This is a genomic window from Thermoanaerobaculia bacterium (genome assembly GCA_018057705.1).
In the GTDB taxonomy this organism is placed as follows: domain Bacteria; phylum Acidobacteriota; class Thermoanaerobaculia; order Multivoradales; family JAGPDF01; genus JAGPDF01.
Genome location: JAGPDF010000006.1, coordinates 57,672 through 114,357 on the forward strand (window position 1 = coordinate 57,672; position 56,686 = coordinate 114,357).

The following is a 56,686-nucleotide window of genomic DNA, read 5'->3' on the forward strand; positions in this document are numbered from 1 at the left end:
ATCGAGGGCGCCCTGCGCGAGACCGACCTGCTGTTCCGCTGGGGCGGAGAGGAGTTCGTCGTGCTCATGCCGCACACGCCGCCCGAAGAGGTCGGCGCGATCGCGGAACGGGTTCGCCTCGCCCTCGAGCGGACGGCGCTCGTTGCGCTCCCCGGGGGCCCCGAGATCGCCATCACCGCGAGCCTCGGCGGCGCCGCCGCCGCGACCTTCCCGTTCGACGCCAATGCGCTGCTGCAGCAGGCCGACGCCGCCTGCTACGAGGCCAAGCGCCGCGGCCGCAACCGCGTCGAGCTCGCGCCCACGGCCTGAGCGCCCCGAGGGAGTCGTCGCCGAGCCGTCACGCCGCCGTCTCCGGAGGAACGAGACCGGCGGCCTAGTCTGCCTTCATGCGCATCGACCCTTTCCGGCCGACCGGTCTCCACGTTTCAGCTCTTGCCCTGGCTGCGCTCCTCCCGTTCCCCCTCGCGTGCACCGCCCTGCCGTCCGCGCCGCCGGCACCTCGCGCGGTGGTGATGCTGATCGGCGACGGCTTCGGCTTCTCGCAGCTGACACTCGCCCGCCTGGCGCTCGCGGGCAAGGGTGGACGTATGGCGATGGAGGCGATGCCGGCGACCGGCTTCGTCTCGACCTGGTCGGCCTCGAACGCGGTCACCGACAGCGGCGCCGGTGCGACCGCCTTCGGGTCGGGCGTCAAGACCGACAACCGCTACATCGGGCTCGACCCCGAGCGCCGGCCGACGCGGTCGCTGGGCGAGATCGCCAAGGCGGCCGGTTGGCGGGTCGGCTATGTCACCACGACGCGCATCACGCACGCGACCCCGGCCTGTTTCTATGCCCATCACGACGATCGCTACGACGAGGAGGCGATCGCCGCGCAGTTGATCGCGGCCGACGTCGACCTCGCCCTGGGGGGCGGCAAGGCGAACTTCCTTCCTGCGGCGGAGAGCGGCGCGCGGCGCGACGGCCGGAACCTCCTCGACGAGGCTGAACAGAGCGGCTGGAGACTGCTCGAGCGCGGCTCTCCGCTCGCCTGGGACGGCACGGGCAAGCTCCTCGGACTCTTCGCCAACGGCCACCTCGCCTACGCGCTCGACGACCGCAACTATCCCGCCGAACGCCGGGATCCTCCGCTCGCGGAGCTCACGCGTCTGGCGCTCGACGGCCTCGCCCGGGGCGACAAGCCCTTCTTCCTCATGGTGGAAGGGGGCCGGATCGATCATGCCGGCCACGAGTTCGACGCCGCCGGCGTCGTCGCCGAGTCGAAGGGTTTCGACGAGACCGTGGCGACGACCCTGGCCTGGGCGAAGGAGCATCCCGGAACCCTCGTCGTTCTCACCGCCGACCATGCCACCGGGGGACTCGCCGTCAACGACTTCGCCCGGATCGACGAGCTCGCCCGCCAGCGGGCCTCCGTGGCCTGGATGGCGAACCAGATCCGCAACGCCGGCGCCGGCGTCGAAATGCTCTCCGCCCGCACCGGCTACGGCGACTGGTCGGCGGAGGACGTGGAAGCGATTCGAGTGGCTCCCGACAGCTACGAGGCCTGTCGCCGCCTGGGGACGAAGCTCGCCGTGCGCAACGGCCTGACCTGGGTGCCGCGGGTCAACGACGACGACACCCACGGCCACACCGGTGAAGACGTGCCGATCTTCGCCTTCGGGCCCGGCGCCGAGCGCTTCGCCGGCGTCCTGGACAACACCGAGATCCCGCAGCGGATCGCAGCGCTCGCCGGACTGCCCTTCCCGGACACCACTGCCGGGCGTGGGCCGTCGCCCCCCTGAGCGCCGTGCGCCGGAGAGCGGATCAGCCGCCAGGTTGACGGCGAACCCCGTTCGCAGCGATCCTAGGCTCATGGTCCCCGGGAACTGCAGCCCGCAATGACCGACCCGCTTTTCTGGCACCGATCGGAGTTCGGCTTCCCGCTCCCCTGCCCTACGCTATGGGTGGCCTTCTCGCGTCGCACCGACGATGTCTTTGTCTTCCGGCCGCACTGCGGCAAGGCCAGGGCCGCAGAGGGCGAGGGCAATTGATCGGCGGCCAGAACCGAACCTGGATCTATCTGACCACCGCGGTCGTTCTCTTCCTGATCTGGAGCAATAGTTTCATCGCGGCCTCGTATCTGCTCGGCGGAGAGCGTCCGGCAGCGCAGTTCACCTGGGACGGGCTCTCGGCGGCGCGCTTCGCGCCGCTCGCTCCGATCTGCCTCTTCTACTGTTTCGTCTTTCGCCGGCGCCAGTGCCTCGAGCTGCTGCGCCGCTATCCGTTCCGGCTACCCATCGCCGGTTTGCTCGCGGTACCGGCCTACAACCTGGCGCTCTACTACGGCCAGCAGCACGGCATTCCGCCGCCGGTCGCCGCGCTCACCAGCGCTCTCACGCCGCTCTTCCTGCTGCTCTTCGCGGCGGCGACGCTCGGCGAGCGCTTCACCTTCCGCAAGGGCACGGCGTTCTTCATCGCGCTCGCGGGGCTCTTCACGATCGCCTTGTCGCGCGGCGGCTTCGCCGGCCTGCCGACCTTCGGACTGCTGCTCGCCATCACCGCGATCGCGCCGCTCTCCTGGTCGGTCTACACCATCCTCGGCAAGGCGGTCGTCGGCGCGAGCCTCGCCCACCGCTCCCGGACGACCGACGGCGTGACAGAGGTGCGCGAGAACGCCTCACCGCTCGACTGGACCTACCTCACGATCGGCATCGGCAGCCTGCCTCTCCTCGCCGCTCTCCCCTGGCACGGCGGTCGCGAGATGCTCGCCCTGCGTCCGGGCGGGTGGCTCGCGCTCTTCCACCTGACCGTTCTGTCGGCGCTCGTCGGCTACGCCGTCTGGAGCTGGCTGCTGCGCCATCTGCCGGCCTCGACCGTCGCCTTTTTCATCTTCCTCAACCCACCGCTCACGATGTTCTCGAAGCTGGTTCTGGCAGGCGCCTTTCCGCAACTCTTCGTCTTCCAGTGGGTTCCGCTCGAGCTCGCGGGCAGCGCCCTCGCCCTCGGCGGTCTCGCGATTGCCATCTGGCCGGGGCGCCCGCCGCCCGCGGTTGCCGGGGCGGGCTAGAGTTGCCGGCATGAGTCGCGATCCACGACAGCCGACCCCCGAAGCCGTCGCAGCCACCGGAGCCACCGGACCCGCTGCAGCGGCCGGCTCCGGCCTGGACCTCTCGAAGGAGCAGCTCCGCCAGCTCGGCGCGGCAGCCGTCGACTGGATGGCGCAGTACTACGACGGCTTGCGCGATCGGCCGCTCTATCCCAGTACCTCCTCCGCCGAACTGCGGGCGCGCCTCGCCGAACCGCTGCCGCAGGAGGGGCGACCGTTCGCGGAACTGCTCGCGCTGTGGGACGAGGTCATCGTCCCGGGCAGCCGCCAGAACGGGCATCCTCGCTTCTTCGGTTACATCTCGGCCCCGGGGACCGCGGTGGCTGCGGTCGCCGACCTTCTGGCCGCGACCCTGAACGCCAACTTGACGGCCTGGCGATCGGCGCCGGCGCCGGTCGAGATCGAGCACTTGGCCGTCGCGTGGATCCAGGAGGCACTGGGCTGCGACCCCGGCGCCGGGGGACTCTTCACCAGCGGCGGCTCGCTCGCCAACTTCACCGCCCTTGCCGCCGCGCGCCATCGGCAAAGCCCCGGCGCCAACGACAGCGGCATGCGGGCCCAAGCCCGACAGCTCGTCGTCTACATCTCGTCGGAGGGGCACCATGCAACCGACAAGGCTGCGGCGCTTCTCGGGATCGGCCGCGAGTTCGTCCGGCGCATCGCGGTCGACGCGGCGTTCCGCATGGACACCGGGGAGCTCGAGCGCCGCATCGTCGCCGATCGCGCCGCGGGGATGGAACCGTTCTGCGTCGTCGCGAGCGCGGGAACGGTCGTCACCGGAGCCGTCGACCCGCTCGAGTCGATCGCCGCGATCGCCCGTCGCCACGACCTCTGGATGCACGTCGACGCCTGCTACGGCGGCTTCGCGGCGCTCGCGCCATCGGTCCGCGAGCGCTTCGCCGGCCTCGCGCTCGCCGACTCGATCGCTCTCGATCCGCACAAGTGGCTCTACCTGCCGGCCGACTGCGGCTGCCTGATCTACCGCGAGCCCGCGAAGCTGGGCAGCGCCTTCGCGCTCGGCGCGGACTACACGCGCATCACGGCGACCGACTCCGAGGAGAGCTTCGCCTTCTGGGACTACGGGCCGGAGCTGACGCGCCCGTTCCGCGCCCTCAAGGTCTGGATGATCCTGGCGCACGCCGGCGCCCGTGCGATCGGCGATGCGATCGAGTCCAACCTCGACTGCGCGCGCTACCTGGCGGAGCTCGTCGAAGCGAGCGACGATTTCGAAATGCGGGCGCCCGTCGAGCTCTCGGTTTTCTGCTTCCGCCATCTCGGTCCCGCCGGAGCGCGCGCGCCGGAGCGATCCGAGGCGGCAGAGCTCCTGCTCGACGCCTGGAACGAGCGCCTCCTCGCGGCGCTGCAGCGCGGCGGCAGCTCCTACCTGTCGAACGCCTCGATCGGCAGCCGCTTCGCCCTGCGCGGCTGCGTTCTCAACTACCGCACGACCCGTCGCGACATGGAGATCCTGCTCGAGGACCTCCGCCGGGAGGCGACCCGCCTCGGCGAGGGCGCATAGCCTGAGTCGGCCGCCCTCTCGATAGACTCCGACCATGACGACTCTCCTCGCCGCGGTGTGCCAGATGCGCTCGACCTCGGACCGGGAGGGGAATCTCCGCCAGGCCGAGGAGCTCATCCGTGCGGCGGCGGGGCGCGGGGCGACCTTCGTCGCTACGCCGGAGAACACCAACTATCTCGGGCCGCACGGCGAGAAGGTGCAATTGGCGGAGACGCTCGAGGGGGCGACCTGTTCCCTGTTCTCCGGCTTGGCTCGCGAGCTCTCTCTTCATCTTCTGCTGGGATCGTTCAACGAGAAAAGCTCGGTAAAGGGACTCTGCTTCAACAGCAGTGTCTTGTTCGGACCGACCGGTGTGCGCCTGGCGGTGTATCGCAAGATTCACTTGTTCGATGTCGATGTTCCGGACGGCGTGTCGTTTCGGGAGTCGGAAACGGTTGCGCCGGGAGCTGAGATCGTCGTTGCCGAGACTGGCTTGGGCGGAGTCGGCCTGTCGATCTGCTACGACCTGCGCTTCGGGGAGCTCTACCGGGCGCTCGTCGCCCGCGGCGCTGCCCTGCTCGCGATCCCGTCGGCGTTCACGGCGACGACCGGCAAGGCACACTGGGAGATCCTGGTGCGCGCGCGGGCGGTCGAGTCGCAGGCGTTCGTCGTCGCGCCCGGGCAACAGGGAGCCCACGACGACGGCGGCCTGCGCGAAAGCCACGGCCACTCGCTGATCGTCGACCCGTGGGGTCGGATCCTCGCCGAAGCCCCGGACGGCGTCGGCATCGCGGTGGCCGCGCTCGACCTCGCCGAGGTCCAGCGCGTCCGAGCGGCGATTCCGATCGCCGCCCATCGCCGCCTGCCCGGCTAGGCCGGAGTCCGGCTCCAGGCGGCCGCCCCTTCGGGCAGCGAGCGGGGCGCCAACTACATGGCAGAATCCGCCGGTGAATCGGCGATCGGCCAGCTGGCTCCGATGGCTCCGCTGGCCCCGCTGGCTCGGCACCGTCTGCGCCGCGTGGTTCCTGGTCTCCCCTCTGCGGGCGCTGGACCCGGATCGCGCGATCACGCAGTACGTGCAGAACGTCTGGAGGGCGCCGGGCGCGCTGCCGCACGACAACATCACGGCGATCCTCCAGACCCGCGACGGCTACCTCTGGGTCGGCACGGTCGATGGCCTGGCGCGCTTCGACGGCGTGCGCTCGGTCGTCTTCGACAGGTCGAACACGCCGGCGATCGCCAACAACTGGATCCGGGCGCTACTCGAAGATCGGGCCGGGCGCCTCTGGATCGGCACGCTGGGCGGCGGGCTGGCCTGCCTCGAGGGCGGGAGGTTCACCCACTTCGGCGCCGACGAAGGCATCTCCGGCGAGATCGTCGCTGCCCTGTATTCGGATCGCACCGGACGCCTCTGGGCCGGGAGCAGCGACGGTCTGTTCCTGTTCAGCGCCGGCCGCTTCGTTCGCGCGCCGGGCTCCGAGGCCCTCGTGACGCGCGGCGTCCGCGCCCTGGTCGAAGACAGTGACGGGACGCTCTGGGTGGGCACCGACAGCGGTCTCTTCCGCTTCGTCGAAGGCACGGCCCGCCCGCTGCCGGACGAATTGGGTCTGTCGAGCGACGCGATCCTCGCGCTGGCGAACGACAGCTCCGGGCTCTGGATCGGCACCTCGGGCGGCGGCCTGAAACATCTGGCGGCGGGAACCGTCACCACCTACGCCGCAAGGGAGGGTCTGCCGCACCACCGCGTCTGGTCGCTCGCCTTCGACCGCGCCGGCAATCTCTGGATCGGCACGGACGGCGGCGGCCTCGCGCGCCTGCGCGACGGCGCCCTCGAGACCTTCGACTCGCGCACCGGACTCTCCAACGATTTCGTCTGGGCCATCCACGAAGACCGCGAGGGGAGCCTCTGGGTGGGGACCAACGGCGGCGGACTCAACCGACTCAAGAACGGCGCCGTGCGGACCCTGACCACGCGCGAGGGCCTGCCGGGCGATTTCGTCTGGTCGGTGATGCGCGACCGGGCCGGCAGCCTCTGGGTCGGCACCGAGGATGCCGGCGTGGCGCGTATCCGGACGGACGGGATCACCCGCTTCGGCGCGGCCGAAGGATTCGTGGGCGCCGCGCGCGCCCTGCTCGAGCGCGCCGACGGCTCGCTCTGGATCGCGGGCGACCGCGGCCTGTTCGTTCTCAACGGCGAACGGTTCCGGCCCATGCCCCTCGCCGGACACGAGGACGACATCCTGCAGGCGCTGGCCGAGGACAGCGGCGGGACGCTGTGGATCGGCACCGTCAGCGACGGACTGCTGGCGCTCGCCGACGGGAGCTTGCGCTCCCTCAACGCCGCCGACAGCCTGGCGAACGAATCGGTCACGGCGCTCCTGCCGGCCTCCGACCGGACGCTCTGGGTCGGGACCATCGGCGGCCTCCGTCGGCGGGAGCTCGACGGCCGCTGGACCTCGCTCACCACCCGCGACGGTCTGCCCGCCAACTACGTGACCGCGCTCTTCGAGGGCCGCAAGGGAGAGATCTGGGCGGCGACGCGCGGCGGGCTGGCACGCATCCGGGACGGCCGGGTCGCGAGTCTCACCGCCGCCCAGGGACTTTTCGATGACGCACTCATGTCTGCGGTGCCGGGCGACGACGGGTGGATCTGGATGGGCAGCAACCGCGGACTTTTCGCCTCGCCTCTGGCCGAGATCGAGGAGCTGTTCGCGGGCCGCCGTAGCCGCGTTTCGTCGCGCTCGTACGGGCTCGAAGACGGGCTGCGGACCGTCGAGGTGAACCACTCCGGCGCCTCGCGTCACAAGGACCCGGACGGCCGGCTCTGGTTCGCCACGCGGGTCGGAGTCGCCACGATCGCCCCGGGAGAGGAGCAGCGGAATCCGTTGCCGCCGCCGGTGCTGATCGAAGAGGTCGTGGCCGACGGCCGGACCCTGCCGCAGCCAAGCCCCTGGCGCCTGCCGGCGGGCACCCGGCGGCTCGATTTCCACTACACCGCGCTCAGTTTCGCTTCGGTGCCCGGGACCGTTCTCCAACACCGCCTCGAGGGGTTCGACCCGGATTGGGTGGCTGCGAAGCCGGATCGGACGATCTCGTACACCAGCCTCCCCCACGGCCGCTACCGCTTCCGGGTGATCGCGGCGAACAGCGACGGCGTCTGGAACCGCGAGGGGGCGTCGGTCGAGTTCGAGATCGAGCCCCGCTTCCACGAGACGATCTGGTTTCGCGCCGGCGGCGTTCTCGTCTTCGCCTTCCTCGGGCCGCTCTTCTACTATGCCCGGGTGCGCACCCTGCGGCGCCGGCAGACCGATCTCGAACGCCTCGTCGCCGAACGCACGGCCGAGGTCGGGGCGGCCAATGCGCGGCTCGAACAACTGGTGCGCGAAGACAGCCTCACCGGTGTCGCCAATCGGCGCATGCTCGACGAGACGCTCGACGAGGAATGGCGACGCGCTTCTCGCCAGCGTTCGCCGCTCGCCATGCTGCTCGTCGACGTCGATCTGTTCAAGGACTTCAACGACCGCGCGGGCCACCCCGCCGGCGACGCCTGCCTCCGGGCGGTTGCGACCTCGGTCGCCGAGACCTGCCGGCGCGCCGGCGAGTTCGTGGCACGCTACGGCGGCGAGGAGTTCGCGGTGCTGCTTCCCGGCGCCTCGGTGGCCGACGCCCGCGCCACCGCTGAAAAAGTGCGGCTCGGCGTCGAGGCGTTGGGGATCCTTCATCCCGCTGCGCCCCGGACGGGCGTGGTGACCGTGAGCATCGGCGTCGCCTGGGCGGCTCCCGGCTCGAGAAGAACGGCGGCCGGTCTGCTGCACGCCGCCGATCAGGCGCTCTACCTCGCCAAGCAGAACGGCCGCAACCGGGTCGAAAGCGCCGAGCTCGACTAGGAGCCTGCCCGCGCCGCCCGGGCCGGGATTCCGGTCGCCGTCCGGCTGGGCCGGGCCCGCCGGGGGGCGGTGCGGCGCGACCGGCGAGATGTGGCATCATCCACTCTCCAACATCGCTTGTCCGATTGTCGATCACCTGTCTGCCGGCGGAACTCGCCGCCGGAGGGCATGGCCTCGAATCGCTGCAGGACTCAACAGAGGAGGGTGGAATGAGCGAGTCGTACGAGAAGCCGCGCCGTGGAGTGCTTTGGGCAGCCGCCTGCACGACGGTCCTCACCGTCGCCGCCGGCACGATCACCGCCGCGCTCGACGTGAAACCGCCATCGCCTTTCGCGGCGAGCGGAGCCGGAACGGGCGCCGGTTCCGGAGCGTCGAAAGCGCCGCTCGGCACTCCGGACTTCATCCTCGACGACGGCACTGCCGAGAATGGCATCGGCCTGACCAACGGCGGGCAGTTCCTCTGGTTCAACCGTTTCACCCCAGCTCCGGCCGACCTGCCCTTCGATCTCGACGAGGTCCAGGTGCTCTTCAACTCGGGGACGGGAACCGGCGTCGGTGACGCCGTGGATATCTACATCTACACCGACGCGGACGGCAACCCGGCCAACGGCGCCACCTTCGTCGGCTCCGAGACCGGCCTGACCGTTCAGGCTCTCGACAGCTTTTCGACCTACGCCCTGTCGCCCACGATCCCCATCACCGTCGCCGGCGACCTGCTCGTCATGGTCGTCAACCGCGGCTCGATCGCGATCGGGGACTTCCCCGCGGCGCTCGACGAGACGGTCTCGCAGGGCCGCTCCTGGGTCGGCTTCGACGCCGCCCCCCCTGCCGATCCACCGGTCCTGCCTACGACCACGATGGGGACTATCGACAGCTTCGGACTCCCCGGAAACTGGATGATCCGCGCCAACGGCGCGCCCTCGGGCCCGTCGCTCTTCCTCGGCTCGGTCGGCTCGGCTGACCTGTGCAGCAATCCGCCGACCAACGTCAACGGCGTCTGGGAGCCCGGCGAGATCGTCGATCTCACGGTCACCCTCACCGCCGGCGGCTTCTCCGGCATGACCGGCATCAGCGGCACGCTCACCAGCGCGACGCCCGGCGTCACGGTTCTCGCCGGAGCCTCGACCTGGCCGGATATCGCCGCCAACGGTTCTGCCCCGGGCAACACACCGTTCCAGATCCAGATCTCCTCGACGATCCCGTGCCTCACCGCTGTCGATCTCGATCTGGTCGTGACCGCCAACGAGGGCGGCCCCTTCAACCTGACCTACGCCAACCAGATCGGGCTGGAGACCCAGGCGCCGGACGTGCCGATCGCGATCTCCGACAACGCGACCAACACCTCCGATCTGGTGATCTCCGAGAACGTCGTGATCTCGGATCTCGACATCCGGGTCGCGGCGACGCACAGCTGGGTCGGCGACCTGACCTTCACGCTCACCAGCCCGGCAGCGACAGTGGTCACCCTGCTCGACCGTCCGGGCGTCCCGGTTACCAGCACGGTCGGTTGCGCCGACAACGATCTGAACGTGACGTTCGACGACGAGACGGTCTTCGATCTCGAGAGCCACTGCGCCGCGACGACGCCCTGGTTCAGCGGTTCCGGTTCGCCGACCCAGCCCCTGTCCGCCTTCGACGGCCAGTCGACCGCCGGGACCTGGACCCTTTCCGTTGCAGACGGCGCCGCCGGTGACACCGGTTCGGTCGATGACTGGGAGCTGATCGTCACGCCGGCGATCGGCCTGCAGTGCAACGTCTGCCTGAATGCCGGCCCCGCCGGCGGCGATCTCTCGATCCTGAAGACCGGCATTGCTTCGCCGCCCGGCACCGTCGTCTACACCATCTCGGTCGCCAACGCCGGCCCCGGCGCCGTCACCGGCATCGTGGTCACGGACACGCTCCCCGCCGAGGTCGCCTACGTCTCCGACGACTGCGGCGGCACGAACACGCCGCCATGGAGCTGGAACGTCGGGACGCTCAACTCGGGCGCTTCGGCGACCTGCATCCTCACGACCAGCGTCGTCACGCCGGGCGCGATCCTGAATACCGCCACCGTGACGGCGGACAACGACACGACCCAGGGCAACAACTCGTCCTCCGCGACGGTGATCGGCGAGCCGCCGGTCCCCATCGCGGAAGTTCCGACCCTCGGCACCGTGGGTCTCGCGGCGCTCCTGGTTCTCCTCGCCACGGCCGCGATGGTCCTGCTGCGCCGGCGCTCCCGCGCCTGAAGCCGCCTCGACCCTGGAGCTCCGATCCCTCGCGGGAGAGGAGCTCCGGGGTGCACTCTCTCCGCCCCTCTACCCGGCAGCCCTGCGGGAGAGGGGTTTTCTCTTCCGGGCTCCCGGCGGGCGAAGCCGGCGGGGCCGGCGGGGCCGTCGGGTAGTGGCCTCAGCCCGCTGCGGCCTCGACGAGCTTCTCGACCACCGCCGGATCGGCGAGGGTCGAGATGTCGCCCAGATCGGAGGTGTCGCCGGCGGCGATCTTGCGCAGGATGCGGCGCATGATCTTGCCGGAGCGCGTCTTCGGGAGGCCCGGCGCGACGACGATGCGGTCGGGCGTCGCGATCGCGCCGATCGCCTCCCGCACCTGCTGCTTCAGGGCACCCACGAGCTCCTCGGCATCCCACGACTCGAACTCCGGAGTGATGATGACGTAGGCGAAGATGCCGGTCCCCTTGATGTCGTGCGGGTAGCCCACCACCGCGGCCTCGGCGACCGCCGGGTGCGCGACGAGGGCGCTTTCGACCTCGGCCGTACCGAGCCGGTGGCCCGACACGTTGAGCACGTCGTCCACCCGGCCGGTGATCCAGTAGTAGCCGTCCTCGTCCCGCCGGCAGCCGTCGCCGGTGAAATAGAGGCCGGGATAGGTCATGAAGTAGGTCTCGCGGAAGCGCGCGTGATCGCCCCAGATCGTTCGGGCCTGACCGGGCCAGGAGCGCTTGAGGCAGAGGTTCCCCGCGACGCCGTTGCCCTTGACCTCCTTGCCCTGTTCGTCGACCACCACCGGCTCGATGCCGTAGAAAGGAAGTGTCGCCGAGCCCGGCTTGGTCGGCGTCGCGCCCGGCAGCGGCGTGATCAGGATGCCGCCGGTCTCCGTCTGCCACCAGGTATCGACCACCGCGCAGCGCCCGTCCCCCACCACGTCGTGGTACCAGGTCCAGACCTCCGGGTTGATCGGCTCCCCCACGCTCCCCAGGATGCGGAGCGACGTGCGCTTGTACTTCTTGACCCACGAGTCGCCCTCGCGCGCGATGGCACGCAGTGCCGTAGGTGCGGTGTAGAAGATCGTCACGCCCAGGTCGTCGACGACCTGCCAGTAGCGGCCGGCGTCCGGATAGACCGGGATCGACTCGAACATCACGGTCGTCGCGCCGTTGGCCAGCGGTCCGTAAACGATGTAGCTGTGGCCGGTGACCCAGCCGATGTCGGCGGCGCACATGTAGACGTCGTCCTCGTGCAGGTCGAAGACCAGCTTGTGCGTCATCGCCGCGTAGACGAGATAACCGCCGGTGGTGTGCAGGACGCCCTTGGGCTTTCCGGTCGAGCCCGAAGTGTAGAGCGTGAACAGCGGCGACTCGGCGTGCATCCACTCGACCGGGCAGGTCGAGCGCTGCTTCGAGCACTCCTCCTCCAGCCAGAAGTCCCGCCCGCCCTGCATCGGCACCTCCGTATCGGTGCGTCTCGCGACCAGCACCGAGCCGACGAAGGCCAGCCCCTCGACCGCCCGGTCGACCGTCGTCTTGAGGGGGATCCGCTTGCCGCCGCGCAACCCCTCGTTCGCGGTCACCACCAGCTTCGCGCCGGCATCGAGGATCCGGCCGCGCAGCGACTCGGCCGAGAAACCGGCGAAGACCACCGAGTGCACGGCGCCGATCCGGGCGCAGGCGAGCATGGTCGCCGCGAGCTCCGGAATCATCGGCATGTAGAGCGCGACACGGTCGCCCTTGGTGACGCCGTGGGCGAGCAGGACATTGGCGATCCGGCAGACCATGTGCTTCAACTCGCGATAGGTGATCGATCGGTAGTCCCCGGGCTCGTCCCCGGCCCAGAGGATCGCCGGCTTGTCGCCGCGCGTCGCCAGGTGCCGATCGACGCAGTTGTGACAGGCGTTCAGGCGCCCGCCGCCGTACCAGGAGAAGTCGACCTCGCGCAGGTCGGCGTCGAAGATCTGCTGCGGCGGGTGGAACCAGGTCAGGATCTCCGACTGCTTCAGCCAGAAGCCCTCCGGATCGTCGAGCGACAGCCGGTACTGGCGCTGGTACTCCTCCATCGTGCGGACGTGGGCCTTGGCGGCGATCGCGGCGGGCGGCTGAATCATGATGGGCTTTCCTTTCGGACTGCGGAAGGGTCCATTCCTCGATCAACTCTGGACGCGGGGATGAAGCTCGGGGAATCGTTGCGAGAGCAGCAGATAGAGCTCCGCGGTGCCGAGGGCGTCGTAGAGCGGATCGTGCTCCGGATAGGCCGGGAGACCGAAGAACGAGCGCGCCGCCCCGAGCGAAGCGGGGACCTCCGCGTGACGTGCCGCGCCGGGCGGGAGCCGCTCGGCGACGTGCGGCCGGACACGCTCGATGGCGCGCAGGAAGGCGAGTGTGTCGAGCGTAGGCAGAGCCGGGGTCCGGCGCCCGATGGCACGCGCCGCGGCCTCGAGGAAGCCGCGCTCGATCGCGGCGCCGTGCACCAGGAGGACGGCACCGCCCTCGGTCTGCCCCGCGACGAGGTCGACCAGCGCGGGGAGACCGAGGCCACCGCGCTGCTCCTCCGGCAGCACCTGGTGGGTGCCCAGTGCCCCGAGGTCGGGCGGACGGCCCGAACGCGGATCGTCGACCAGGGCGCGGTAGGCGCGACCCCAGAGGATCGAACGCCCCTCGACGGGCACGCAGCCGACCGCGACGATGGCGTGGCGCCGTGGATCGAGCCCGGTAGTTTCGAGGTCGAGCGCCAGCAGCCGGCCGGGAGGAGTGGGTTCCGCCATGACGTCGCGCTCACAACGCGAAGCGCGCGACGAGGCCGTCGCGCACGTTGCGGAGCAGGGTGAAGATCTCCTTGAGGAAACGGCGCTCGAGCGCGTTCAACGCCGCGAGGTGGATGCGATGGCCGGAGTCGGAGTCGGCGCGCCGAGCGGGATCGAGCGCCAGCTCGAGGCGCAACGCTGCGAGGTAGCGGAAGCCCTCGGCGAGCGTCGCGGCGTCGGCGCCGAGCACCGGTTCCGCCGCTTGGAGACGCTCCATGGTGCCGCGGGCGAGGCTCCCTGCCTCGAGCGCCGAGAGCCGGGCGATCGCGACGATCAGCAGGCTGCCACGCTTCAGATCGAACCCTTCCTCGCCCTCGCGGAGCGTGCCGAAGAGCCCGAACGGCAGCGCCCAGCCGCGCACCTCACGCGCCAGGGCGCGCAGGAAGTGGCGGTCCCGCCCGGCGGCGCGCCGCAGCTCGTCGATCGCCGAAAGGTCGAGCCCGCCAGCGACGAGGCGCAGGTCGAGGAAGGTGTGGATGTCGATGCCGTCCTCTTCCCGCGGTTCGGCGATCCAGCGCTCGAAGCGCCGGATCCAGCCCGCGAGGGGATCGTGCCAGTGCGTCGCCATGTAGCCGCCGGGGCAGGCCGGATAGCCGGCGGCCAGGAGGCCCTCGACCACCTGTCGGGCGGCCGCCTCGACACGTTTCGCCGTCGCGACGCCCGGATCGGCCCCCCCGGCGGGCGCCCAGGCGAGCGCGTTGTCCTGGTCGGTGGGCAGGATCTGCTCCTGCCGGCCCTCCGAGCCGTGCACCATCCAGGCCATGCTGTCGATCGGGAGCTCGTGGGCCGCAGAGGCCTCTTCGAAGAGCCGCCGGGCGAGCCGGTCGGCGATCGTCGATACGATCGGACCGATGCGCAACGCATCGACGCCACCCGCGGCGAGCTCGGCGACGACGCGCCGCAGGCGGTCGGTGAAGCCGGGCAGGATCTCGGCGAGCGGACGGCGCTCGAGCTCGCGCCGCAGGGCCAGCGGATGCAGGCTCTGATGGAGCACCAGGTCGCTCGCCGAGATGAAACCGACGATGCGGTCGTCCGCGACCAGCGGCAGATGGCGCACGCCGTGCCGCGCGAGTTCGAGCATCGCATCGATGTTCGACACGTCGGCGCGGATCGCGAGCAACGGCGAGGAGGCGATCTCGCCGACCGGAGTCGCCACCGAAAGCCCGGCTGCCATCACCCGGTCGCGCAGGTCCCGGTCGGTGACGATGCCGGCCACCGCGGCGAGCGGCAACTCGACGATCGTTTCGGCCGCAGGATGCGCCTCCCGCGTCACCAGCAGCGACCCGACGCCGAGATCCCGCATCCGGCGTGCCGCCGCTTCGACGGTCGCCCCGGGGGCGATGGTGGCGAGCGGGCGCCGGCCCAGCTCCCGCACCATCGCGAGCGCCGGACGCGGTCCGCTCTCCGTCGCTCCCGCCTGCGACCGGAGACGCGCCGCCAGACCTTCGAGGAAGAAACGCGCTGCGCCGGGCTCGTCGAGCAGGAGCTGAAACTCCCGCTTCGGAATCCGGAAGAGCAGCGTGTCCTCGGCGGCGACGGCATCGCGCTCCGGGTGGCGATTGGCGATCAGCGAGGGGAAACCGAAACACTCCCCCGGCTCGACGAGCTCGAGCAGCTCGCCGTCACGCTCGAGGCGCACCCGACCCTTGCGCACGATCCAGAGCGCGTCACCGGGAGCACTCTGACGGGCAAAGATCGTCTCGCCGCGGGCGGCGAAGCGCATCTCGAGCGCGCGTTCGACGCGGTCGAGGGCCTGCGCCGAGAACGAGTCGAACGGTGCATGGCTGGCGAGGAAGGCTCGCGGAGCCACTGGGGCGAGCGCCTTGCCCGCAGATGTCGAACCACGGCCGAGCTCGTTCATGAGCGCAGGAGCCGGGCGGCGGCCAGGCAGCGTGGTGAAGGCGAGGGTGGCGCGGGCGGCTGCATCAGCCCCTGGAGATCAAGACCTCGCTCGCGACGATGAAGGCGATCCAGACGGCCAGAACGGCGATCGCGGTCCGCCGGAGAATGGTGACGTAGGGCGTGCCTTCGGGCGAGAACCGGGCGACCGGGTAGACCAGCGGCCGGCAGAGGAGGCGACCGAACGCCTTGAGCTTGCTGCCCTCCCGCCGGCTCTTCCATTCCACCACCAGCCCGAAGCCGACGTAGACCACCAGCATGAAGGAGACGAGGCGGCCGAGGAGGAGGACCTTGACGATGTCGGGGTTCATGGTTGGCGGAGAGTCTAGAGGAAGCGCCGCCGGGGCTCCACCCGAATGGTGGCAACCCCGGCGGCAGGCAGGATCCGACTCAGTGTCCGGCGTTGATCGCCGCCGAGGCCGAACCGGTCTTGGGATAACGGACGCTCACGACCAGCTCCTGTGTCGCCTTGTCGGGAGCGGGGGTGAGGAGCGAGACGATCCAGATGACGAAGAAGCCGATCGGCAGGCCGAAGACGCCCGAGGCGACCGTGGCGGTACCGAACCAGCTCATGCCGTAGAAGCGGCTGCCGATCATGTAGAAGAGGGTGACCGCGAGGCCGGCGACCATGCCGGAGAGCGCGCCCGCCTTGTTGGTCCGCTTCCACCAGATGCCCATGACGAGCGCCGGGAAGAACGAGGATCCGGCGAGCGAGAACGCCCAGGCCACCAGCTCGACGATGATGGCGAGCCTAAAGGTGGCGACGTAGGCGGCGATGAGCGCGGTCACGATCAGGAAGATCTTGGTGATCGTGAGCCGGCGGATGAGGGTCGCCTGCGGGTTGATGACCTTGTAGTAGAGGTCGTGCGAAATGCCGTTGGCGATGGTCAGCAGCAGACCGTCGGCAGTCGACAGGGCCGCCGCGAGGCCGCCCGCCATGATCAGGCCGGTGACCACGAACGGCAGCCCCGCGATCTCCGGCGTCGCGAGCACCACGAAATCGGAGCTCTTGATCACGAAGTCCGCGAGCTGCACGATGCCATCACCCGCCTTGTCGACGACGTCGAACAGACCGGCCGGCTTCCACAGCGTCACCCACGACGGCAGATCGGCGATCTTCGAGCCGACGAGTTTGGTGAATACCGAGAAGCGGGCGAACGCCGCGTAGGCTGGGGCGGTGAAGTACAGCAGGAAGATGAAGAACAGCGACCAGCCGACCGAGGTGCGCGCTTCGCGCACCGACGGTGTCGTGTAGTAGCGGGCCAGGATGTGCGGCAGCCCGGCCGTTCCCACCATCAGGCAGAAGGTGAGGGCGAGGAAGTTCCACATTCCCTTGCCCTTCGGCACTGTCAGGTAATTGCCGACCGTCGCGTCGTCGGAGGCCGCCGGCGCCTTCGCCTGGGCCGTGGCCGTCTTCTGCGCCGCCGTCAGCTTGGTCTTCTCCTCCGCCGAGGTCGCCGGATCCTTGATCTTGGCGTCGGCGGCCGCCGCCTCTGCCTTCCAGATCTCGCGCGTCGCCTTCTCCTGCGGATCCCGGGTGATCTGCAGAGCCGACTGATTGTTCATCTGCAGGACCTTGCCGTAGGCGAGCTGAGGAATCGGGTTCGAGAACAGCTGCCACGAGAGGACGACCACCGGCACGAGGTAGCTCGTGATCAGGATGATGTACTGCGCCACCTGCGTCCAGGTGACCGAGCGCATGCCGCCGAGCACCGAGCAGAAGAGGACGCCGATCAGCCCGACGAAGACACCGACGTTGAAGTCGAGGCCGATGAAGCGCGAGACGATCAGGCCGACGCCGGTCACCTGAGCGATGAGGTAGGTGAACGAGCACAGGATGGCCGCGAAGACACCGACCAGGCGCGCTGCGTTGCCGCCGTAGCGCGCTCCGAGGAAGTCCGGAATGGTGTAGGCGCCGAACTGCCGCAGGTACGGTCCGAGGAAGACGGCGAGCAACAGGTAGCCGCCCGTCCAGCCCATGACGTAGGCGAGGCCCGAGAAGCCCTGTACCGAGAGCGTGCCGGCCATCGAGATGAACGACGCCGCCGACATCCAGTCCGAGCCGGTCGCCATGCCGTTGTAGATCGCCGGCACCCCGCGCCCGGCGACGTAGTACTGGTCGGCGTCCGAGGTGCGCGTCAGGATGCCGATGACGATGTAGATCCCCAGCGACAGACCCATGAAGATCCAGCCGATCCAGCGGTTCGGCAGATCGAAGAAGTGCTCGGCCAGTCCGAGGATGATGGTCACTCCGAGGAAGCCGACGGTGTAGAGAGTGAAGATCTTGCGCAGGTTCACTTCTTCGCCTCCTCGTAGATGCCGTACTCGAGATCCTTCTTGTTCATGAGCCGCGCGTAGACCGCGATCTCGATCACGAAAACGATGAGCGAGCCCTGCGCCGCCATGTAGTAGCCGAACGGGAAGCCGAGGAAGCTCACCTTGTTGAGCTCGGCCGCCCAGAGGCCGGAGAGCAGGTAGCCGACGACGAACCAGATGGCCATGAGGATGACCATGAGGCGCAGGTTGTAGCGCCAGTAGTCCTTCTTCTGTTGCTCGGTCAGTTCCGACATTCCGCCCTCCCTAGAACTGGAAGATCTGCCACTGCAGGTTGATCTGGTCGCGCGACTCGCCGGCGTCGGGTTCGATCTTCGTGTACGAGATCTTCAGGTTGTTGTTGTGGCCGTTGACGTAGTACGTCAGGCCGGCGGTGAGGCGCTCTTCGTCGACGCGCGTAACATCGTTGAAGTCCTGGGTGGCGTACTGCAGGAACGGCTGGAGCCGGATGGAGGAGAAGTAGAAGCCGGTCTCGAAGAGCATGTTCGTCTGCTCCGCCAGGGCAGTGAGGAACGTTCCGCCGTCCGTGTTGACGTAGTCGGCCTGGAAGACGAAGGCGCTCTCGCCGATGGGCTGATCCCAGAAGAAGTCGAGGCCGATCGAGTCGTAGTCCTCCTGCGTGTCGTAGCTGCCGCCGATCGACAGCGTCTGCGTCTTGCCGAGCGACGTGCCGCGGTAGAACAGGCCGACCTGCGGCGTGAAGAACGAGTACATCACCCGCCCGGTAAAGCGCAGATCGTTGGCCGCGTTGGTGCCGCGCACGCCCTGATACAAACCGCCGCGGTATTCGAGATGGTTGTCGAGGAGATAGCCGCGGGCGCGCAGCCCATAGTCGCGCCCGACCCGCTGTCCCGCCGGGGCGGACTCGACGAAGCTGTACGGACCGTAGTCCGTGGTGAGGAGCGTCGCCGCCGACTGGTTGTGGTTGTAGCTCTGCTCGAGGAGCAGCATGCCGGCGTCGAGCATGAACTTGGGCGAGAACTTGTAAGTCGCGACGAAGTCCTGGATGAACATGTCGCCCGCGTCCTTGACGCCGGCGTTGTTCGCCTTGCCCAGGTTCGGACTGTCGGTCTCCATGAACACCGACAGCTTCTCGCCGAGCGTGAAGCCCATGATCAGGCGCAGCCGGCGCATGAACAGATTGGTCGCGGTGTCGTCCGTCGCGGCGACGTCCACCATCTCACCCTGCATCTGGCCGAGGAGGCCGACCTTGAAGTTCATCTTCTCGTCCTTCGAGGACCACTGCAGTTGGGCGCTCGCCGGCGCCGTGGCGACCCCCAGGCCGGTGACGAGGAGGAGCCCCCACGCAGCGCTTCGCATCCGTGCTCTCATCGATGCTCCTTTCGGGCCGACAGATTTCACGCGGCGGTCCGTCGTCGGCCTCTTGCCGTCCGCGGGGGGCACCCAGCGGGTGCCCCGAATCTCCAGAGTTCTGCCGGAGGGAGAGCAGGGTTCGTGCCACGCGCCGAGCCCTGCAACAACGGGCGATCGGCGTTCCCGGCCTTGCTTGCTTTTGTATCGAATCGCTACAGATGACTCGAAAACAGACAGTGAGCTACAATTGCCGGCATGCCTCCCCGCCCCTTCGAGCCGGCGCAGGCGCTGGCCCTCGTCGGGCGTGCGCTCGCGCCGTGCGCCTCCCCGGCATTGGTCATCACGCGTGACGGCCGGGTGGCCGCCGCCTCCGCCGGCGCCGAACGCCTGCTCGGCGGACCGCAGACCGGCCGCGCGGTGCAGGAGATCGTCGGCCTTGGCTGGCGGGAGCTCGCGCTGGTGGCGAGCGAGGCCGAGTCCGACCTGGTCGTCGCGCTGTCCGCCCGGGCGCCCGGGCGGGCCCAGGCCGGCTGGCGGCTGCACCCGGAGCTGCTGCGCTCGCCCTCGGGCGAAGAGCTCGCAGTCGTCGCCTGGCTCGATGAACCGCTGGCGACCGCAACGGGTGGCGGAGCGATTGTCGCGAGTGGAGCGAGCGGCCGCAGAATCGGCGCCGCCACCCGGCAGCCCAGGTCCGTGGTCGACTTCTCCGATCTCTATGGCGACGACTCGCAGGTCGTGGCGACGAAGACCGCCGCTGAGCGCTTCGCACGCACCCGCCTGCCGATCCTGCTCCTCGCCGAGACCGGCACTGGCAAAGATCTCCTGGCGCGCGCCATCCACGGCGCGAGTCCGCGCCGCGAGCGGCCGTTCGTGGCGATCAACTGCGGCGCGCTGTCGCCCCACCTGCTCGAAAGCGAGCTCTTCGGCTACGCGCCCGGAGCGTTCACCGATGCGCGCCGCGAGGGCCACGACGGCAAGGTCGGCGCGGCGCGCGGCGGAACCCTCTTTCTCGACGAAGTCGCCGAGATGCCCGGCCCCCTGCAGGCACTGCTGCTGCGCGTGCTCGAGGACGGCACCTACTTCCGGGTCGGCGAGAGCGTGCCGCGGCAGGCGGACGTACGCCTGATCTGCGCTACCTGCCGCGACCTGCCCGGCATGGTCGAGGGCGGATCGTTCCGAAGAGACCTCTACTTCCGAATTGCCGGCGCCGTGCTGTCGCTGCCGCCGGTGCGCGAACGCTCCGACGTCGCGAACCTGGTGCGCCACGTCTTCACCCGCCTCGCCGCCAGCGAGATGCCGGGTTCGCCGCCGCCCCGCCTGTCGCCTTCGGCCCTCCGGCAGATCACCGCCGGGCGCTGGCCGGGCAACGTGCGGCAGATCCGCACCGCCCTGCAGTACGCGCTGGCGCTGGCCGAGGGCGACGAGATCCGCCCCGAGCACCTGCCGAAGCTCGACCACGCCCGGGCACCGCAGCCGGGGCCGGGCGCCCCCGACCGCAGATCGGCCGACGCGGCGCCGAGCGCCGCGCCCGGCGGCCCCCAGCGCCTCTCCGAGATCGAGCACGAGCTGGTGGCCCGAGCGATGGACGATGCCGGCGGCAATCTCTCGCTCGCCGCCCGGCGGCTCGGCATCGCGCGGTCGACGCTCTACCGGCACCTGGGCCATGACCGCCGTCTCCCGGAGCCGCGGGAACTGCGGAAGAGGCGCGAGCCGGACACCACGGCTCCCACGCGTCGGCGTTAAGATCCCGACCCAGCGAGCCTCGAACTTGGGTGAACCGGTCCCAGATCTCTCGGCCAGACCGCCCTCCACGGACGGCGAGCGGCGGCGCGAGTCCGCGCGGAGCACACGACTCATCGCCGTCTTCCTCTTGGGCTGCGCCGGCTTCGTCGGGCCGCTCCTGCGCGCCACCTCGCACGAGGCGCCCGTGGGCTTCTGGCCGCTGCCGTTCGTCTTTCTCTTCGCTTTCTGGCTCCTGCTGATCGTGCTCATCGCACTGGCGCTGCGTTCGCGCCCTGGAGAGTAGAGACCTTTGCCCGCCGCCAGCACGCTGATCGCGATCGCGCTCGCCTACCTGGGCCTCCTCTTCCTCATCGCCGCGGTCGGCGACGCCCGCGCCGCGGCGGGACGCAGCCCGCTCGCCAACCCCTGGGTCTATTCCCTCTCGCTCGCGGTCTATTGCACCGCCTGGACTTTTTACGGCAGCGTCGGGCGGGCGGCGAGCGACGGCTACGGCTTCCTGCCGGTCTATCTCGGTCCGACCCTCGGCGCCGCGCTCGGTTGGGTCGTCTACAGAAAGATCGTGCGCATCGCGAAGAACGAGCGCCTGATCTCGATCGCCGACTTCGTCGCTTCGCGCTACGGCAAGAGCACCGGGCTCGGAGCCCTGACCGCCATCGTGCTCGTCGTCGGAACAGTCCCTTATATCGCCCTGCAATTGAAGGCGGTCTCCTCCTCCTTCCTCACCCTCTGGCACAGCACGCACCTCGAACAGCTCGCCGCCGACCGCGTCTCGCTCGCCTGCGCGGGCGTCCTGGCTCTCTTCGCCATCCTCTTCGGCACGCGGTCGGTCGATCTCACCGAGCAGCATGCCGGACTCGTCCTCGCGATCGCCTTCGAATCGCTCGTCAAGCTGGTCGCCTTCCTGGCGGTCGGCATCTTCGTGGTCTGGGGACTCTTCGACGGCCTGGGCGACATCTTCACCCGCGCCGCCGCCCAACCCGAGCTCGCGGCGATGCTGACGCGCAGCGAGGCCAGCGACGGCGACTGGGTCTGGATGACCCTGCTGTCGCTCCTCGCCTTCTGGTTTCTGCCCCGCCAGTTCCAGGTCGCCGTGGTCGAGAACGTCGACGAGCGCCATCTGCGGACATCCTCCTGGCTGCTGCCGCTCTATCTGCTGGTGATCAACGTTTTCGTGCTGCCGATCGCCCTCGCCGGCCGGCTGACGCTGGGCGCTTCCGGGGCCTCCGCGGACGGCTACGTTCTCGCGCTGCCGATCTTTGCCGGACAGGAGGGGCTCGCGGTGCTGGTCTTCATCGGCGGCCTGTCGGCGGCCACCGGCATGATCATCGTCGAGAGCCTGGCGCTCTCGAACATGGTCGCGAACGATCTCGTCCTGCCGCTTCTCCTGCGCCGTAAGGGCCCGTCGGAGGACTTTCGCTTTCCGCTCCTCGTCAGCCGGCGCCTGGCGATCGCCGGAGTCGTGCTGCTCGGCCATCTCTATGCGGTCTCGGCGACGACCGGCGCCTCGCTGGTGACCATCGGCCTGATCTCCTTCGCGGCGGTGGCGCAGCTCGCTCCGGCGACCCTCGGCGGGCTCTACTGGACCGGCGCAACCCGGCACGGCGCGCTGGCGGGAATCGTCGGCGGAGCCGTCCTCTGGGGCTATACGCTGCCTCTGCCGACGCTCGCCGGCGGCCAACTGTTCGGGACGAACTTCCTCGCCGAGGGCCCGTTGGGAATCGCCTTCCTGCGCCCCCAGGCGCTCTTCGGACTGACCGGGATGGACCCGCTCTCGCACTCGCTGCTGTGGAGCCTGCTGGTCAATCTCCTGCTCTACGTCGGGGTCTCCTCCCTGGGCAAGCCCAGCGCAGTCGAGCGCCGCCAGGCCCAGCGCTTCGTCGGGGCGTTCCGGCGCGAAGCCGGAACCGACTCGTCGCCCTGGGCGGCGGAGACTCCGGTCGCGGCGGTGCGCGGCCTGCTCGGCAGATTCATCGGCGAAGAGCGCGCCGACCGGGCGCTCGCGGCGCGCGCGGAGGAGCTCGGAGCGGACATCACCCGCGACGACACGGTGGCCGACCCGGAGCTGCTCGCCTACGCCGAAAAGCTCCTCGCCGGCACGACCGGCGCCGCGTCGGCGCGCGTCGCCCTGGCGTCGGTGGCCAGCGAGCACACGCTCGGGGTCGGTGAGGTCGTGGAGCTCCTCGACGAGACTTCACGCGTCCTCGCAGCCAGTCGCGAGCTCGAGGAGAAGTCCCGTCAGCTCGAGGCGGCGTCGGCGGAGCTCCGCCAGGTGAACGACCGCCTGCAGGAGCTCGATCGCCGCAAGGACGAGTTCCTGTCGACGATGGCCCACGAGCTGCGCACTCCGCTCACGGCGATTCGCGCCTTCGCCGAGATCCTGCACGACAATCCCGACCTCGGTCTGGACCAGCGCAACGAGTTCCTCGGCATCATCGCGCGCGAGAACGAGCGCCTCACCCGCCTCATCCAGGGCCTGCTCGATCTCGCGAAGCTCGAGGCGGAGGGCGTCTACGAGGGCACCGGAACCGTGCAGCTCGCCGACGTCGTGCGCGACGCGGCGGAGTCGATGGGTCAGCTCGCGCATTCGCGCGGCGCCCTTCTCGAGCTCGAGCTCGCCTCGCCCCTGCCGCGCGTCGCCGGCGACGGCGATCGGCTGGTCCAGGTCGTGATCAACCTGGTGTCGAACGCGCTGCGTCACGCCGCGACCGAGGCCGGCAGGGTCGTCGTGAGTCTCGATCGCCGCGATGGCGCGGTGCGCCTCGCGGTGGCCGACAACGGCCCGGGCATACCAGCGAACTTTCGCGAGGCGGTCTTCGAGCGCTTTCGCCAGGTGCCGCGCGGCAACGCCGACCGTCGGCAGGGCGCCGGTCTCGGGCTCGCCATCTCGCGCAAGATCGTCGAGCAGCACGGCGGCCGGGTCTGGGCCGAGAGCTCGACCTTGGGCGGCGCCCGATTCGTCGTCGAGCTGCCTGCAGCACTCGATCCCCCGGACCACTCCGGGCGTCCGGAGACATCGCTGCCCCGCCATTTCGAACCAGGAGGTGCCCCATGACTCGACGGCCGCGGGTCCTGATCGTGGACGACGAACCCAACATCGTTCTTTCGCTGCAGTTTCTGCTCTCCCGTGAAGGCTACGAGATCGACATCGCGCGCGACGGCGAAGCCGCCCTCGAGATCGCAGCGCGTACTCCCCCCGATCTCGTCGTGCTCGACCTCATGCTCCCGGGCCTCGACGGCTACGAGGTCTGCCGTCGCCTGCGCGCCTCTCCGGCCACCGCCGCCACCAGGATCGTGGTGGTCACCGCCAGAGCCCGGGAGGCGGAGCGGGTGCGGGGCCTCGAAGAGGGCGCCGACGCCTACGTCACCAAGCCGTTCTCGACGCGCGACCTGATTGCCACGGTCGGACGCTTTCTGGGCCGGGCGCCCTCGTGAGCCGGCAGGCGGGAAAGGGACCGGGCCCGCAGCCGCTCGCTCGCCGCAAGCCGTCTGCGCCAGCGGAGCCAGCCGAGCGGGCCGCGCCGGGTACGCCGGCGGGCGCGGGGGCAGCAGCCGCGCCGCTGTCGCGAACCGGCGCCGCGGAGCTCGAACCGGGCCTGCGCGAGCTGCGCTCGTCGATCGCCAACCTGCGCGCGGCCGCCGAGGCGCTGGGCGCCAGCGCCGGCTCGGGTGGCACGCGCACCGGCGGCACCGGGCGCGCCGGGGCCGACCAAGCGCTCCTCTCCGCGGTCATCGAGGAGGCCGAACGCGCCAGCCGGGCGGTCGACCGGCTCACCGCGATCCTCAGCGGACCCGGCGCGATGCCGACGGAGACGGGCGGGGCCGCGACCGTTTCCGTCGCGCGCCTGACCGCCGAGATCGCCCGGCGCGCCGGAGCGGAGCTCGACCTCGACGTGCATCTCGACGGGCCGATCGACGGGGATCTGAGCGTCGCGCCCGCTTTCGCCGTTTCGATCCTGGGAGCGCTCGGCCGTCTGCGCCGTGACTTCAGCGTCTCCGAGGTCGAGCTTCAGGCGCGCCGGCACTCCGACCTGCTGAGCATCGAGATCGCCTTTGCAGCACGTGAACCGGAAGGCTCCCGGCTGCGCGAACAGCACGGTCTGGTGCTTGCCGGTGGACTGCGCGGCGAGCCGGCGCTCGGCGCCGCGGCGCGGGCCGCCGGCGGCGAGGCCTGGCTCTCGATCCGGCGCGGCGAAGCGACCTTCACGCTGCGCCTCCTGCTGCCGCTCGGCCCGGCGGCCTGAGCCGGTCCGCGAGCGCCGGCCGGAAACCGTTTGCCGCCGTTCCCGTAGAGTGACACCATGCCCCTTCTTCCCAAGACTCTAGCCGCCCTCGGCCCGGCCTTTCTCGTCACCGCCACGCTGTGGAGCACCCAGGCAGCGCCTCCGCCCGCTCCGTCGACTTCCGCCGCTGCGGCGTCTGCGAAAGCCGCTGCTGCGCCCTCGACACCGGCGCCGATGACAGCGACGTCGCCGCAGGGCGCCGCTTCCGTCGCTGCGCCCGAGGCCGACCTCGCCGGCGCCATGCAGGCGTTCGCGGCCGGCATCGATGCCAAGGACCGCAAGGACTTCGCGGCCTTCCGCGCCGGCATGGAGCGCGCGGTCGAGCTGCTGCCCGACCCGGCGCGACTGCTCTACCGGCTCGCCGTGTCCCGGCTCCTGGCCGGGGACGCGCCCGGGGCGGTGGCGGCCTACGCCCGTCAGGTCGACGCCGGGGTCTTCCGCGATCCGCGCCAGGACCCCGACCTCGCCGCGCTCCTTCCCGACCCCGGCTTCCAGCAGGCGCTGGCGCGACTCGACGCGCTGAAGAGCCCGATCGCGGCCTCGTCGCCGGCCTTCGAGTTGCCGGAGCGCGATCTCATCGAGGGCATCGCGCACGATCCGCAGAGCGGCGCGTTCTTCCTGTCGAGCGTCGTGCAGAGGAAGGTCGTCCGGCGGACGAAGGACGGCAAGGTCTCCGACTTCGTGCCGAGCGGCGCTCACGGCCTGCTCTCGGCACTGGGGCTGGCGGTCGACGCCAGGCATCGCCGGCTCTGGGTGCTCTCGGCGGGGATCCCGCAGACCCGCGACCTCAAGGTCACCGACCGCAAGAAGAGCGCTCTGCTCGCCTTCGATCTCGATAGCGGCGCCTGGCAGCGCACGGTGGACGCGCCGCCCGGTGACCGTTCCTGGAACGATCTCGAGCTCGCCGACGACGGCAGCGTCTTCGTCTCCGACCCGGCGGCCAAGGCGCTGCTGCGCATCAAGCCGGACGGCGGCATCCTGACGCTCCTCGAAAGCGAAGAGCACCTGGGCTCGCCGGGGGGCCTCGCGCTCTCGGCCGACGGCCGCCTGCTCTACGTCGCCGACTGGACGAACGGTCTCGGCGTGCTCGACCTCCAGGCGACGGAAACGGGGAGCACGGGCGCAGCGCGCTGGCGCTGGATGCGGCCGCCGCCGAATTCGACGGTGCTCGGAATCGACGGCCTGCGCCGCCACGGCAACCGCCTGATCGCCATCCAGAACGGCATCAACCCGCCGCGCATCCTGAGCCTCGAGCTCGCGAGCGACGGCCGCTCCCTCGTCGCCGCGAAGACTCTCGAGCGCAACCTCCCGGAGTGGGACGAACCGACCCTCGGCGTCCTCGCCGACGGCGCCTTCTGGTACATCGCGAACAGCCACTGGCCCAGCTTCCCCGGCGACGACAGCGCCCCCACCGACGTCACGAAACTCTCGCCGACGTCGGTACGGCGGCTACCTCTCGACTAGTCGACTGGGGCGGCGGAGCGGCCGGGGCGGGTGAACCGCCCCGGCGCCGGCGCGCGCCTACTGCCCACCGAGGATGAGCGGCAGGCCGTCTTTGCCGGCGCCGATGACGACGACCTTGGCGTTCTGGCTGCGGGCGATCTCCATCGTCGCTTCGATCCCCTTCCACTTGAGGAGCTGGTCGGAGATGCCGGCCGAGACGATGGTCTGGAAGTCGGCGACGCCCTGGGCCTCGATGCGCTTGCGGTCGGCCTCCTGGCGCTCCTTCATGAGGACGAACTCCATGCGCTGGCTCTCCTGCTCCGCGGAGAGCTTCTGCTCGATCGAGGCCGAGAGACCGGAGGGCAGGCCGACTTTGCGCAGCGGCGTGTTTTCGACCGTGATGCCGCGCGGCTCGACGAGCTTGCGGAGCTCCTCCGCGAGGAGGCCCGCGAGATGCTCGCGCTCCGAGGTGTAGAGGGCCTTCGCCTCGTACGAGGCGGTGACGCCGCGGGCCACCGAGCGGAACTGCGGCTCGAGGAGGATCTCGACGTAGCTCGTGCCGACCGTGCGGTAGACCTCGGGCGCCTTCTCCGGGTCGAGGTGGAAGAGGGCCGAGACCTCGAGCTGCATCGCCAGCCCCTCCTTCGACGGCACCTCCATCTGCTCCTTGATCTCCTGCGTCTTGATCGACATCGGGATGACGCGGGCCAGCGGGTTTACGATGTGGATTCCCGACTTCAGGCTCTCGGAGCGGACGACGCCGAACAGATCGATGACCCCGACATGGCCGGCCGGGATCACTCGTATCAGCTGGGTGATCGATGCGAGGAGCGCAATGGCGCCGACGACCGTGAGGAATTTGCGCGATGCCGCCATGGCGGCGGCGCGCATCGGATCGTCGGTGCCGCCCGACATCTGGCGGGCGGCGAAGAAGGCGACGACAGCGATACCGAGGGCGAGCAGAAAGAGCATGGACGACTCCTTTCGGGAGGGGGCGCCTGCGCTGTACGGCCGCGGACGATCCGAGAGACTAACACCCGCGGTCGCCGGCGGGTGGGTCGCGGGCTACCGGCCGAGGATCTCCGCCAGGATCGCGACGCCGGCGAGCGCCCGCTCGGGTGGGACGGCGGTGTAGCAGAGCCGCACGTGGGTCGGATAGGGCCCGAAGCTCGGGCCCGGCGCGATCAGCAGGCCGCGCTCGACGCAGGCCTCGAGGAGCGGCGCGAGGCCGCGCTCGTCCAGGTGGGCGGCGACGTCGAAGAAGAGAAACGTGCTGCCCTCGGGCGTCGGCACACGGAGCAGCGCCGCCGCGGCGCGGGCGGTCGCCTCGTAACCCGCGCAGGCCGAAGCCGCCCAGGCGTCCCCGCGGCCGTCGAGCGCCCGCACCGCGGCGAGCTGCGCCGCCGTCGGCGTCGAGTAGAAGGTGTGCGTCGCCACTTTGCGGAGCTCCGCCATGACCGCCGCCGGGCCGACCATGTAGCCGCAGCGGTTGCCCGCCATGCCGTAGCACTTGGAAAAGGTCTGCGCGAGGAAGGTCCGCTCCGGCGCGAGCGGCAGCGCGCGGGTGTGCTCGCCCTGGAAGAGGAACGGCTCATAGACCTCGTCCGAGAGGATCCAGAGGTCGCGGGCGCGTGCCCACTCGACCATCGCCTCGACCCAGGCGCGCGGCAGGATCCGGCCGCTCGGGTTGTTCGGCGTCGAGAAGTAGAGCGCGGCGGTGCGGCCGGTCCGCCGGGCTTCGAGCTTCGCCACGAGACTCGCGGCGGTGTCGGAGCCGGGAGATTCAGGGGCGGCGCCGCCGAAGTCGACCGGCACCGCCACCGGCGCGCCGTGGAACGAGCGCACGATGCCCTCGATCAGCGGCCAGTAGGGGGCGAGGATCAGCACCTCGTCGCCGGGCTCGAGGATCGCCCCGGCCACCGCCCCGAGACCGCCGGTCGCCCCGGCCGCAACGAGGATGTTCTCGCGTTCCAGGGGCAGCCCGGTCTTCCGGCGCTCGCGCTCGACCAGCGCGTCGAGCAGCGCCGGCAGACCGTGAACCGGCGCGTAGCGGTGCATGCCCGGAAACTCGGCGACCCGGAGATCCTCCATCCGGCAGCCCTCGGGCGGCTCCAGAAAGGTGTCGCCAACGTGCAGCGGATAGGTCTCGCCGGCGAACCGGTCGAGACGGTGCGCGAGGCCCGAGTAGACCGAGGGCGGGATGGCAGCCAGGTGTTTCGCGGCGTGGGGAAAGCGCGGCATCTCGGATCTCCTGCGGGCGGGCTCCGCTCCTCCGGGGAGAGGGACCGCCGCCCGCGAACTCTACGCCAAGCCACGAGTTGGCCTAGAATGAGACTCATGCCCGAGCGCCTGCGGCGTGGTTTCGCGCGAGCCCTCTCCGCCCTCCGGATTTCCGTCCGGACGGCGGCCCCGCTCTTCGCGCTGGGCGCGATGGGCGCCCTGGGCACCCTCTGGATGCTGGCCGGGCTCGGTGCGGTCCGCCCGGCGGCGGCCTGGGCCGGCGAGCCGGTCGTCGCGGACGAGCGCCCCGCGACGGCCCCCGCCCTCGAGGAAGAGGAGGCGGACGAGATCGCTCCCGAGGTGCTGGAGCTCTCCAGCCGCTACCGCGGCGTCTTCTGGACGCTCGCCTCGGGCGACCGCTCTGCAGCGCTCCAACGCGCTGCCGCGCTCGAGATGCAGGCGCTCGCCGCCCATCCCCGTGAAGCGATGGAGTGGCTCACGCAGGCCGACGGCCGGGAGCTCGGCACCCTCCTCACCGAGCAGCCCGACTGCGCACTGCCGCTGGCGCTCTTCTACCAGCAGCTGGTCGTCGACCACGCCACCCACCAACGGTACGGCCTCACCCAGCGCGCGCTGCGCGTCACCGACGGAATCCTCGAGCGGATGGCCGTCGGTGCGGGCACGGAAGGCGAGCGCCGCCTCGCCGCGGACGCCTACTCCGGCTTCGCCGCCGACCTTCTCACCGTGCCCGCACCGGCACGCGCCGCGGAAGTGCTCGGCCGCGGCCTGCCGTACGCGCCGGATGACGCCGACATCAATATTGCGCTCGCCATTCTCCTGCTTCGCGACCGCCGTCCGCAGGACGCCGAAGAGCGCCTCGACCATGTCCTGCGCACCCAACCCGAGCATCGCGAAGCGCGTCTGCGCCGCGCCTTGATGCGCAACAGCGCTTCCGCCGACGGCCGGGCGGGTCGCGAGCTCGAGAAGCTCGCGACTGCGGGCGAGAACGACTGGATCGCGCTCGTCGCCGCGCAGGAGCGCGTCCGCCGCCTGCTCGCCACTGGCGACTACGGCAAGTCGATCGAGTTCCTGAACCGCGTCCTCGAGCGCTTCCCCACCGACTCCTCGCTGCGCACGGCGCTCGCCTTCGCCGCGGCGCGCTCGGGCCGGCGCGCGGAGGCCTTCCTCGCCTCGCAGGCGGCGCTGGCGGCAAAGGCGCCGGCAGGCGAGGGCGCGCGCCGCCGCTTCTCCGAGCTTCCCACGCGACTGCTGCTGCCGCAGGCGGCGCGCGCCGAAGCGGCGGCCGAAGCCCGCATCCCCAGTCTCGCCGCGGCGCTTTCCGGCACCGCTCCGAAGCTGCCCGCCACTCCGGCGGCGCCCGCAGCGGCCAGCCCGGCAGCCGCAGGACTCTCCCGTTGAGCCCGAGACGTTCGAGCCGCCGGCTGCGCCGCGTTCGCCAGGCGGTGCCCGGCCTCGTGCGGCTGGCGAGAATCCCGCTCCTCACCCTGCTGCTCCTCGGCATGCTCGCACCCGCAGCCGCGGTCGGCCAGGCGCCGCCGGCGCTCGCCATCGTCTCGCCCGTGGCAGGGGTGCCGGCCTTCGGCGCGATCGAGGTCGTGGTCGAGCCGAGCGGAATCTCGCCCCGGCGCATGGAGTTCTGGTTCAACGGCATCAAGGCCGGAGAGCTCACCCGGCCGCCCTGGAAGCTGACCATCGACACCGGCGAAGAGAACATCGAGCGCCGGTTCCGGGTGGTGGCGACCGCAGCAGGCGGCCAGCGCGTGGAGATGGAGGCGATGCTGCCGGAGATCCACGTCGACGACGAGCTCGATCTTCCCTTGCAGCAGCTCTACATCACGGCGACGAGCGCCGGCGCCACGGTGGACGATCTGCCGCGCGACGGCTTCAAGGTCTTCGACTCCGGTCGGCGCCAGCAGCTCGTCACCTTCGAGCACGGCGACGTGCCGCTCACCGCGGTGCTGCTCATCGACTCCTCGCTCAGCATGGCCGGTGCGCCGCTGCGGGCGGCGCTCGCCGGTGCCCATTCCTTCGCCTCCGGCATGGCCGAGCTCGACGAAGCGATGCTGTTGCTGTTCGCGGATCGGGTCGCCGCCCACACGGCGTGGAGCGACGATCCCGACGAGCTCCTTTCGGGTCTCGAGGGCGTCGAGGCGCGTGGCGGCTCGGCCGTCAACGACCATCTGTTCCTCGCCCTCCAGCTGCTCGAGAAGCGCCAGGGACGCCGGGTGGTCATCCTGCTCTCGGACGGCGTCGACGTCGAAAGCCTCCTGCATGCGGCCGAGGTGCACGAGATCGCCGTCCGCAGCCAGGCGCTCGTCTACTGGATCCGCGCCTCGGCCGAGCCGTTCGACCTCCTCGTCCGCTCCGCCTGGCGCAACGTCGTCGAGCACTCGACCGAGATCCGCCAGCTCGACGCGACGGTCGCCGCCAGCGGCGGCCGCCGCATCGACATCCAGCGATTCGAGGACGCCGCCGACGCCTTCCAGCAGATCCTCACCGAGCTGCGCGAGCAGTATGTCCTCGGGTTCTATCCCGATCGCGTGCGGCACAACGGTACCTGGCACCCCCTGCGCATCGAGGTCGACGCCAAGGGCGTCGAGCTGCGCACGCGCGACGGGTATTTCGACGACTGATGACCGAGCCCGCGCCGACGACCCGAGCGACCGGCACCACTGGATCCACTGAAGCTGGCACGATCGACCCGCGGCGGATGAACATTCTCGGGGTCGTCCTCTTTCTCTTCATCCCGGTCGTGCTCTTCCTCTTCGTCGCCCACCCGGCACCGGTCGCCGGCAGCGTCGGCGCGGGACTCCTGCTCATGGCGGGCCATCGCTTTCTGGCGCGGCCCTACATGCTGGCGGCGCGGCCGCACAAGTGCATCTGGTGCAATGGAGTGTTCGCCGTGCGATCCGGCGCCGAGAACGCACCGCGGCGGGCGGTCGAGCTCGCCCAGGGCGGTCCGGTGCCGCCGCTCGAGCTCCTCGCCTGCGCGGCGCATGTCGAACCGACGCGGCGGTTCTTTGCGTTCGTCGATCGCCTTCGCCAGCCGCTGCGGGTGGGCATCGGCCTGCCGTTGGGCCTGCTCCTCGGCGCGCTCGTCGCGTTCTCCGCCGGAGTGGGCGACTGGACCGAGCCGGCGACGGCGCTCTTCCGCCTGTCGGTCGGCCTGACCGTGAACCTGGCCGCCCTCGGCCCCTGGCTCGGTGCGCCGCGCGAGCAGAGCCGCCCGGCCTTTCCGGTCCACAACTTCTACCTGCTCGGGATCCGCGCCATTCTCTGGATCTTCCGCCTGGTCGGGATCTGGTGGATCGCGGCCGGCGGACTCTACTGGCTGAAGGCTGCCGGCCTGCTGCAGTAGCGCCTCGCGGTCGAGGCCCGTCCTCGAGGCGCTGCGATCGGACCGGGAGTCCGCGCACGAGGACTCGATCCCCGTCTACTCCACGACGACCGTCACCGCCCGCGACCGCGCGGCGGTGAACGGGATGCGCGCCTGGAAAGTGTGCTCGCCGGCGACCAGCGGCCAGCGCAGATCGAACGGTGGCTCGACCGTGTGAAACGGCCGGCCATCGACGTACCAGACGAGCTGATCCACTCGGGGTTCGACGACGGCGGCGAGCGCGAGCGTGTTTTGCGAAGGCGGCGTCTCGGGGTCGAGCAGCAGGCGGAGTCCGTTCTCGGGAGAGGTGATCTCGATCGTCGGGAGGGCTGCGGTGGCTTTCCAGGGGACACCCTGAAGGGTGTCCCCGACCGAACTGAAGATGTCCCCTTCCGAAGTCGGATAGACGGCGGCCGCCGAGGCAGCGAGCCAACGCGCGTAGCGCGGCGCCAGGTCGACGTACGTTCGGACGTCGACGAACTGAGCCGGAGTCGCGGCCGTCGCGATGCGGTCGCTCCGCCGGTCGACGGCGACCCGGCGGTGCACGGTGCACTCCCCGAGCCCGGCGAGCTCGCCGGCTTCGGGCGGCAGCCACTCGAGCACGACGCGATCGCAGGCGACGGTCGCCCGCTGGCCCGAGAGGGCGCAGAGCTTCAGGCTGCGATAGCCCCGCGGTTCGGGAAACTCGAGTCCCTCGAGCCCGTCCCTGCTCTCGCCGTGCAGGCGAAGGACGACCGACTGCGCGAGCCGGGCGGCGATCCGGTAGCCGGAGAGCGCGGTCATCGGGCGCTCGTCCGGGTGGCCGACCCAGACCCCGACGAGATAGCGCTTCGACCAGGCCACCGTCCAGGCGTCGCGATAGCGCGAGGAGGTTCCCGTCTTTACCGCCACCGCGAACGGATACTCGGAGAAGCCCATGCGCGGAAAGGTCGGCAGGCGCGCCTGCGGATCGGCGAGAAAGAGCGTGACGAGGCGGGCGGTCGACTCGGAGAGGAGACGTCTGCCGGAAGAGGCGCTGCTGGAGGGGACACCCTGAAGGGTGTCCCCTGGTTGACGAAGGGTGTCCCCTCGAGCCTCCGGGCCCGAATTCTCGTACCACCGCAGCTCGTGCAGCGTACCGTCGCCGGCGATCGTCGTGTAGGCGGTGACGAGCCGTTCCAGCGTTACCGGCAGCGAGCCGATGGCCAGGCCGAGGCCATAGCGCTTCGCAGGTCTCGCATGGTCGTGCAGTCCGAGGTCGGCGAGGAAGGCGTAGCCCTCGTCGAGCCCGAGGCGGGCGAGGAGCGCCACCGCCGGAACGTTGCGCGAGTTCGCGAGGGCGACGCGCGGCAGCATCGGCCCGAGGAAACGCGCGTCCGAGTTCAGGATTCCGGAGGGCCCGGGCTCGAGATCGTCGAGGACAGAGGCCGGCGTGATCGTGCCGCGCTCGAGTGCCTGCGCGAACAGGAACGGCTTGAGCGTGCTGCCGGAACTGCGCGGGAGGCGCAGGTAGTCGATCGCTCCAGCCCGTTCGGCGTCGAAGTAGCCGGTGGAAGAGACCGCCGCCACGACCTCCCAGCTTCGCCGGTCGACGACCAGCACGGCGGCGTTGCCGGCACCGCGGTCGGAGGCGTCGCGCACCGCGCGCCAGGCGAGCCCCTCGACTTCGCGCTGCAGGTCGAGATCGAGCGTCGAAGTGACGAGCGGCCGCACCCGGCGAAGCTCCGCCGGCACGAGCGTGTCGTAGCGCAGCAGCGCGTGCAGGGCGGCTTCGGCGCGCTCGCCCTTCCAGGGCAAGGCGAGATGGTCGATCTCGGCGGAAGCCGCCGCGAGGTCGACCGGCGGGATCGTGCCGCGGGCGCCCAGCCGCGCGAGAATCTCGCGTCCGCGGCGGATCGCGCGGAGCCGTCCGGCGGGAGCGTACGGATCCATCCGCGACGGCGACTGCGGAATGGCCGCGAGAAAGGCGATCTCGGCCCAGGACAGATCTTCGACCGGCTTGTCGAGGTAGCGCCGCGCCGCGTAGGCGATGCCATGAATGCGATGGCCGTACGGCACGATGCGCAGGTAGTGGCGCAGGACGCCCTCCCGGCCGTAGCGCGCGGTGGCGATCCAGGCGGTCGCCGCCTCGAGCGCCTTCCTCCAGTAGCCGCGCTCGCCCGGACTCTGCAGCCGGGCGACCTGCATGGCGAGCGTCGAAGCGCCGGAGACCCGCTCGTCGCTCGTCAGGTTCTGCTTCAGGGCGCGCGCCACCGCGATCGGATCGACGCCGGGATGCAGCCAGAACCGCCGGTCCTCGATCGCCAGCGTCGCCGCAACGACGCGCTCCGGGAGCTCCCCCACCTCCCAGAAGCCGAGCCGCTCGTCGAGCGGACCCCGGCGATCACCGCGATCCGGCAGTTCGCCGACGAACCGCCCCGCCCGATCGCGCACCAGGAGCGTCGGCTCCGGCGCGGTGAGCGTCGAACGCCAGAAGGCGATCGCCACGAACGCGGTCCAGCCGAGAACCAGCGGCGACAGCAGCAGCCACCAGCGTCTGTGGGATCGGAGAAACGCGCGCACCACAATCATCCTAGCGTTTCAGAGCAGGCCGCTCCCGGAAAGAAGCTCCAGCAACGCAGGCGACGGGCCGGGGGCCGGGAAAGGTCTCGGCGCGCAGTGGCGGGGGGCCCCGCCCTCCAGAAGAAAGATGAGAACATCCGGGGTCCCGACCGAGCACCGAGACCTTTCCCGGACCCCGGACCGGCGCCGGCCGGCCGTCAGAGGAGGCCTGTGGGAGACTTCCGGAAACGGGAGAGACCACTGTGAGCCTCGCATCGCCCCAAGCAGGACTCTGGTTCTGGCTGCCGATCGCCCTCGTCGTCGCCGGCAACATCGCCTACCACGTCGGCCTCAAGGGGATGCCGTCCGGAATCCACCCGCTCTCGCCGCTGGTCGTGCTCTTTGCGACCTCGGCCGTCGCGACGCTCGTCTTCCGGCTGGCGACCGATCGCGGCGCCTCACTGCGCGAGGAGATTGCGCTCGCCGGCTGGCGGCCTTACGTGGTCGGGATCGCGATCGTCGCCATCGAGCTCGGCTTCCTGCTCGCCTATCGCGCCGGCTGGAAGATCTCGACCGCCGTCGTCACCGCCAACATCCTGGTCGCGATCGCTCTCCTCGCGGTCGGCGCCCTCGCCTTCCGCGAGCCGGTGACCCTCTCCCGCCTCGCCGGCATCGTCACCTGCCTCGCCGGCCTCTGGCTCGTCGCGAGAGGCTAGGGGACGGCCGACGACCAGCGGCAGGTCGAGCCGCCATCGAAGTCGTCGGCAAAGCGGCGGGTCCGGTAGCCCAGGTAGGCGCGGTCAATCTTGGCAGTGAACGGATTGCTCGGACTCGGATCGATGGAGACCGCGATGAAGCGCACCGACTGGAAGTCCGTCGGCGTCGACATGAAGAGTCCACCCTCGCCCGTAGACCAGCCGGCGCTCGCCGGAAAGGTAATGGCGCCGCTACTGTCCGTCCAATCGCCGCTGCAATTGGCGGTCGTGTACTGAAGGAGGTAGAGCGTCAGGGGGTTCGGGGACTTGTAGGTCACCTCGAGAACCACCTCGTCCCCCTCGCTGACCGTCAGGCACTCGGGAGCGAAGGCCCCGACCACCGAGGCCTCCCCCGGCGTCGACGTCATGGAAAGGCTGCCGGACTGTGGGCAGGCGTTGGCGTCGTCCGGATCCCAGTCGTTGGTCTGCCCCACACCGGTACCCCAATCCTCGACGTTGACGTCGAACTCCGGATTGAAGACGAGAGCGTTCTGCGCCGCGGCGCTCCAGGCGAGGCCGGCGAGGAGCGTGCAGGCGAGTCCGAGTGGCGAGCGCGCCGTCCTGCGAAAAGCGAAACGGGGAGTGTCCATGCCTACTACGCGCAAAGCGCAGTGCGCGGGGCTCATCGCGGGTCGCCCGCCCGACTGCACTGCGACCTCAGGCGGCGCGCTTCACCATGGCCCAGTGAATCGTCGCCAGAGCGGCGACGGCGGCGAGGAGCAGAACGTCACCCGACCCCATGCGCGACATGAGCAGCAGGCAGAAGGCGATGCCCAGCAGAGGAAAGATCGGTCCACCCGGGAGCGTGAAACGGGATTCGTTCGGGCGAAGGCGGCGCAGCACAAGCAGCGCGATGCACGTGCTGCCGTAGACGAAGAGACGTGACACCGCCGAGAGCGTGGCGCTCCATTCGAAGCTGCCGTAGACCGCGAGCACGAGCACCAGGAATCCGAAGCTCAGGATCGCGACATAGGGCGTCCGGAAGGCAGGGTGGATGCGCCCGAAGACCTCCGGCAGGTCGCGGTGCTCGGCGAGCGCGAAACCGAGCCGCGGCGCATTGAGGAAGTTGGCGCCGAGGAGGCCCGCAATCGAGATCACCGCCCCCGCCGCGAGCAGGGCTCCACCCCAGGGGCCGAGGATCACCCGGGCGGCGTCCACGAGCGCCCTCGGGCTCGCCGCCGGATCGGCGAGTGTCGCATCGACCACCAGCTGCACGGCGGTGTAGAGCAGCGCGAGGAAGCCCATCGCAGAGAGCAGCGCGAACGGCGCATCGCGACGGGGATTCCGCGCTTCGCCCATCGCCATCATCGCGCCATCGTAGCCCCCGTAGGCGAAGCAGATCAGGAGGCTCGCCTGCAACCAGTCGCCGGCGGTCGCCGGTGGGCGCGAGGCAGCTGCAGCGAGGCCCGGCGCCGCATGGGTCAGGGCGAAGAGTCCGCCGGCGCCGACGAAGAGGCCGATGGGCACGAGCTTCGCGACGGTGAAGAAGTTGTTCCAGCGCGCGCCGCTTTCCACACCGCGGTAGTTGACCAGCGCCAGCCCGCCGATGAGGAGCACGAGGAGGGCAATCCGCGCGCTCTCGCGCTCCGCCGCCGGCAGGAACTCGGCGAGATTCACCGTAAAGAGGTTTGCCCCCGCAGAGGCAGCGGTCACCCGGGTGAGGAGAGCGAGCCAGCCGACCAGGATCGCGAACAGTCGCGGCAGGCTCTCGCGCGCATAGAGGTAGGCGCCGCCGGCGGTGTCGAAGCGCGAGGCGACCTCGGCGAAACAGAGCATGACGAGGCCGTTGCCCGCCGCGCCGAGGATCCAGGCCCACGGAGCGGCCGGCCCGACCAGCCGCGACACCGTCGCCGGCAATCCGAAGATGCCGCTGCCGATGACGGCGTTGACCACCAGCGCCGCGAGCGTCCACCGCCCCATGGTGCGGACGAGCGTGACGCCCGCCGCAGCGGACGCAGGGGCGGAACCTTCGGTGCTGGGCACGGCGGCGAGACTAGCAGTCCGGAATCGCGCTCCGGATGCCGGTTCGGATTCCAATCCGCCTGCCGGGCCGGCTGCCGATCCGGCTCCCGATCAAGGCACCGCCGAGCTCCATCGCCCGGCCGAACCGTTCTCGAAGCCGTCCCAGAAGACGGTTACGACGTTCGCGAAGCAGTAGATCCGGCGCGTGTTGTTGCAGGTGTTGAGCAAGCCCTCGATCCAGCGATGCGAACGCGCGTAGCTTTGACTTCCGAAGGTCCCCTTGAAAGGCGCCACGTTCGTCGTCCAGCCGTCGCAGTGGTCGAGGGTCGCGGTGCCGTCGGCGAAGGTGCCGGTCTGCACTCCCATCGGGATGACGGCATGGCTGCCGTGCTCGTCGACATGGAGGCTGTTCGTCGCGAAGCCGTCGAGCAGATCGGCGCGGGAGTTCGCGATGGGATAGTGGTCGAGGCGCCGGAAAGAGGCCTCGACGGTCACCCGGTCGCGCGCATCTTCGGTCGAGTCCGAAAGCCAGGCGACGAAGGATTCCGGCGCCGGCAGGTGGGCCGCCGCGGCCAGGTTCCGGCAGATCGCGTCGCCGGCTGCGAGGCCGGTGGCATCCCCTGCCTGCGGCCAGGCCCCGAGATCGCCCTGCCCGGTCTGGGAGGTGACGAACACCAGCGCCCCCGGCGACCAGCCGAGGTGGAAGGGAGCGCTCGCGCCGGGCTCGAAGCAGAGCAGGCGCAGGGGACTGTCGCAGTTGAACGAGGCGCCGCTCGTCCAGCCGTAGGCGCTACTCTGCGCATGCCCGCGCGCCCCCCATTCGGCGACGTTCGAGCTCGTCCAGTCGAGGCAGCTCTCGCCGTCGTACTCGCCGTCGGCGGTCGTGCCGGTCCAGTAGTCGCCGACCTCGTAGGCAGGCTCGTCGCCGAACTCGTCCATGAGCACCGCGCGGTAGATCACCTTGTCCGGGCCGGTGAGCTCGGCGAGCGACGGCGAGAAGGGCGTGATGCCGTTCTGGATGTACCAGGGACCCGCACCCGGCTGCGCTCCCCCACCGCATCCCGTCGCCTTCTTGCCGGTGAGCCCCTGCACGTGGCAGTAGGCATCGGTCGACGAGGTCGAGAGCCAGGCGCGGTAGGTCGTGGCGTTGGGCAGACCGCCCGCCGTAGCGCGCGCCCGGCAGATCGAGTCCGCCCGGTCGAGCGACGTCGCGCCGCTCGCCCCCGGCCAGCTGCCCGAGAAAAGGTTGCCGTTGCCGGCCACCGAAGTGACGAAAGCGCGCCGATTCACCGCGCTCGCCGGTGCGGCAGCAAGCGAAGCGAGGACGGGAATGACGCACAGAACGAGCGCTCGAGAGCGGGCACGAAGGATCAGCGACTGGGGCAAGGGGACTTCCTCCTGAAGAGAGATCCGCAGAAATCCGGCAGTCGGGGCCAGGCAGTTCCGGGTCGCGCCGGACGCAAGCCGGTCAAGACCTCGTGCCGGCCTCCCCATTCAGGGCACTGACGAGGACCAGCGGGAGATGGCGCCGTTCTCAAAACCGTCCCAGAAGAGGGTGACGGCGTTCGAGAGGCAGTAGAGGCGCGCAAAAGGACTGTCGCACGACCTGGAAACGTAGTCCGTCCACGACTCCGTGCGGGCACTGGTGCTGTCGCCGACCCGGACCGCCGGGAGGCCCGCGAGATTCGACGTCCAGTCGTCGCAGGCGGTTCCCAGACTCGTCCCGTCGGCCGCCGTCTCCGTCCAGACGGTGAACGGGGGGGCGACCTCGTAGCTGCCGTTCTCGAAGACATGGATGCCGTTGCCGACCGTACCGTCCAGGAGATCGGCCTTGGTGCTCGCGATCGCGTAGCCGTCGACCCGGCGAAACGGCCCATCGGACGTGAGGCGGTCCGCCGCATCCTGCTGACTGTCGGAGAGCCAGGCGAAGAACGACTGCGGCGCCGGGAGGTGCGCCGCGGCAGCGAGACTGCGACAGACGTTGTCGGCGGCGTCGAGACCGACGGCGCCGCCCGCGCCGGGCCAGCTGGAAAGGTCGGCGTCGCCGCTCGCCGAGGAGACGAAGACCAGCGAACCCGGACTCCATCCGAGAATCGTGACCTCGCTGGGACCGGGCTCGAGGCAGAGGAGGCGACGGCTGCCGTCGCAGCTCTCGAAGCTCGAATAGGTCCAGATGCGCGCCGTCCGCAGAGCCTGGCCGAAGGTCCCCAGCGTGCCGGCCGAGGCGGAACTCCAGTCGGAACAGGAGTGGCCCGTCCCTACCCCGTCGGCGAACGTCCCGGTCCAGATCTGCTGGGCGCCCGCCGCCACTTCGGCGAGGTTCTCGTCGAGCATGACCGGCCGGTAGAGGATCCGCTCGGGCCCGGTGAGCTCGTCGAGCGTACCGGCGAACGTATTGACGCCGTTCGCCAGATACCAGGGTCCGCCGCCGGGAAGCGCGGCTCCGGAGCAGGCGTCGGCCTTCTGGCCTGAGGCCCCCTGGACATGGCAGTAGGCATCGGTCGTCGCCGTCGACAGCCAGGCGCGATAGGTCGCGGCGTTGGGCAGCCCCCCCGCCCCCGCCCGCGCCCGGCAGAGGGCGTCCGCCTTGTCGAGCGCCGTCGCGCCGATCGCGCCCAGCCACAGATCGAGGTTGCCCGGGCCGGCCACCGAAGTGACGAAGGCGCGCCGCTTCACCCCCCACCCCGGCGCGGCGGAGAGCACCAGAAGCGTACCGAGGACGACCGTGCGGATGACGATGCGACCGACGAGCGGCTGGTTCATTGGGATTCCCTCCCAAGAGGAGATCCGCAGGAAGCCGACAAGCGGGGCCATCGCCGGCGGCCCGACGATGGATTCCGCCAGTTCAGAGCTCGGGAAAACGTCCTTTTCCAACCAGAAGGAGACTACTTGACGATATGCACGATCGTACATACACTCTTCGAAGCTATGAATGGGACCCGGAAAAAGCCGCAGCGAACGAGCGCAAGCACGGCGTCGACTTCGCGACGGCCGTGGGGGTTTTCGACGACGATCGTGCGATGACGATTCGGGATCTCGACTCGGAGCGCGAAGACCGATTCGTCGGCATCGGGATGGATCCTCTCGCAAGGGTCCTGGTCGTGGTGTTCGCTTTGCGCGGCGAGCAGGTGCGCCTGATCTCCGCGCGAAGGGCCAACAGCTGGGAACGCCGCCAATACGAGGAGGGATGATGCGGGATCGATACGATTTCTCGAAGGGTGTGCGCGGCCCGATCCTACCGCCGGAGCCCGGCAAGACACGCATCACCATCCGGCTCGACAACGAGATCCTGGAATGGTTCCGCGCCGTCGTCGACCGCGCCGGCGGCGGCAACTACCAGACCCTGATCAACAACGCCCTCTGCGAGCACATCCGTCGCACCGACGAGCCGTTGGAGGCTACCCTGCGGCGCGTCGTCCGCGAAGAGCTCGCGGGACGCAAGTAGAACTCCCGACCCCGGTCGTCGGGGCAGCTAGAATACGGGCGATGCCTGAGCCCCGTCCCTCCGAAGCTGCACCGACGACCGGGCCCTCGACACCGGAATCGATCGACCTGTCGACGAGGACGCGACGTTTCGTCGCGCGAGCGAGCGTCGCTCTCGGGCTCGCCGCCCTCGGCCTGGGAATCGCGCGCATCGTCAAGAACGGCGAGCTGCGCAACCTGCTCACGGGAAGCCTGGACAGCGCACCCGCGAGCTTTGCCCGGACCTTTCTGCAGGAGACGCTGTTCAATCCCTGGTTCTACGGCGTGCTCGCACTGGTCTTCCTGCTGGAGAGGTTGATCCCGGCGCGTCCGGAGCAGCCGGCGCTTTCACGGGGCACGCTGCAGGACCTGGTCTGGATGCCGTTCTCGATCTTCTCGCACGCCTTCCTTCTGCCGCTGCACATTCTCTTTCTGCGCTCCCTGTACGACCGCTATCTCGACTTTCTGACGGTCCAGTCGGTCGCGGCCTGGCCGGCGTGGGCGCGCATCCTGCTCGCCCTCCTGCTCGCCGACTTTCTCTTCTGGTTCAGCCACTTCGTGCGCCACAAGGTGACCGTTTTCTGGTACTTCCATGCGGTCCACCACTCGCAGAAGGAGCTGAACTTCTTCACCGAGTACCGTGTCCATCCGATCGACGAGGTCTTTCTCTACACCATTGGGTTCATACCGTTCTTCATGTTCGAGCATTCGTTCCTGACGATCGTGGCGGTGGTCTGGATCCGGCACTGGCACACGCGCCTCTACCACGCCAACATCCGGTCGGACTTCGGCTGGTTGCGCTACCTCCTCGTGACGCCGCAGTCGCACCGCGTGCATCACTCGATCGAAGAGAAACACCACGACCGCAACTTCGGCCTGACCTTCAGCCTCTGGGACCACATCTTCGGCACCCAGTACCGGAAATACGACGAGTACCCGGCGACCGGCATCAACGACCTCGACTTCCCCTTCGACCAGGAAAAGGCCCGCGGCAGCGTCTTCGGCCGCCTCGTCGCCCAGCTGATCTACCCGTTCGGCGCCATCGCCGCCGAGGCGGGAGCGCTCGCTCGCAAGCCAGCGCGGGAGCAGGAATAGGTGAACAGCCAGGGACACACTGGCGGGACACGATGGACAAGGTGTGCCTCGATCGTTTCCCTGGGAAGAGCCCTCGGCGCCTTCCGTCGTGGTCGCCCGCGGAAGGGACCCTGGTGCCGTTTGCCGGGCTCTTGGCTTCAGGGGACAGCGACGCTCCAGTAGGAGGGCCCGCCGCTTTCGAAGCCGTCGCTGAAGATCAGCGCGGTGGTGAGCCGCACGGCGGCGAACCGGAGGTCGCCGCCGCCCTCGCGGGCGAAGCCGGCGCCGAGCGCCCGGCCACCGTCGAGGGTGAGGCCGAGCCCGCCGTCGAGCTCATCGGCCGCGAGATCGATCTCGACCCGGATCCGCCCGTTGCTGTCGAACGTCGGGTCGAAGCTGCCGTCCGGCAGCAGGCGAACGAACAGCAGGCCACCGAGCTGTGCGCCGGGACCGTTGATGCGCCCTACGCCGACGATCTTGCGGTCGCCCTGGACGACGACCTCTTCGATGGTCGAGCCCTCGTCGTAGGTCGTCTCCACCCAGCCGAAGCCGGCGTCGAAAACGCCGGTGGCGTCGAACCTGGCGATCGCTCCCGTCGCCGGGGTCGACTGCTCGAGGGCATTGCGCAAGCCGACCACCAGGGAGCCATCGACCGGATCCAGCGCCAGGGAGCTCGGCGAGAAGTTCTCCGCCGGGGTGGCGCTCGCGATGCCGTCGCCACCGCCGTAGGTGAGGTCCAGGTCCCCTCCCACGGTAAAGCGGTAGATGCGGATCTCGTCCGGCGTCGGCGTGCTGTTGACGGACGCGACGAGGATCCGCCCGGCCGGATCCACCGCCAGCGCGCCGACGAGATGTCCGGCGCCGACTTCGACCCGTCGCCAGCCGTTGTCTCCGAAGGCGGTATCGACGGCGCCGTCGGCATCGAGTCGCACAAGAAACGGCCCGCGGGCACTCGTCGGGCTGGGCGAGGCCATGCCCCCGAAGAGGAAGCCGCCCTGGTGCCCGATCGCCACCCACGTCGTGCACTGGCCGACCCAGGGCCAGGTGGTGATCCGCACCACGCCCTGGTCGCCGAAGGTTGTATCGAGATCGCCCTCCGCAGTCAGCCGCGCCATCGCCGGGATCATCGCTCCACCGCTCGCGGCCGCAGTGCCCAGGAGGTGAATCCGGCCGGAGGCATCGAGCGCCAGCGCCTGCAGGTCGTCCTGCCCCGACACGAGCTCATTGATCGGCACGATGAGTCCGCCGCTGTTGCCGAAATCACTGTCGAGCGTCCCGTCCGGCAGCAGGCGAGCGATGCCGAAGTCGGTGAGATTCGACGCGGTGCCGACCGAGCCTGCGAGCAGCACCTTGCCGTCGGGCTGCACCGCCACGGCGCGCGCCATGGTCTGCCCCTGCTGCCAGTCGACCGTCGTCCGACCGTCGCCCGAGAACACCTCGTCCGGAATGCCCTCCGCGGACGACGAAGCCGGCAGGCCGACAACGGCCGACAGGAGCAGCCGGAACAGGATCTGTGAAGGGTTGAGGCGCATGAGAGACCTCCGTCCGGTAGAACGGAGAATCAGGCCGCAGGGCGACAAGAGAGAGCGAGAAAGAAGGCCCCCGCTCGCGCGGGGGCCCCGAACTGCCGACGGGACTGCTGTCGACGGCTTACTTGACGTTGACGGCGGTCCAGGCCGCGGCGACCGCGGCGTACTCGGAGGCAGTCTTGGGACGGGCCCCTACTGCTCCCCTCCCGCAGGCCGTTGGACACTCACCGTCGCGCCGGCGCTGGTGCCGAGCTGGCTGGCGTCGTACATCATTTCGGCCTTCGCCGGGGGCTGGATGAAGTCGCCCTGGACCTGGGCGCGGGTGCGGAAATAGAAGTCGTAGGTCCCCTTGGGCAGCTCGTTGAAGTAGAAGGCGACCTGGTCGTCCAAGTAGGCGGCGTAGGTCGGGGTGAGCGTCAGGGTGCCGGCGGCCTTGGCTTCCGGCGGGGCGGTCTCGAGGCGCGGGTTGAGCGGCTCCATGCCGGCGGCGAGGGGTACCACGACCGCGACGAAGTTGCGGTCGGAGGGATTCACCACCTGCACGTGCTCCTCCACCACCTCGCCGACGGTGAGCGCCACCGCGGTTCCCGGCGCGTCGAGAGCGATGCGCTCCGGGGGTGCCCCGGAAACCGCGCCAGCCCGATAGACCAGCTGCTCGCGCGTCACGACGAAACCGTCGCGTCGCGGAGCGGCCTGCGATCCCGGAGCCGCCGGCAGGTAACTGAGCTCGGCGCGCGCGCCGATTCCGCTACCTTGCGCCTCCGGCGCGGGACCCGTGCTCACCAGCGTGAGCGACGCCGGACCGCCGTCGGTGCTCTGCCAGAAAGCGGTCGGCGAGCCGGCCCCCAGAGAGAGGCTCGTCGAAGCCCCTGCCGCCGCAACCGTCAACGACGACGAAGACGTCTCCAACCTCCCTTTACCGAGCATTTCTGCAAGCGCCAGGATCGCCGACGCATTCGCGTTCGTAGAGCCCCAACCGTCGCCCCCGCCACGCGCGATGAGCGCACCCGAGAGCAGAGAGAACTTCCCGGCCTTGCTCGAGTCGCCCGCGCGGCCCGAGAGCGCCCGCGTCATCTCGGCCATCGTGCGCGCTTCCGATGTCAGCAGCAGACCGTTGGCGAACTCGCGGCGGTCCTTCAGCCCGCCGTAAGACTCCTTGCCCTGATAGAGCTGCACGACGAAGCCGTTCCAGAGCTCGTCGGCGAGCGGGGCGACGGCCGGAGCCGTCGCGAGCCCGGCGCGGTCGAAGGCGGTGACGACGTTGGCGACGTTCTCGAGATCGAGGAACTGCGCCCGCCGCGCGAGCTCGTTGCCGTAGGCGGCGTCGAAGCGGCCGAGCCGAGCGAGCGCCCGCAGGGCCCACGTCCGCTCCGCCCACGACTCGCCGTCGGCGAAGCCCGAGTAGTCCGAACGCAGCGCCTGTTCGAGCGCCCGCGTGAGGCGCGAGAGGAGCTCGGCGTCCACCGTGTAACCGCCCTCGCGGGCTTCGGCGAGGAATTCGGCCGTCCACGAGGTCAGCGCTACCGAGCCGGCAGAGCCCGGCCAGTAGGCCACCAGGCCGTTCGGCTGCTCGACCAGTGGAATCCAGTCGAGCGTGTCCTTCACCGCCCGGTCGAGCGCCGACTCGCCTCCCTCGAGGTGCAGCAGGTCGCGGAAGCGGCGCAGCGCGAGCTGGGCGCGCGACGTCGCGAGCCGCTGCTCGGTGCAGCCATACGGATAGCGCAGCAGGAAGTCGAGCCCCGAGGCGAGCTCGAGAATCCCCGGCTCGGAGGACGCCAGGAGCTTGCGTCGGAGCGACCCGGGCCGCGCCGCCTCAGTGGCCTCCGGCAGTTTCCACGGCGTCCCGGGAAGAAGCGTCGCGGCGTCCGTCAGGACGACGCGATCCCGGTCATCGCGCAGCGGCAGCCGGATCTCGACCGCATCGCCCGCGCCGTCCGAGGTGCGCTCGGCCCCGATGCGGAAGAGGACGTCGCTCCGCGTCAGCCGGCCGGAGGCGTCGTAGCCCGGGGTCGGAATCGACACCGGGAAGTCGAAGCGCAGGGCGCGGTTCGCAACCCAGTCAAACGTCTTCGTCGCCGGCCCGTCGAGGGTGACGCCCTCGAAGCGCGCCGACACCTTGCCCGGACCCGAGTCGCCTTCGACCAGCCGCCCGGTCGCCCCGGCGAGGAAGCGGTCGCCGGGGCGCACGAAGCGCGGCAGCGCCGGCTGCACGACGACCGGCTGCCGGACCTCGAGGTGACCGACCGCGAAGCCGAAGCGCTCGGGGCCCGCGATGGCCTTGGCGCGCAGCTTGAAGTTCGTCAGGTCGTCGGCGAGCCGGACCTTGACGCGCGCCGTGCCGTCGGGCCCGACGACGACGCCTGGGTTGTAGTACGGCACCGCCTGGAAGTTCTTGCGGATCGTCTGACGGTCGAGGAGGTCTCTGCCCTCTTCACCCTCGTCGCCGCCCGGCCGCTCGACGAACGGCAGGAAGCCGAAGATCATCGAGCGTGTGTCGCGCGCCGTGAAGAACGAGCGCACCGCGGCGAGGAACGAGGGCAGCGGGTCGAGACGCGCTTCACGCCCGAGCGCGAGCACCGCCTGATCGACCAGCCAGAGCGTGACTTCACCCGCGAGCGGGGCGCCAGCCGGATCCTTCAATCGGATCCCGACCTCGATTTCCTCGGCCGGTCGGGCGCGCTCCGGATACTCGAGCTCGACGACGACCCGGTTGTCCACCGGTTCGACTTCGAGCCACGCCGTGGCGCCGAAGGTCGAGGGGCGCCCGAGATCGGTCGCGTTGCCGGGCACCGGTTTCGTCCCGTCGAGGCGGCCGCGCATCAGCAGGAAGTGCACCGGCAGGCGCGGCGCCCAGTCGCCTTCGACGGCGAGCTCGAACGTCGCCTGCCCGCCGCGCACCGGCAGCCAGGAGTAGCGGTTGCCGTCGGGCGCCTCGACCACGGCGAGCGCCTCGCCGGTCTGGAAGGGGCTCTGGAGCACGAGCCTGGCGCGCTCGCCGGGAGCGTACTTCGACTTGTCGGGAGTCACTTCGAAGACCGCCGTCGGCGGCTTCTCCCACGCCACCGGCTCCCCGCCGCCGGCGAAGAGATCGACCGCCACCGTCTGGGCGCGCCCGAGGCGGTCGTGTGCCTCGAGCTCGACGACGTAGACCCCCGCCTCCGGCAGCTCGAGCTCGACCGCAAGGGCCTCGGCGGTCGAGACGACCTGGCGCTCGAGCACCTTCTCGTCCACGACCTCGGTGACGTAGCGCGCGACACCGTCGGAGAAGTCGCTGGCGCGCAGGTGCGCGTGCCACTGCCGCTGGATGAGCCGCACCGTGACTCTCTGTCCGGCGATCGGCTGATCGTTCGGTCCGACGACGAGGATCCGGGCGCGCAACGGCCCGGCGCCGGTCGCCTTCTCCATGTAGCGGGGAACGTCGAGTCCGAGCACGAACGGCGGCAGCGCGACGATCGAACGCGTCGCGGTCACCGTCTGGTCGTCGGCGCCGACCACCGTCGCTTCGACGACGTAGGTGCGCGGCTGCGCGGTCGCTTCGACCGCAGGGTTGAGCGTCAGCTTGGCGCTCCCCGACTCGTCGGTCGAGTCGGCGCGCTCGAGCGCGGGGGTCGACTCGAAGCGCGCCACCCGCGAGAACCGCCCGTCCGAGGAGTAGAAGAAGCCGGTGCGCGCCTTGGGCGTCCATTCGTAGGGGAACTGCGTGACCCGCCAGGCGATCGGACGCGCCGCGACGCGCCCGCCGGCGTAGTAGCTCGCGGTCAGGTCGACGTCGAACGGCCGGTCGAGCGCCGCGCGTTCGGGCGCGTCGAGACGAACCTCGAACTGCGGCAACCGGTAGGCCTCCTTGCGGAAGCTCGCGGTACCGGAGATGGTAAGCCCGAGCTCGCTGTCCGGGAACTCGAAGCGCACGCGGTAGGTGCCGGTCGGCAGGTCCTGCTCGTCGAACTTCCAGTAGAAGCTCCCCGACTCCTCGACCGTCAGGGGATAGCGCCAGACGAGATCGCCCGGGCCCTCGACGACGAGGAATCCGTCGCCGGTGAGCGCTTCGAGGTGACCCTGGAATCGTTGCCGCAAGAACCCCTTGATGTGCACCGGTTCCGCTGGACGGTAGACCGGCCGCTCGACGAAGATGTGCGCCAGGCCCTGCGGCAACTCGCCACGCCAGTCGAGGCCTTCCTGCGTCCACTGCAGCCAGTTCTCGCCCGACTCCGACCAGCTGCCGTCGTGGAAACCGTCGGGCGCCTGCTGCGGATCGAGCACCAGCCGGTCGTCGCCGTGGGCGACGACGATGCGCCGGACCTCTCGGCGGACGGCTTCTTCCCCACCGGGTGCCTTCCAGGCGACCCGGCCGGCGGCATCGGTCGTGCCGCGGAAGAGCGGCTCCCAGACGACATCGCTCGGCCCACGCCTTACGCTCCCTTCCACCGTGACCTCGGCCCCGGCGAGCGGCTCGGCGCTGGCGAGCGAGGTGACGACGAAGATCGTCTGCGCCGGCTCTTCGAGTGTCGTGAGGGCGAGGTCGGTCACCTGCAGACGCATCCAGCTGCGGATTCCCCGGGTGTCGGAACCGCTGCCGGAGCTCAACCGCCGCAATCCGACGAGATAGGTGCCCGGCGCGGAATCGGAAGAACCAGAGGCGCCGGGAGCCAGGCGGAGGAGGTAGGGCGCGAGATCGAGGCCGAAGGCCGCCGACGCGCCGTCGCGGCGCAACGGCAGGTCGACCAGCGCCGAGACTCCGGGCGAGCCGAGGTTGGCGATCTGCTGTGCGAGGCCTTCCGGAGAGATCGTGCCGTCGGCCCGGCTGAACGGCTGCGGCTGCTCGCCGGGGCCGGGGGGCCGCTGGTTCTCGTCGACCTCCACCGGACGGTCGGGGAACGGCCAGAACGAGCGGTCGAGCGGATCGATCCGGTGCAGGCGCAGGTCGAGCCGTTCGTCGCCGCGACCGGCGACCGGCACCATCTTCGGACCGCTGCGCTCGACGACGCCGGCGGAGGCGCCCCAGTGCAGGTAGGGACTCGGGCGCGCGAAGGCGAGCGTCGCCTCGTTCGCGCCCGAGAGGTCGAGCGCCCGGCCTCCCTGGTCGCGCAGCAGCGTCGGCGCGAGTGTCACGCGATAGGCGGTCTCGCGGGAGAAGTCGCCGCGCGCTTCGAGACGCTTGCCGGCGAACGTGAAGGCGAGATTCGCCACGGCCGGCGTGATGCGCACGAAGTTACGGCCGGCGATGGCCCCGGCCTCGGCGAGGCTCTCGAGCGGGGCGTTGAACTCGACCACGATCGCCGGGTCGCTCTCTTCGCAGGCTAGCGCCTGCTCGCCCGGGTAGCGCGCGCCGCTCGCAACCACTGGCAGTTGCGCTCTGCGGCAGCCGAAGCGCACGGCGCGGAACGGCTCCGCGGTCGAGAAGGCGAGCTCGCTCACGGAGGCGTCCGGGCCTCGAGCCGGTCCCGCGCTCGCCGGTCCGCCATCATCGAGGCGAAGCCGGAAGCGCACGAAGACCTTGCGCCCGAGGGGAATCGGCTGGCGCAGGCGCAGCACATAGGTCGCGGCGTCGCCGGGCGAGGCGCGCTCGACGCTCTTGACCTCGAAGTCCTGGAGCGAAAGACGTCGCGTGTCGTTGCCGGCGAGTCCAGGGAGCGGACGGTGCTCGATCGCGACCGCCCGCGCCAGCGCCTCCGGCGCCATCGGCTCCGGAAAGGTGAGAGAGATCGCTTCGAGCGGCGGCAGTCCTTCGGCGCCGTTCGCCGGCTGGCTCGAGGTCGGCGCCGAGAGCAGCGTCACCAGCCGGAAGCTCTTGCCAAAGACCTTGAGCGTGACGGCCGCGAGCGGCGGCCAGGGCTCCGCCGGGCGAAACTGCAGCGTCCGTGCGTCGAGCCAGGTGAAGGCGCCGGGCTGCGACGGCTCGAGCTTCACGTAGCGCGCCGGAGCGTCCTCCGGTCCGCCGGCAGCGGGGCCGGTCGGCGTCGCGAAGAAGATCGTCACCGGATCCCAGCGGCGCAGGAACTGGTCGGGGACGACCGTCGTCGTGCCGGGCTTCCCCACCTGAGCGCTCGCTGTGGTTGCAGACGGAGCAAGGACCAGTAGAGGGAAGAAGGCCAGGAACAGCAGCCGTGTCCAGGTCCGGACCGCTTCAGTTTTCGGTGCGCCGACCGTCAGGGTGGGGAGATTCATCTCAGTCGCCGTCATCGGTGCCATCGGTGCCATCGCTGCCATCGCTGCCATCGCTGCCATCGCTGCCATCGCCCCACTCGCTCTCTTCATTCCATTCGCCTTCGTCCGTCGTTCCGTACGATTCCTCTTCGGCCGACTCGGAGCCGCTCTCGCCTGGAGCACTCTCCGCTGCGCGCACGCCGAGCCAGTCTTCCGGCAGGTCGGGGGCGCCGGCGACTCCTGCGATGGCAGGGGGCTCGCTGGCCGAAAGCGTCAGGAAGCGCCGCGCCTCCTCCGGCGGCGGGCCGGAGCCGGGCGGCGAAGCACCGACGAGCGCCGGCCGGATCCGCGCCGGACGGCCTTCGGCCGGGGCGGTGACGACCAGCACGTAGTCGCCCGCCGCGAACGTGCGCCACTGCACCACGCCCTGGCCGAGGTAGCGCCCGCCGGCCTCGAAGAGGAGCGTTTCGACCTCTCCCTGGTCGGCCCGCACGCCGACCCCCACCGTCGCGGGTCGTGCCACCCGGAAGCTGTAGCCGCGGCTGTCGCCCGGCGCGAGCAGCGACTCCTCGCCGAGCCCCTCGCCGAGCGGATGCAGCGGCTCTGCGACCATCGTCACGGCGCCGGTCAGATCCTCGCCCGCCAGTGCGCGGATGGCGATCAGGGACTTTCCCGCGGGCAGTACGGCGTCGAACCGCGCACCCCGGGGATAGATCTCGGAACGGGTCGCGGGCGCGCCCACGGCCACCGCGAGCGGCGCTTCACTGCGCAACTTGAGGAGCGCGAGCTCTCCGACCTCGACCTCGAATCTCGCCAGGGGGCCGGCGAGCTCGACGGTCGCCGGGAGCGCCAGGGCGCGCGCCGGCTCGCTGCCCAGAGCCGGGACGTTCGCCGCGAGATTCGACGCTGCGCCGTCGTCGATCCAGGCCGAAACGAGACCGGGCGGGTGCTCGAAGCGCAGCGAACCGCCGGCGGGCGAGAGCTCGAAGTCGCTGCCACGCTGCACGCGGCCGTCGGCACCGATGAAGTGCGCCGCACCGGCGCCGCGCAGGTGCAGGCGGCGCGGGCCTCCTGCGGCAGCCGCGGGAACCGGAACGCGAAAAGCTCCGGTAAAGGAAAAACGCCGCTCGAAACGCTGCTGGTCGGTGAGAATTGGCGTGCTTGCCGCGGCGACCGCCCCCGCCCCCTCGGACACCGCGCGGTGCGGAAGAAGCTCCAAACTGACCTCCCCCGGAGAGCCGGAAGCGCCGAAGAGCAGCAATCGGCTCGAACGGGTGCTCAGGGTCTCGGTCGTCGCGTCGAGCGGCGCCCAGACGAGCGCCTCGGCGTCGTCGGAGGAATCAGAATTCGCAGGCGCGAGGGCCAGCACGGAAGTGCCAGGAGCCAGTGTCAGCCGGAGGTCCTTCTCGCCCGCCGGCATTTCGAGCAGGAGAGCTTCGCTCGCCCGCACCGACGCCCGGCCGGCGCCCCAACCGATCCGCTCCCCCGTCGCCTGGGTGGTGAGCCAGCCTGACAGCCGAGCCTCGACCGGACTCGTACCCGAATTCCAGAGCTCCACGGCCCTCCCCTTGCCGGCGCTTGTCGCGCTGCGCACGCGGCCGCCGCTCGTCGGGCCCCAGGCCGTCGATGGCCCGATCGTGCCGCGACCGTCGAGGAAGCCGATCACAGGCTCGCCGGCGGTCGCTTCGAGCTCGACGACCGCGGCGCCGCCGTCGGCGACGTCGCAGGTGATCGGCATTCCCGGAGGCAGCGCGAGCGCCAGCGGCTCGCCCTCCCCGACCCGGGCGCGACGCGCCTGCACCCGCGTGCTCCCGCCCTCGGCTGCCGCGACGGCGAGCGGCATCGAAAAACCGACCGGCGCGAGCGTCGGCGCGGCCGGTTCGAAGGTCGAGCCGGCGGCGAGCGCCTGCAGCAGTCCGCTGTCGGCAGCGGCCTCGCCTTCGCGCCGGAAGCAGCCGGGCTCAGCGAGATCGATCACCGCGACGGCGAGGCGCGGCTCGAAGCCGGGCAGAGCTTCGAGATCGAAGCCGCGTGCCAGGTCGGCTTCGCTGCGATGCGGCATCGCGCCGGCGTACGCCGTGATCTCGGCCGTCGCCGGGCGGCGGTCGAGCGACCAGATCCGGAACCGCAGGTCGCCGGTGCTCTCCGCGATCGGCAGCGCGAGATGCACGGCGCGCCCCGAGGTCGACGCGCGCACGCGCCAGGTCTCGCCAATCTTCTCTTCGAGCGCCAGGCCGAGGCTTTCGCCGGCGCGCCCGCCGACGGCGACGATCTCCGTCCCGGCGGGGCGCACGAGCGGCACCGCCACGGCGCCGTCCGCGACCTCGAAGTTCGCCCGCATTGCAGGAGCGGCGGCGGCAAGCGACGCCTCGGTGCGCTCGCGCAGGATGCGCATCGCGACCGTCGTCGACGCGCTGCCGAGGCCTACCGGCTCGACCCGCAGCCGGTATCGGCCCGGCGACAGACGCTCACTGAGCAGGAAGTTCCAGTCGTCGGGCCGGTCGTCCGAGGAGGCGATCGGTGCGCCGAGCTCGCTCATCAGGCGGGCGCGCACGTCGCTGCGACCGAACGAGGCGATCTCGACCTGCGACGCGGCGCCCACCGCGATCGTGAGCTCGCCCGGTGCGCGGAGCTCCCGGACGCTGCCATCGACGAGATCGTCGGTGCGCACGACGACGCGGTAGGGCAACCGGTTGTTGCTGCGCGACGACTCCGCCAGGAGCTCGTACTCTCCCGCCGCGAGCTCGCCGCGGAAGCTCCGCCCGGGCGGCACCAGGCCGGCGTTCGGGAGCGCTCCGCCGCCCGCGAGGGCGCGGATCGAGCCCATCATCTCGTCGGAGAGGGTGATCGTCACCCCGGTCGCAGCCGGCAGCTCGAAGCGCCAGCGATCCGGTTCGCGGGGCGCGCCTTCGGCCGGCTCGAGCCAGAGGTTCGCGGCCTCGCGATCGAGCTCGAGTCCATGCGGGCCATGTCCGGAGAGCTCGACCGGCTCCGTCTCGCGGGCCGCGAGGACGATCGCGCGCGCCGCCACCGCCTGCGGCAGGACGATGAGGCGGAACTCCCCCGGCGCGAGCTCGACGGCGAGCTGGCCCTGGGCGAGCGGTGCCGCCACCGGCCATCCGTCGGCATCTTCGAGCCGCATGGCGAAGGGCCGGCGCAGGCCCCAGGCGGAGAGCTGGAAACGCCCGGCCTCAGTGACCTGGAAGCGGTAGGCGAGGGCGCGACGCGGGTCGATCGTGGCGCGCGCCGGGATACCTTCCGCGAGGCTCCCTGCCGCTTCGATCGGCGCGCGCGCCAACTCGAGTCCGAGATGACCGGCGCTCGCGCCGCGCGGCTGCACGGTGAGCTGGTAGTCGCCCTCGCGCAGGTAGGCGGCGAGCGCGAAGTTCCGGCCGACGCCGTTCTGCTCCGCGGCGAGCAGGCTCGAACGCGTGCGCGTACGCAGGGAGGCGGCGGTCGCCAGCAGGCCGGTCGACTCGAACCGGTAGAGCGCCGGCTCGTCCGCCCCGACGAGGAAGGTGCGCGCCTCACCCGCGCCGAGGTCGAGGGTCTGCGCCGAAGTCGCCGCGAGGCGCGGGAAGGCCGGCAGCGCCGCGAGCGTCGCGGCCGGGATCTGCGGCAGCGGCGTCGTCGCGAGGGATGCCGCAGCCACGAGGCCGATCGAAGCGAGCACCGTCCGGTCGCTTGTCGAACGCACCCGGATGCGATGCTCCCCCTTGCCGACGACCGAAGCGGCGTCGCCCACGGCGTTCCCCGTCCATGGCCCGCCGTCGATCGAGACCTCGAGCCCGCCACCCTCCTCGGTCAACGCATGGAGAACGCTGGGCTCGGCGGCGCGCACCGGCAGCTCGACCTCTTCGCCCGCACCCAGGGCGAGCGGCAGAGCGGCGGCGAGATCGAGCGGCAGCTCGCGCACCACCATGCCGGCCTCGACCTCCGGCTGCTGACTCAGATAGAGGGTGTAGCCGAGCTTGTTCTGGAGGCTCACGACGCCGAGCTGGACCGAGGGCCGCGGCGGCTGGACGGCGACCGGCGCCATCGCCGACCCGCCCGCCCCCGTCTTGGCGGAGATCTCGATCTCGGCGATTCCGGCCTCGACCGGCTGCAGCGTCAGGACGTAGTAGCCCGGATCGAGCTGCCACTCGACCGGCGCGCTCCGCATCGGCGGCGACTGCCAGCCCTCCGGATAGCGATCGAGAAACAGCGGCTCGAGCCGGAACTGCGCGGCGACGCCGCGCGACTGCAGGGCGTAGGTGCCGGCCTGTTCGACCTTGACGTAGAGCGCAGCGGTGTCCGGCAGGTTGAAGCGGCGCGCCCATCCCGCGACGGCCGAGAGCGCCACCGTCTCGCTCGCCAGCACCTCGCTCGGCCGCTTCGCGCCGCCTTGCCCGGTACCGCGCCGCACCAGGATCGCCGTCGGCTCGATCGCATCTCCCGCCGGCCCGGCGTGCACCGTCGAGATCCAGTACTTCGAGGTGTTGGTACGCGCCTTGAGCTCGCGCTGGCGGGTGCGCGCGAAGTGCTGAAGGACGTAGGGCTGCCCTACGGCGCCGCTCACCGTGACCACCACCTGCCGCTCGGGGTCGGCCGCGGTCCGGACCTCGGCCACCGGCGGCACGTTCTCCTTGGTGAGAGTGGCGGCATCGCCGGTCAGGGAGAACGGATCTTCCGGCTGGAGCGGCGTGACCTCGAGCCCGGCCGTGTCCTCGTCCGACCGCAGCGGCTCGGGCAGCTCGAGACGGAAGTAGTCGGCAGCGCCCGAGACCAGCACGCGGTCGTAGCCGAGCGGGCCGATCGTGCGGCGCTCGCGCAGCGTCTGGGCGTCCCTCGGCCAACCGAAACGGAGGTGGAAGGGCCGTTCGACGGCGGCGCCGCCGGCAGTGGACCACGGCACCTCGGGCCCGCCATAGGCGGAGAGCCGGTAGAGGCCCGGAGCGAGGTCGGCGGTGAGCTGGCAACGCCGCAGGGGGCGCCCGCTCCGCGGCTCGATGACCGCAACCAGCGGCGCGGCTTCGACCAGCCAGGAGCCGTTCTGCCAGAGGCGCAGGTCGGCGAGGTTGCGGCCCGCAGCCTCGAAGGTAACGCGGCGGCGTTCGCGGATCTCGATCCACCAGGAGAGCTGCTCGAAATCGGCGAGCTCGCCGTCCACCGCCTTGCCTTCGACGAGTTGCACGGCAGCATCTGGAGCGCCGGGCGCGAGACCTTCCGCGGGGCGCTCTCGGAACGGCGTCACCGTGAGGGTCGCCTCCCCGGTGGCCAACTGGCTGCCGAAAGTCAGGAGACGCACTGCGCCGCGGTCGAGGAAGAGGTCGACCCGGCCGTCCACTTTGCCGGCTTCGCCGGCGGGCTCGCCTGCGCCGGACATCCGGTCGAGCACCTGGAGAGCGGTGCCCCGGGCGCTCGACACGGCGATTGCGTAGCGTCCGAAATCGGCGACTTCGAGCTCGGCGACCTGTCGGCCGGCCGCCGGCACCACCGTGGGGCGCAGCACGAAGCTCTCCGAAGCCGCAGGGTCCGCGGGTTGCGCCGCGACGGAGCTCCCGAGCCCGACCGAACAGAGCAACAGCCAAGCCGCCCGCGAGCGGCCTCGAACAACCCGATCAACCTGACTCATGAATTCCTCACGTACCGGCAAGAGAGACGGTGGGCGCATTCTAGCGAACGGCACCCGACAAAGGATGCGGTGACGATCGAAAAGCGGGGCCAACCGCCTCCAGGTTTGGAGGCGGGGCCGGCAGACCGAGCTCAGGACTCGCGAACGAGGATGGCGCGGGCGTAAACCAGCTCGAAGCCCTGCCGCTGGACGTTCTGCTGTGATTTCGAACCCGGCTGGGTGGTCACCACGGCGACATCCGAGCCGGCAGCCGCCGCCTGCGCCAGGCGCGCCTCGAGGAGCGAGCTCTGGACGCCGCGCCGGCGAAGTGCCGGCAAGGTCGCCGCGCCACACAGCTGGGCGACACCGGCATGGAGCCTGAGGCTCCCGCCCCCGGCCGGGATGCCATCGTGCAGCGCAAGCGAGCGCACGAAGCCGTTCGCCGCCATGCAGTCACGCATCGCGCTCGCAATCACTTCGCGCGGGAACTCCTCGTGCGAGGCGACACCCTGGGTGTCGGGTGAGGCGAATCCGGTCACGACGAGATCGAGCCACAGGTCGAACTCGCTGTCTGGACTGTCGCGAATCTCGACCGCCTTCGCGATCACCGCCTCGCGGCCCGGCGCGAGCGCCAGCGCGAGCACGTTCTCGAATCCGACCAGGATGTAGCCGCGGCGAGTCAGCAGCGCTGCGATCGAAGGATCACCGGCGGTCGAAAGCTCCACCTGCACCGGGCAGCTGCGCTCGGAATAGGCGCTTTCGACCGCCTCGAGCTCGGCTTCGTTCAACGGCCCGTGGAAGCCGAGGCCCGCGATCTTGTTGAGCGGCGAGCCTTCGCCCGCCCAGGCCGCCACGCCGCCCGCGAGCGGCATGGCGAAGCTGCGACCCTCGGGAGTGCGGCGCGCAGCCTCCTGGGCCGCCTCGGAGATCAGCGTGCGTTCGGCGTTTTCGATGCGTTCGGCGAGGTCGGTGCCAGCGAACAACGGCAGCTGTCGATCGTTCATTTGCCGGAGTCTATCGGCACAGACGGTCAGGGACACACAAATGGGACACACACGGATGTGTGTCCCACTTGTGTGTCCTCAGTTTCCGGAGCTTCTCGTTCCACAGGGGCGCTCGGGCGCTCGGGATCCAGAGTGGGCGACCACGCCTCAAATAGGAGCCCACTTTGGATCCCGAGCGCCCGAGTGCCCAGTCACGGACGGTGGGACAGTGCTCGCTGCAGGGGACACATAGCGGCTGGGAAGGCAGCTGGTCGCCGCAGGCTTCGAGTGGCCGCAATATGTCCCCTGGTGGCGTCCGGATCCCGAGTGCCGGAGTGCCTACTCACGGAGGATGCTCGCGGCAGAGGACACATAGCGGCTGAGAGGTCCGCTGCGCGCCGCCAAGTTGGAGTGGCCGCATTATGTCCCCAGCGGCGTCCGGAGTGCCCGGCCGCCACTACGCCTCAGAACGCGTCGTCGGGGAACTCCATGAGCGTCTTGCTGCCGGCCATCAACGTCGCGAAGTGCCCACTGCTGCGCGGCAGCAT

The 56,686-nt window shown here is 70.5% G+C and carries 38 protein-coding genes (1 of these 38 running past the window's edge); 20 read left to right on the forward strand and 18 right to left on the reverse strand.

Features of this window, described 5'->3' with window-relative positions; genetic code table 11:
• The 7 genes from KBI44_03300 to KBI44_03330 all read left to right on the forward strand — a co-directional run.
• Window positions 1-309, forward strand: partial view of a GGDEF domain-containing protein gene (locus tag KBI44_03300; GenBank protein MBP9143485.1) — the 3' portion only. 1,128 nt of this gene lie to the left of the window's left edge; the window shows 309 of its 1,437 coding nt (coding positions 1,129-1,437); its start codon lies off the left edge, out of view; it ends in the stop codon at window positions 307-309.
• Window positions 310-386: 77 nt separating this feature from the next.
• Window positions 387-1,781, forward strand: a complete 1,395-nt coding sequence (locus tag KBI44_03305; GenBank protein MBP9143486.1) for an alkaline phosphatase — start codon at window positions 387-389, stop codon at window positions 1,779-1,781.
• A gap of 245 nt (window positions 1,782-2,026) precedes the next feature.
• Window positions 2,027-3,046 (forward strand): DMT family transporter, encoded by a 1,020-nt coding sequence (locus KBI44_03310; protein MBP9143487.1) that lies wholly within the window; start codon window positions 2,027-2,029, stop codon window positions 3,044-3,046.
• A gap of 10 nt (window positions 3,047-3,056) precedes the next feature.
• Window positions 3,057-4,604 (forward strand): pyridoxal-dependent decarboxylase, encoded by a 1,548-nt coding sequence (locus KBI44_03315; GenBank protein ID MBP9143488.1) that lies wholly within the window; start codon window positions 3,057-3,059, stop codon window positions 4,602-4,604.
• A gap of 34 nt (window positions 4,605-4,638) precedes the next feature.
• The gene (locus KBI44_03320) at window positions 4,639-5,457 is read left to right on the forward strand and encodes a carbon-nitrogen hydrolase family protein (protein MBP9143489.1); all 819 of its coding nucleotides are present in this window, start codon (window positions 4,639-4,641) and stop codon (window positions 5,455-5,457) included.
• A gap of 73 nt (window positions 5,458-5,530) precedes the next feature.
• Window positions 5,531-8,470 (forward strand): diguanylate cyclase, encoded by a 2,940-nt coding sequence (locus KBI44_03325; GenBank protein ID MBP9143490.1) that lies wholly within the window; start codon window positions 5,531-5,533, stop codon window positions 8,468-8,470.
• Between the two features lie 209 nt (window positions 8,471-8,679).
• Window positions 8,680-10,701, forward strand: a complete 2,022-nt coding sequence (locus tag KBI44_03330) for a proprotein convertase P-domain-containing protein (protein ID MBP9143491.1) — start codon at window positions 8,680-8,682, stop codon at window positions 10,699-10,701.
• A 160-nt stretch (window positions 10,702-10,861) separates the two neighbouring features.
• Here KBI44_03330 and acs read toward each other — a convergent pair whose 3' ends face one another.
• The 7 genes from acs to KBI44_03365 form a co-directional block, all read right to left on the reverse strand.
• Window positions 10,862-12,790 carry an acetate--CoA ligase gene (acs, locus tag KBI44_03335; GenBank protein MBP9143492.1) on the reverse strand — a complete coding sequence of 643 codons (1,929 nt, stop codon included), beginning with the start codon at window positions 12,788-12,790 and terminating at the stop codon, window positions 10,862-10,864.
• 42 nt (window positions 12,791-12,832) lie between these two features.
• The gene (locus tag KBI44_03340) at window positions 12,833-13,447 is read right to left on the reverse strand and encodes a 3'-5' exonuclease (GenBank protein ID MBP9143493.1); all 615 of its coding nucleotides are present in this window, start codon (window positions 13,445-13,447) and stop codon (window positions 12,833-12,835) included.
• Window positions 13,448-13,457: 10 nt separating this feature from the next.
• Complete coding sequence (locus KBI44_03345) at window positions 13,458-15,347, reverse strand: CBS domain-containing protein (protein ID MBP9143494.1); 1,890 nt, start codon at window positions 15,345-15,347, stop codon at window positions 13,458-13,460.
• A 64-nt stretch (window positions 15,348-15,411) separates the two neighbouring features.
• A complete protein-coding gene (locus KBI44_03350) occupies window positions 15,412-15,696 on the reverse strand; it encodes a hypothetical protein (protein ID MBP9143495.1) in 285 nt (94 codons plus the stop codon).
• A 79-nt stretch (window positions 15,697-15,775) separates the two neighbouring features.
• Window positions 15,776-17,683, reverse strand: coding sequence for a cation acetate symporter (locus tag KBI44_03355; GenBank protein MBP9143496.1), 1,908 nt, complete (start codon window positions 17,681-17,683; stop codon window positions 15,776-15,778).
• Window positions 17,680-17,955 (reverse strand): DUF4212 domain-containing protein, encoded by a 276-nt coding sequence (locus tag KBI44_03360; GenBank protein ID MBP9143497.1) that lies wholly within the window; start codon window positions 17,953-17,955, stop codon window positions 17,680-17,682. Before KBI44_03360 ends, KBI44_03355 begins: the two co-directional genes overlap by 4 nt.
• A 10-nt stretch (window positions 17,956-17,965) precedes the next feature.
• Window positions 17,966-19,039: a hypothetical protein gene (locus tag KBI44_03365; protein MBP9143498.1), complete on the reverse strand. Its 1,074-nt coding sequence runs from the start codon at window positions 19,037-19,039 to the stop codon at window positions 17,966-17,968.
• 249 nt (window positions 19,040-19,288) lie between these two features.
• On the opposite strand from KBI44_03365, the gene KBI44_03370 reads away from it, so the two are divergent.
• The 6 genes from KBI44_03370 to KBI44_03395 are packed head-to-tail and all read left to right on the forward strand — an operon-like array spanning window position 19,289 to window position 26,520.
• Window positions 19,289-20,776 carry a sigma 54-interacting transcriptional regulator gene (locus KBI44_03370; GenBank protein ID MBP9143499.1) on the forward strand — a complete coding sequence of 496 codons (1,488 nt, stop codon included), beginning with the start codon at window positions 19,289-19,291 and terminating at the stop codon, window positions 20,774-20,776.
• Between the two features lie 25 nt (window positions 20,777-20,801).
• On the forward strand, window positions 20,802-21,059 hold the full coding sequence (locus tag KBI44_03375) for a hypothetical protein (protein MBP9143500.1): 258 nt from the start codon (window positions 20,802-20,804) through the stop codon (window positions 21,057-21,059).
• A 6-nt stretch (window positions 21,060-21,065) separates the two neighbouring features.
• Window positions 21,066-23,828 carry a histidine kinase gene (locus tag KBI44_03380; protein MBP9143501.1) on the forward strand — a complete coding sequence of 921 codons (2,763 nt, stop codon included), beginning with the start codon at window positions 21,066-21,068 and terminating at the stop codon, window positions 23,826-23,828.
• On the forward strand, window positions 23,825-24,208 hold the full coding sequence (locus tag KBI44_03385) for a response regulator (GenBank protein ID MBP9143502.1): 384 nt from the start codon (window positions 23,825-23,827) through the stop codon (window positions 24,206-24,208). Before KBI44_03380 ends, KBI44_03385 begins: the two co-directional genes overlap by 4 nt.
• On the forward strand, window positions 24,205-25,017 hold the full coding sequence (locus KBI44_03390) for a hypothetical protein (GenBank protein MBP9143503.1): 813 nt from the start codon (window positions 24,205-24,207) through the stop codon (window positions 25,015-25,017). The genes KBI44_03385 and KBI44_03390 overlap by 4 nt, the downstream gene beginning before the upstream one ends.
• 57 nt (window positions 25,018-25,074) lie before the next feature.
• Window positions 25,075-26,520 (forward strand): SMP-30/gluconolactonase/LRE family protein, encoded by a 1,446-nt coding sequence (locus tag KBI44_03395; GenBank protein MBP9143504.1) that lies wholly within the window; start codon window positions 25,075-25,077, stop codon window positions 26,518-26,520.
• 57 nt (window positions 26,521-26,577) lie between these two features.
• On the opposite strand, the gene KBI44_03400 is transcribed toward KBI44_03395, so the two are convergent.
• Together KBI44_03400 and KBI44_03405 are read right to left on the reverse strand one after the other, a co-directional pair.
• Window positions 26,578-27,471 (reverse strand): prohibitin family protein, encoded by an 894-nt coding sequence (locus KBI44_03400; GenBank protein MBP9143505.1) that lies wholly within the window; start codon window positions 27,469-27,471, stop codon window positions 26,578-26,580.
• A 93-nt stretch (window positions 27,472-27,564) separates the two neighbouring features.
• Window positions 27,565-28,740 (reverse strand): pyridoxal phosphate-dependent aminotransferase, encoded by a 1,176-nt coding sequence (locus tag KBI44_03405; protein MBP9143506.1) that lies wholly within the window; start codon window positions 28,738-28,740, stop codon window positions 27,565-27,567.
• An 87-nt stretch (window positions 28,741-28,827) separates the two neighbouring features.
• On the opposite strand from KBI44_03405, the gene KBI44_03410 reads away from it, so the two are divergent.
• Genes KBI44_03410 through KBI44_03420 form a run of 3 tightly spaced genes read left to right on the forward strand, consistent with a single transcriptional unit; the run spans window position 28,828 to window position 32,098 of the window.
• Window positions 28,828-30,138 (forward strand): hypothetical protein, encoded by a 1,311-nt coding sequence (locus tag KBI44_03410; protein MBP9143507.1) that lies wholly within the window; start codon window positions 28,828-28,830, stop codon window positions 30,136-30,138.
• The gene (locus tag KBI44_03415; protein MBP9143508.1) at window positions 30,135-31,373 is read left to right on the forward strand and encodes a VWA domain-containing protein; all 1,239 of its coding nucleotides are present in this window, start codon (window positions 30,135-30,137) and stop codon (window positions 31,371-31,373) included. The genes KBI44_03410 and KBI44_03415 overlap by 4 nt, the downstream gene beginning before the upstream one ends.
• The gene (locus KBI44_03420; GenBank protein MBP9143509.1) at window positions 31,373-32,098 is read left to right on the forward strand and encodes a hypothetical protein; all 726 of its coding nucleotides are present in this window, start codon (window positions 31,373-31,375) and stop codon (window positions 32,096-32,098) included. The genes KBI44_03415 and KBI44_03420 overlap by 1 nt, the downstream gene beginning before the upstream one ends.
• 75 nt (window positions 32,099-32,173) lie before the next feature.
• Here KBI44_03420 and KBI44_03425 read toward each other — a convergent pair whose 3' ends face one another.
• Window positions 32,174-34,657 carry a transglycosylase domain-containing protein gene (locus KBI44_03425; GenBank protein MBP9143510.1) on the reverse strand — a complete coding sequence of 828 codons (2,484 nt, stop codon included), beginning with the start codon at window positions 34,655-34,657 and terminating at the stop codon, window positions 32,174-32,176.
• Window positions 34,658-34,899: 242 nt separating this feature from the next.
• Here KBI44_03425 and KBI44_03430 point away from each other — a divergent pair, with 242 nt between their 5' ends.
• Entirely contained in the window at window positions 34,900-35,352 is a 453-nt protein-coding gene (locus tag KBI44_03430) for a hypothetical protein (protein MBP9143511.1), read from the forward strand.
• Here the strand turns inward: KBI44_03430 and KBI44_03435 are convergent.
• From KBI44_03435 to KBI44_03450, 4 genes are all read right to left on the reverse strand, one after another.
• Window positions 35,349-35,981, reverse strand: coding sequence for a hypothetical protein (locus KBI44_03435; GenBank protein ID MBP9143512.1), 633 nt, complete (start codon window positions 35,979-35,981; stop codon window positions 35,349-35,351). The two genes, KBI44_03430 and KBI44_03435, sit on opposite strands and share 4 nt — an antisense overlap.
• Before the next feature lie 67 nt (window positions 35,982-36,048).
• Window positions 36,049-37,374 (reverse strand): amino acid permease, encoded by a 1,326-nt coding sequence (locus KBI44_03440; protein ID MBP9143513.1) that lies wholly within the window; start codon window positions 37,372-37,374, stop codon window positions 36,049-36,051.
• A gap of 90 nt (window positions 37,375-37,464) precedes the next feature.
• Window positions 37,465-38,643, reverse strand: a complete 1,179-nt coding sequence (locus tag KBI44_03445; GenBank protein ID MBP9143514.1) for a hypothetical protein — start codon at window positions 38,641-38,643, stop codon at window positions 37,465-37,467.
• Window positions 38,644-38,847: 204 nt separating this feature from the next.
• Window positions 38,848-40,116 carry a hypothetical protein gene (locus KBI44_03450; GenBank protein ID MBP9143515.1) on the reverse strand — a complete coding sequence of 423 codons (1,269 nt, stop codon included), beginning with the start codon at window positions 40,114-40,116 and terminating at the stop codon, window positions 38,848-38,850.
• 134 nt (window positions 40,117-40,250) lie between these two features.
• Between KBI44_03450 and KBI44_03455 the strand changes: the two genes are divergently transcribed.
• The 3 genes from KBI44_03455 to KBI44_03465 are packed head-to-tail and all read left to right on the forward strand — an operon-like array spanning window position 40,251 to window position 41,910.
• A complete protein-coding gene (locus tag KBI44_03455) occupies window positions 40,251-40,544 on the forward strand; it encodes a BrnT family toxin (protein ID MBP9143516.1) in 294 nt (97 codons plus the stop codon).
• A complete protein-coding gene (locus tag KBI44_03460) occupies window positions 40,544-40,798 on the forward strand; it encodes a BrnA antitoxin family protein (GenBank protein MBP9143517.1) in 255 nt (84 codons plus the stop codon). The genes KBI44_03455 and KBI44_03460 overlap by 1 nt, the downstream gene beginning before the upstream one ends.
• A gap of 41 nt (window positions 40,799-40,839) precedes the next feature.
• Window positions 40,840-41,910, forward strand: a complete 1,071-nt coding sequence (locus KBI44_03465; GenBank protein MBP9143518.1) for a sterol desaturase family protein — start codon at window positions 40,840-40,842, stop codon at window positions 41,908-41,910.
• A 137-nt stretch (window positions 41,911-42,047) separates the two neighbouring features.
• On the opposite strand, the gene KBI44_03470 is transcribed toward KBI44_03465, so the two are convergent.
• The 4 genes from KBI44_03470 to KBI44_03485 all read right to left on the reverse strand — a co-directional run bounded on the left by KBI44_03470 (window position 42,048) and on the right by KBI44_03485 (window position 56,159).
• The gene (locus tag KBI44_03470) at window positions 42,048-43,421 is read right to left on the reverse strand and encodes a hypothetical protein (protein MBP9143519.1); all 1,374 of its coding nucleotides are present in this window, start codon (window positions 43,419-43,421) and stop codon (window positions 42,048-42,050) included.
• A 189-nt stretch (window positions 43,422-43,610) separates the two neighbouring features.
• On the reverse strand, window positions 43,611-49,673 hold the full coding sequence (locus tag KBI44_03475; GenBank protein ID MBP9143520.1) for an alpha-2-macroglobulin: 6,063 nt from the start codon (window positions 49,671-49,673) through the stop codon (window positions 43,611-43,613).
• Complete coding sequence (locus KBI44_03480) at window positions 49,585-55,053, reverse strand: hypothetical protein (protein ID MBP9143521.1); 5,469 nt, start codon at window positions 55,051-55,053, stop codon at window positions 49,585-49,587. The genes KBI44_03475 and KBI44_03480 overlap by 89 nt, the downstream gene beginning before the upstream one ends.
• Window positions 55,054-55,307: 254 nt before the next feature.
• Entirely contained in the window at window positions 55,308-56,159 is an 852-nt protein-coding gene (locus tag KBI44_03485; GenBank protein MBP9143522.1) for a GNAT family N-acetyltransferase, read from the reverse strand.
• Window positions 56,160-56,686: the final 527 nt, after the last annotated feature.

Coding starts and splice junctions, on each gene's coding strand:
- KBI44_03345 (MBP9143494.1), bottom strand. CDS start 15,347: ATGAACGAGCTCGGCCGTGGTTCGACATCTGCGGGCAAGGCGCTCGCC.
- KBI44_03450 (MBP9143515.1), bottom strand. CDS start 40,116: ATGAACCAGCCGCTCGTCGGTCGCATCGTCATCCGCACGGTCGTCCTC.
- KBI44_03370 (MBP9143499.1), top strand. CDS start 19,289: ATGCCTCCCCGCCCCTTCGAGCCGGCGCAGGCGCTGGCCCTCGTCGGG.
- KBI44_03360 (MBP9143497.1), bottom strand. CDS start 17,955: ATGTCGGAACTGACCGAGCAACAGAAGAAGGACTACTGGCGCTACAAC.
- KBI44_03305 (MBP9143486.1), top strand. CDS start 387: ATGCGCATCGACCCTTTCCGGCCGACCGGTCTCCACGTTTCAGCTCTT.
- KBI44_03420 (MBP9143509.1), top strand. CDS start 31,373: ATGACCGAGCCCGCGCCGACGACCCGAGCGACCGGCACCACTGGATCC.
- KBI44_03330 (MBP9143491.1), top strand. CDS start 8,680: ATGAGCGAGTCGTACGAGAAGCCGCGCCGTGGAGTGCTTTGGGCAGCC.
- KBI44_03400 (MBP9143505.1), bottom strand. CDS start 27,471: ATGCTCTTTCTGCTCGCCCTCGGTATCGCTGTCGTCGCCTTCTTCGCC.
- KBI44_03475 (MBP9143520.1), bottom strand. CDS start 49,673: ATGAAGAGAGCGAGTGGGGCGATGGCAGCGATGGCAGCGATGGCAGCG.
- KBI44_03470 (MBP9143519.1), bottom strand. CDS start 43,421: ATGCGCCTCAACCCTTCACAGATCCTGTTCCGGCTGCTCCTGTCGGCC.
- KBI44_03395 (MBP9143504.1), top strand. CDS start 25,075: ATGCCCCTTCTTCCCAAGACTCTAGCCGCCCTCGGCCCGGCCTTTCTC.
- KBI44_03320 (MBP9143489.1), top strand. CDS start 4,639: ATGACGACTCTCCTCGCCGCGGTGTGCCAGATGCGCTCGACCTCGGAC.
- KBI44_03405 (MBP9143506.1), bottom strand. CDS start 28,740: ATGCCGCGCTTTCCCCACGCCGCGAAACACCTGGCTGCCATCCCGCCC.
- KBI44_03315 (MBP9143488.1), top strand. CDS start 3,057: ATGAGTCGCGATCCACGACAGCCGACCCCCGAAGCCGTCGCAGCCACC.
- acs (MBP9143492.1), bottom strand. CDS start 12,790: ATGATTCAGCCGCCCGCCGCGATCGCCGCCAAGGCCCACGTCCGCACG.
- KBI44_03385 (MBP9143502.1), top strand. CDS start 23,825: ATGACTCGACGGCCGCGGGTCCTGATCGTGGACGACGAACCCAACATC.
- KBI44_03435 (MBP9143512.1), bottom strand. CDS start 35,981: ATGGACACTCCCCGTTTCGCTTTTCGCAGGACGGCGCGCTCGCCACTC.
- KBI44_03460 (MBP9143517.1), top strand. CDS start 40,544: ATGCGGGATCGATACGATTTCTCGAAGGGTGTGCGCGGCCCGATCCTA.
- KBI44_03485 (MBP9143522.1), bottom strand. CDS start 56,159: ATGAACGATCGACAGCTGCCGTTGTTCGCTGGCACCGACCTCGCCGAA.
- KBI44_03365 (MBP9143498.1), bottom strand. CDS start 19,039: ATGCGAAGCGCTGCGTGGGGGCTCCTCCTCGTCACCGGCCTGGGGGTC.
- KBI44_03410 (MBP9143507.1), top strand. CDS start 28,828: ATGAGACTCATGCCCGAGCGCCTGCGGCGTGGTTTCGCGCGAGCCCTC.
- KBI44_03465 (MBP9143518.1), top strand. CDS start 40,840: ATGCCTGAGCCCCGTCCCTCCGAAGCTGCACCGACGACCGGGCCCTCG.
- KBI44_03350 (MBP9143495.1), bottom strand. CDS start 15,696: ATGAACCCCGACATCGTCAAGGTCCTCCTCCTCGGCCGCCTCGTCTCC.
- KBI44_03455 (MBP9143516.1), top strand. CDS start 40,251: ATGCACGATCGTACATACACTCTTCGAAGCTATGAATGGGACCCGGAA.
- KBI44_03340 (MBP9143493.1), bottom strand. CDS start 13,447: ATGGCGGAACCCACTCCTCCCGGCCGGCTGCTGGCGCTCGACCTCGAA.